This window comes from Tautonia sociabilis, from assembly GCF_003977685.1.
In the GTDB taxonomy this organism is placed as follows: domain Bacteria; phylum Planctomycetota; class Planctomycetia; order Isosphaerales; family Isosphaeraceae; genus Tautonia; species Tautonia sociabilis.
In genome coordinates, this window is record NZ_RYZH01000038.1 from 1 (window position 1) to 57423 (window position 57423).

Below are 57423 nucleotides of genomic sequence, written 5' to 3' on the forward strand. Positions count from 1 at the left end.
CCTCTGACCTCTGACCTCTGACCTCTGACCTCTGACCTCTGACCTCTGACCTCTGACCTCTTGCCTCTCTGACCTTGTGCCCGGCCGCGCCTTTGGCTGAAATGGGAGAACGCGGAGAGCACGATTCATGTCCGACCTCCCCGCGCTTCTTCGACTGCCTAGATTATTCCCCGCCCCAGGACGCCCCCAGGCATCCCCCAGGGCGATCCGTCCCCTCCTGACTTCCAGCCCGGCCGCCAGGATCGGCGACCCGGCTCCCGGGCGATTGCCCTACTGTCCCTTTGCGTCTCTTGCCGTCGCGACGGAGGATCGTCATGCAATCCCCGCACATCGAGGTCATCGCCAGGAAATCAGCGATCTGCTCCGACGCCACGGTGTCGCTTGATCTGCTCGTGAAGATCACGCCCCCCCGCCCCGACCGCCCCCCCACCCGCCCCCGGCTGAACCTGGCGCTGGTGCTCGACCGCTCCGGCTCGATGGCCGCCTCCCGGAAGATCGACTACGCCCGGGAGGCCGCCTCCTTCGCCGTCGCTCAACTGCTGACGGAGGACCTCGTCAGCATCACCACCTTCGACGACCAAGTCGAGACGATCGCCGAGAACGCCCCGGCCGTCGACAAGCCCGGCCTCCTCCGCAAGATCGCCCTGATCACCCCCCGCTCCTCCACCAACCTCCACGGCGGCTGGGCCGAGGGGGTCCGCCAGGCCGAGGCTCACCGCATCGAGCGGGGCCTCAACCGAGTGCTCCTGCTCTCCGACGGCCTGGCCAACGTCGGCCTGACCGACCCCAACGCCATCGCCCTGGAGGTGAAGTCCGCCTCCCTGCGCGGCGTGGGCACCACCACGATCGGCCTGGGAGACGACTACAACGAGGACCTGCTCGAGGCCATGGCCCGAGCCGGCGACGGAAACTATTACTACGTCGAATCGCCGGCCATGCTCACCGACCTGTTCCAGACCGAGCTGCTCGGCCTCATGGCCACCGTCGGCCGGAGCGTCCGGCTGGCGATCGAGCCGAGCCCCGGCGTCGTCGTCTCCGACGTGCTCAACGACCTCCAGCGCTCGGCCGACGGCCGCCTGATGCTGCCCAATCTCGTCGCCGGCATGCCGGTGCTCGTCCTGATCCGCCTCTCCGTCCCGCCTCAGGCCAGGCCGGGCCCCCTGTGCGCCTTCCTCCTCTCGTGGGATGGCCCCGAGGGGGGCATCCGCTTCGAGCGGCCCGCCTCCTACGCCGCCCCCGAGACGATGCCCCTGGAGTGGTGGGCCGGCATGCCCGAGCACGCCGAGGTCGTCGAGCAGGAGGCCCTGCTCATGGCCGCCCGCGCTCAGAAAGAGGCCGCCCTCGCCATCGACCGCGGCGACATCGCCGCCTCCCGGGCCCTGCTGAAAGACGCCGCTCGATGGGTCAACGCCGCCCCCTGCACCTTCGCCATCGCCGAGGAGAGCCGAGCCATCTCCAGCACCGAGGCCGCCCTGGAGATGGGTGACTACACCAAGACATCAAAGCGCGCCAAGTACCGTTCCTACGCCCACGGGCATAGCCGCCCCACTCCCCCCGAGCCCAAGCCGCCGGCCAGCTGAGCCCGGATCCCGCCCACGACCAGGGCTCCGAGGATGGCCAGGGCCGCGTCGCCCCGAACCAACGGCCGGTCATCCTCGAGCGCCGGAGCACGGCCTCGCCCCTCGATCTCGCCCCACTCCGAAGCCCCGATCAGGGCGACCCGCCGCCTCCTCCTCCGCCGCCGGCAAGCCGGCCGAGCAGGCGTTGCCAGCGCCCCTGGCGCTCCCGCTGCAGTTCGTTCAGCCGGGCGATGATCCGGGCCTGGGCGGCTCGGTACTCCTCGGGGGCCCCCCGGGCGGTCGGCCGCAACCGGGGATCAATCGGGTCGGGCGCCGGGTTGGGCCTCGGCTCCGCCTCCGAGAACTCCGGCGGGTCCCCCTCGACTCGATGGCGGCCCAGCTCCTCGCGAAGCGAACGCACCTCCCGGGTCAGCCTCCGGATCTTCCGAAGCTCCCGGTCGACCAGCCCCTGCTGATCGCGGTGCAGCCGGACAAACACCGACATCATCTCCATCATGGAATGATGGTACTGATCGAACAATTGCTGCTGCATGAGCGCGAACTGGTCGATCAGGGGGGCGATCATCGCCCGGGTGGCGAGGTCGGTCTCGGGAAGGTCGAGTTCGATGGCGACCGGCTCGGGCAGCGGGGGCAGCGAGGAGAGCGCGTTGGTTTGTTGGGGGATGGGGCCGGGCAGGGCCAGGGGGAGCGGCCTCGAGGGAGCGTGCAGGCCCGGCGGCCGCGCCGGCTCGATCCGGACGGCGAACCGAAAGCGGCCGACCTGGAGTTGGTCCCCGTGCCGGATCGGGGCCCAGGGTCGCCGGGAGCCATTGACCTCGATGCCTCCCCGGCCGCAGAGGTCGACGATCCAGCAGGTCTCACCCAGACGCAGCAGAGCGCAATGCAGTCGGGAGACGCTCAGGTCCCCCAGGTTCAGGCGGCAGTCCGGCCCGCGACCGACGGTGGTCAGGGTGCGGTCGATCGGGAGCCGGTGCCGGCCGCTGCCCGGCTCTCCCTGGTCCTCCAGCCAGACGAGGGAGGAGGTCGCCGTCGGGTCCCCCAGGGGATCGGAAAGAGGGGCCAAAGAACCGCCCGGGTCGTCGAGCCCGATGCGAAACGGGCCGATCTCGACCGGCCGGCCCGGCTCGATCCAGCCGGATCGCCTCGGGACGCCTCCCCAGCTGATCGCCGATCGGCTCCCCAGATCCAGGCAGAACGGCCGGCCGCCGATGAGTTGCAGCAGGGCGTGCCGGCGGCTGACCTGGGGGTGATCCAGCACCAGGTCGGCCGGGGAGGCGCGGCCGACGATCGCGAACGGCCGCCTCAGGAGCCGCTCGGTGGGCTCGCGACAGCCGCGCTCCCAGATGAGCAGGCGGAACGGTGCCGATGCGCCGCTCGCTTGCCAGAAGCGTTCGAGACCTTGGTGTGCCACGGTGCGTCGCCTCGGATCGTCGAGGGCCCGAAGGTGATCACACCATTCTACCAGAGAACGCCGGCATGGTGGCCGATGCGATCGGAAGGGGGGGGGGGGGGGGGGGGGGGGGGGGGGGGGCCGGGGATCAGGCGAGGGCCTCGGCGATGACGCGGGCCTCGGCCACCAGGGGGAGCGGGCGGCCCTGGAGGTCGGTCCACTCGGAGGCGGGGTCGATCCCGAGCAGGTGGAGGATGGTGGCGAGGACGTCCTTGGGAGAGACGGGGTGCTCGGCCGGGTCGGAGGCGATCCGGTCGGACTGGCCGACGACTCGGCCCCGGGCGATGCCGCCGCCGGCCAGGAGCAGGGAGTAGCAGCGCGACCAGTGGTCTCGGCCTCCCCCCCGCGTGTGGCTGATGCGCGGGGTGCGCCCGTGTTCGGAGAGGACGGCGACGAGCGTCTCGTCGAGCAGGCCGCGGCGGTCGAGGTCGACGAGCAGGCCGGAGAGGGTGCGGTCCAGCCCCGGGAGCAGCTCGTCCTTCATGCGGGGGTAGTGGTCCCAGTGCGTGTCCCAGCCGGTGCCGGCCAGGCCGTACTCGTCCCAGAAGACGGAGACGAACCGGCCTCCGGCCTCGACCAGGCGGCGGGCGGTCAGGCTGGCCTGGCCGAAGAGGGTCATGCCGTAGAGGTCCCGGGTGGAGGGGGATTCCTCCGAGAGATCGAAGGCGCGGGCCAGCGAGCCGGAGCGGACCATGCCGAGGGCTATCGCGCGGTGCTCGTCGAGCCCGGTGCGCTCGATCGCCTCGTCGAGGGCGGGCCGGGCACGCTCGATCTGCTCCAGGAGGGAGCGGCGGCGGTCGAGGCGGTCGATCGTCAGCTCCGGGGGCCGGCCAGTGACCTCGGCCAGGCGGAAGCGGCCGGCGGGGTCGATGCCGCGATACGGCTCGGGCCCCTCCCAGACCTTCTCGGCGAGGGTCTTGCGGGTGGAGACGGTCCCCTCGCCGTCGAAGTCGGCCCAGACGGGGTCGGCCGACGGGCCGAGGAAGCCGCCGTACGGGCCGGCCCGAGCGACCTCTCCCACGCGACGGGCGCTGAAGGCCCAGGGGAGGCCGATGTTGCGGGGGACGGCAGGGACGGCCCCCTCGGGGGCGGAGCGGCGGTCGACGGCCTCGACGACCGAGCCGATGTAGGGCCAGTGGCGGGGGTCCCTCGGGTTGAGCTCCATCGGCAGCTCGATCCGGGGGATGCCCGTGGTGGCGAAGGCGACGCCGTGGATCGGGTACGGGTGGGTCACGGAGCGCAGGACCGTCACCTTGTCCATCACCCGGGAGAGCTCGGGCAGGCCCTCGCCGAGATTGAGGCCGGGCACGACGCTGGAGATCGTCCCCAGCTCGCCGCGGATCCCCTCGGGGGCGTCGGGCTTGGGGTCGAAGGTCTCGAGCTGGCTGGGGGCCCCGTACAGGTAGAGCAGGATGCAGGACTTCGCCCGGCCGAAGCCGGGCAAGGGGGACGATCCCCCCGAGGCGACGGCCGGCGTCCCCCGGCCCCCCAGGCCCAGGCCCAGGCCGAGCAGCCCGAGCGAGCCGACGTGCAGCAGGTCCCGCCGAGTCATCCCGTCGCAGAGCCGCTTCGGGCCGCCGAGCACCCGGATCATGGGGCATCCCTCTCGGTTCGGGAGGCGTCGCTGTTCGACAGGCGTTCAACAACGCCCAGTTCTACCACCGATTCCGCGGTCGGGGAAGGCGCCATCCCCGGGGGAATCGGGTGCCGGCCGGCGCGGCCGGCCCTCCGGGGCGAACCGAACCCCGGAAACCGGGCGAACCGGCTCAGAACGAGTCGTCGCGAGGGCTGTCGCTGTCGCTGTCGCTGTCGCCGTCTCCCTTCCGGGGAGAGGCCGGAGCGCCGACCGGGGTGGGGCCGGCCGTCGGCTGGCCGACGACCTCTCGGACCAGCGCGATCGGGCGGGCGCGGACCTCGGAGCAGGTCCGGACGACGTACTCGCCGACGATCCCCAGGCAGAGCAACTGGACCCCGGCGAAGAACCAGATGGACACCATCAGGCTGGCGAAGCCGGGGGGGAACTGCTCGGGGGCGAGGTAGAACCAGACGACGTAGCTGATGGCGATGAGGATCGCCACCCCCGAGAGCAGGAAGCCGGCCATCTGGATCAGGCGAACCGGCAGGTTGGTGAACGAGAAGAGGCCGTCGTAGGCCAGGCCCAGCAGCTTCCGCAGCGTGTACTTCGGCGCCCCGGCGAAGCGGGCGGCCCGCTCGTAGGGGACTCCCACCTGCTGGTAGCCGACCCAGGCGCGCAGACCCCGGACGAACCGGTTCCGCTCGGGAAGGGTGAGCATCGCCTCGACGACCCGGCGGCGCATGACGCAGAAGTCTCCGGTGTCCAGCGGGATGTCGATGGCCGACAGCGCCCGGAGCATCCGGTAGAAGGTGAAGTAGGCGGCCCGCTTGAAGAGGTGCTCCTTGCGCTTGCTGCGGATGCCGTAGGCGACGTCGGCGCCGTGCTCCAGAGCGTCGATGAGCGTGGCGATGGCCTCGGGAGGATCCTGCAGGTCGCCGTCGATGATGGCGACGACGGAGCCCCGGGCGTAGGTCAGGCCGGTGGAGACGGCGGCCTGGTGGCCGAAGTTCCGGGTGAGGAAGATGCCTCGGTAGCGGGGATCCCGGGCGGCCATCTGGCGGATGAGGTCCTCCGAGGCGTCGGCGCTGCCGTCGGAGATGAGCAGGAACTCGCAGTCGTCGAACCCCAGCCCCTCGACGGCCGAGGGCAGGCGGCGTTCCAGCTCGGGGAGGGTCGCCTCCTCGTTGTAGATGGGGACGACGACCGAGAGGAGGGACCGATCCAGCATCATGACTCGCCCTGAAGTCGACCGGGGTGCGGGGTTGCTCGGCTCGGGAGCCGTCGCCGGGGGTTCACCGGCGATGGCCGACGGCCTCGGGTTCGAGGGGGCCGGGGCCCTCGGCCTCGACGTCCCGGTCGGGAGGGCCGACCGCCTCCCGGATCGGTGCGCCGGAGAGCCAAGCCGCCGCGTAGCCGGCCAGAGCGGCGACCATCGGAAGGCTGGTGAAGTGGTAGCGGTCGAACGCCGTGGTGATCACGTAGACGGCGGAGAAGTAGCCCCAGAGCACGATGGCCGGGTGTCCCGCCCACCGGATCGGCCCAACCCGGACCAGCAGCAGGCCCGAGCCAACGAGCGCGGCCGCCAGCACCGCCAGCCAGTAGGCGGAACTGGCCGCCTTCAACGGCGTAATCACCCCCGGCCCGAACCGGTCCCGAAGCCCCTGCTCGTTCCAGACGACCGTGATCGTCTCCCGGTCGTGCAGGAGCACGACCCGACGGGCACACCGGCCCAGAAACGCCAGGGGCTGGCTCCGGATGTAGTCGAGGGCCACGCGCTTCTTGGCCGAGGAGAGCTCGGCCTCGTTCAGCTCCGAGGGGTCGGCGCCGATGACGGCCGGATCCCAGTCCGACGGCTCCTCTCCCGGCGGGTGATTGCCGTTCCAGAGGTTGGTGCCGCCGCTGCTCTGGAGAATGACGGGCTGGCCGAAGGCCCGGTAATTCCGGGCGGTCCAGGGGGCGATGAGCACCGCCATGACCGCCAGGCTCGTGGCCACCTCGACGGCCAGCCGGGGCACCTCGGCTCGGGGCCGATCGGCCGAGAGCAGGCGGCACCAGGCCATGACCATCGGCAGCAGGGCGCCAATCGGCCGCGTGTAGGCCAGGGCGGCCATCACCGGGCCGAGCGCCAGACCCCGGAGCATCGGCCGGGACGCCGGGAGCCGGCCCCAGCCCAGGAGCATCAGGACCAGCAGGAGATTGAACAGCGGCTCGCTGAGCAGCAGCGTGGTGCTCTGGATCTGGCTCGGCCAGAGCGCCAGCGCCAGGCCGGCCACCCAGGCCGCCCGACGGCCGAACCACGACCGGGTGAGCACCGCCGTCAGCACCACCCAGGAGACGCCGACAACCAGGTTCGTCGCCAGGATCGCCGTCCGACCCGGCCCCAGAAGCAGGTACGCCAGGGCGTACAGCGCCGGGCCGCCGACGGGCCAGAAGGCGGTCGGCCGATCCGGCTCGAACAGGAAGTAGCCGCCGTGCTCGGCGAGGTTTTTGGCCAGCGTGTCATACGCCCAGGAGTCGGAAACCAGGGCGATCGGCATGGCCGCCGCCCAGGCCGCCCGGGTCGCCAGCGCCAGGGCGAAGACAACCAGCACCAGGCGCTTCAGGTCGGCCGAGTCCGAGTCCGAGGCGGGAATGGGGGCGGGTTGTTCGGTCAGGGACTCGCTCATGGGCCGGACCGTCACCCTCGATCCCGGATCTGCGGTTCTCGCCGCGGCCGGAGGCCGCATCCCGAGGGGATCCTAGGATACGGATCGCCGGGAGCCGATTCTATCCGACCGGGTTCCCCCCCTTCAACCGAAGCTCCGCTCGCGAGTTTCCCGGCGCGAACACGAACCTCGAACTCGAACCGAACGGGGCGGGGCGGAGCCTCGGGTCGTCGAGGCCCCGCCCCGCTCGGCTCGGCTCGGCGGCAGTCGGTCACTGGCCGGTCGGTCGCCCGAGGGCTCCACTCCGCTGCACTCCGCGCCGTCCTCAGAGGTCGCCGAGCCGGCCGGTGGAGTCGCCGAAGCGCTCGAGGTCGGTGAGGCCCATGCGGTCGGCCATGCTGAGGAAGAGGTTCGTCATCGGCTGGGAGCGGTGGTTGACGTACCGCCCCGCGGTCAGGGTGCCGCCGCCGCCGCCAGCGAGGAGGACGGGCAGGTTGTCGTGGGTGTGCCGATTGGAGTCGGCGTTGCCGCTGCCGTAGACGATCATGCAGTTGTGCAGCAACGAGTTGCCGTCGGCGTCCGGGGTGTCTCGGAGGCGAGCGAGGAAGCCGGCGAACTGCTGGACGTACCAGCGGTCGATGTCGGCCAGCTTATCCATCCACTCCTGCTTGTTCTGGTGGTGCGAGAGGTCGTGATGCCCCTCGGGGATGCCGATGAAGTCGAAGGAGCGGTTGCTGCCGTCGTGCGAGAGCAGGAAGGTGGCCACCCGGGTGGAGTCGGTCTGGAAGGCCAGCAGCATCATGTCGTACATCAGCCGGACGTACTCGGCGAAGTCGGGAGGGACGCCCGGAGGGGTGTCGATCCCGGGGTCCTGGACCGGCCCGAAGCGCTCGGCCTGCTCGATGCGCTGCTCGATCTCGCGAACGCCGGTCAGGTACTGGTCGAGCTTGTGGCGGTCGTCCGCGTCGAGCCGGCGCCGCATGGAGCGGGCCTCGTCCATGACGAAATCGAGGACCGAACGCTGCTCGGCCCGTCGCCGCTGGAGGCTGGCGTTGCGCTCGCCGGGAGGCCCCTCGCCGAAGAGGCGCTCGAAGGCGAGCCGGGGGTTGGACTCCGGCGCCAGCGGCGTGGTGGGGGAGCTCCAGGAAAGGTTGAACTGGTAGGCGCAGGAGTAGCCCGAGTCGCACGAGCCGGACTTCCGGGCCGGCTCGCAGGAAAGCTCCAGCGAGGGGAAGCGCGTCAGGTGGCCGATCCGGCGGGCGATCTCCTGGTCGATGGAGACGCCGGCGCGGATGTCGGTGGCGCTCTTGTTCAGGCGAACGCCGGTGAGGAAGGTGCCGTTGCCCCGGGCGTGGTCCCCGGCGCCGTCGGGGCCGGCGACGGCGGTTTTGTGGTCGAGCCCGCCGAGGACCTGGACGAGGTCTCGAACCGGCTCCAGCGGCTGGAGCGTCCGGCTCAAGGCCAGATCCGCCCCCCGCCCTTCCCGCTCGGGCCACCAGGTTCCGGGGATGGCGCCGTTGGGGAAGAAGACGAACGCGGCCCGCAGCGGGGCTCCCGAAGGGGCCGTCGCCAGCATCGGGCCGGCCGGCGCGGCCAGCGCCCCGGAAGGCCGCAGCGACGCCAGGGCCGGCAGGGCCACGCACGCCCCCAGGCCGCGAAGGAACCGGCGCCGGCTCAGGCCGGGGTTGGCGGCAATCGGGTCGAGGCGGTCGGGTCGGAGGGGCATGGCCTGGCCTCCCGGGGTTGGGAATGGGGGAACGCCGATCGCTGTCGGCCAAGAACCGGAACGCGTGCGGAATGGTCGATCTCGGGTCCGGGGGAGGGTAACGGCGGCTGGGGGGCGAATCCCGGAGGGCGAAGGGGCGTCCAACCGGGGCTCGTCATCCTCCGACACCCGCCTGATGACCCCAGCGCCGCGTCAACCGTCTCCGCCTCGGGTCATCCGGGCATTTTCCATTGACTCCGATCACTTCACTTCACTTCACCCCGAGGGGGTTGCTCATTCGCCCCCGACCGGCGTTCCCGGCCCCGGTTCGAGGCCGGCGGCGGCCTCGGGGGAGGAGGGGGAACGGCGGCGCTGGAACGAGGGGGATTCGATGATGCCGGCGATCAGGGCGGACGGCCGGCCGCCGGCGGCCTCCAGGCGATCGACGAGGGTGTCGACGGTCTGGACGTCGGGGGCCTCCAGGCCTCGGCCGAGGGCGTAGGTGAGCAGCTTCTCGGTCAGGCAGCGGTAGAAGTCCCGGCGGCGGTCCTCGGCCAGCACGCGCTTGAGTTCCTGGACGCTGGCGAACGACTCTCCGGTGATGAGCGTGCCGGCCGGGTCGATCGGCCCGCTGCGATCGACCTCTCGGTACATGCCCAGGGCGTTGAAGTTCTCCAGGGCCAGGCCGAGCGGGTCCATCCGGTTGTGGCAGGAGTTGCACAGCGGTTGGCTGCGGTGCAGCTCCAGGGCCTCGCGCAGGGTCGGTGTGCGTCCCTCGATCCCCTTGCCGGCCTCTTCCAGCGAGGGAATGTTCGGCGGCGGAGGGGCGGGAGGAGTGCCGAGGATGTTCTCCAGGATGAACAGGCCGCGCTTGACGGGGGACGTGCGGTCGGGGTTCGACGTGACCGCCAGCACGGTCCCCTGGGTGAGGATCCCCCCCCGGGGGCTGTCCGGGGGCAGGTCGACTCGGCGCATCTCGTCTCCCTCGATCCCCTCGATGCCGTACAGCTCGGCCAGGCGCTCGTTGAGGAACGTGTAGTCGCTGTCGAGCAACTCGACGAGGCTGCGATCCTCCCGGACGACGTGCTCGAAGAGCAGCTCGGTCTCTCGGCGCATGGCGCGGCGGAGCTCGCCGTCGAACTCGAAGCGGCGGAAGCGCTCGAAGGAGCGGCGGAACTCGTCCCGGATGCGTTCCAGCTCGGCCTTCTCGTCGTCGGTCAGCTCCTCGGCGGGCTTCTGGCGAAGCTCCCGGAAGCGGTCGCGGCGGCGCTCGGCCTCGGGGTCCTCGGGGCGATCCCGGGAGAGGACGGCGAAGGCGTTGATCGGCACCCCCTCCACGTCCCGGACCTGGAGCCACTGGCCGACGAAGTTGCGGAGGAACTGATCGGAGCGGCGGTCGGCCAGCATCCGGTCGACCTGCGCCGCCAGGTTCTCCCGGAGCGTGCCCTGCTCGGCCAGGCGGAACAGCTCGTCGTCGGGCATCGTCGACCAGAGGAAGTACGACAGGCGGGAGGCCAGCGCGTACTCGTCGATCAGCGGGAACGGTCCGGTCGAGCCCGGCTCGATCCCTTCCTCGCGGAAGAGGAACCGGGGGGAGGCGAGCACGGCGACCATCGCCTGGGCGACGCCGGCCTCGAAGGTCCGGCCCTCCTCGGACGCGACGGCCAGGGCCAGGTCGGCGAGCCGGTCGGCCGTCTCGTCGCCGACCGGGCGGCGGAAGGCCCGGGAGGCGAACCGGGAGAGCAGCGCCCGGGCGTACTGGCGGCGGGCGTCGGGGTCGTCGGGGACGGGCTCGGGGAAGAAGCGGTCGTAGTTCGCCGGCCGGACGAGGTACTTTTCGTCGAACGGTCCCCGCACCGTCAGCTCGTCGATGCGGAGGGTGAGCGAGCCGACCTGCTCGGCGTCCGACTCGACCGGCTCCAGCTCGACCGACAGCTCGTGCGGGCCGGCCTCCCAGTCGCGGTCGAATTCGAGGCGGTACGAGGCGCCGGACTGCCGGGTGAACTCGCGGCGGAGCAGCTCCTCGCCGTCGGCCCGGAGGGTCACCAGGCAGGAGTTCAGGTCGGGCTGACCCGCGACGTACTGCTCGTGCGCCGAGAGGGAGAAGATCAGGTGGTAGCGGGCGTCGTGCGGGACCTCCACGGTGGTCGAGACGGTCTTCGGCTCGTCGTAGGAGAGCGACCGGGAGCCTCGCCTGCTCCGGCGATCGTCCGGCTCCTCCTCCTCTCCCTCGGCCCGGAAGCGGGAGCCGGGGAGCTTCCGCTCGGGGACGATCCCCGAGGTGGTGGGCACGACCCGGCCGATGATCTCCTGGGCGGCGGCGATGTACTTCTCCATCAGCAGCGGGGAGATGGTGAGCACCTCGCCGATCGTGTCGAAGCCGTGGCCGGTGTCGTCCGGGGGGAACTCGGCGGTGGTGTCGTAATCGACGCCGATGAGGTCCCGGATCGTGTTGCGGTACTCGACCCGGTTGAGGCGGCGGACCGTGACCCGGCCGGGGTCGGGCTGCTCGGGGTCGATGCCGAGGGCGCCGAACTTGATCCAGTCCTGGAGCAGCCGCTCCTGCTCGTCCGAGGGCCTGGGCTCTCCCAGCGGCGGCATCAAGCCGGATCGGACGTTCTTGAGGACGGCGAGCCAGGTTTCCTGGCTCCCGGCGGCCTTCCAGTCGTCGGCGGCGGCGAGGCCCTCGAGATCGACGCCGCCCTTGGTGATCCCCAGGCCGTGGCAGGAGTAGCAATGATCCTCGAGGATGGGCAGGATCTGCTCCTCGAAGCGATCTCGGCTCCAGGGCTCCTCGCCGACGGCCTGGAGGGCGGGGCCGGACCAGACGAGAATCGCCAGCGGCAGCAACCGAGGGGCGATCGCCCGGAAGGATCGGGGCCTGGACGGGGCGGGCGCCCCTCGTGTCTCGGGGTCTCGGATCATGCGCTTCTCACCGAATCGCGATCCTGGGAGATCAAGCCGACAGGGGGAGCGGTCCCGATGGAGGGGCATCCGCAGTGTACTCGATCGACACCCGTTGAACACCCCTCCCAGGATTGATCATCGGCGCAGGGGTCGGGCGGATGGAGTCCCCCGGGAGAGTTGAGCGACAGCGAACCGGCCGTCGCTCCCGATTTCCCTCCCCTCGGTCAAACAATGCTCGGAACCCGGCGCGATCCGGCCCGAACGAGCTGGCCGATGCGATCCGTCCCCGATCGCCGAGGACGGCACCGGGGGGGAGGTCCTCCCGCCGCCGGCGCGTTCCGGATATCCTTGGCTCCCTGGGTGTTCCGTCGACGCGATTCGCGTCAGGAGGTCGATCCGCGTCGGATCGTCGGGAAGGCGCCCCGGGAGGCGGGCTCGAAGACAAAGGGGGGAGTCGAGGCGAAGCGGTCCCAGGAGGCGTCGAGGGCCGATCGGTCGGCGGGCCCGTTGTGGACGAGCAGGCGGTAGCGGAGGTCGAGCGGGTGGTCGACGGCGACGCCGTAGGGCTCGGCCAGGCAGAAGGCGGCCTCCATCCAGCCGTCTCGGCGGACGTGCCAGTGGGTCGGGTGGCCGGGGTTGTCGGGGTGGTCGAGGTAGCCGATCCCCTCGACGACTCCGGGGGCCGAGGGGCCGGAGTAGTCGACCCATCGGCTCCGCTGGGCGAAGAGGGCGTCTTCCCCGGTCATCCCCTCGGCGTTGGTCAGGAGGCCGCCGCCGAACTGCTCGCTGATCGTCTTGGCGACCCGGACGCCGAGGAAGCCGAAATTCGTCTTGCCCAGCTCGATCGGCCGGCCGTCGGGGGAGGTGAAGCGGGATTGCAGGTCGAGGGCGAAGTCGCCGTTGGCTCCCATCGGCTCGACGGCAGCGATGAGCAACTGCTGCAGCCGAACCGAGCCCTCGGCGTACCAGTCCAGCTCGGCGGCCAGCGCGGACCAGTCGTTGCCGTCCTCGTACCAGAGCACGCGGCGGTGCCGGACCTGCACGTCTCGGCCGGGCTCCTCCCCCCAGAAGTTGATGCCGTCGACGAACTGGTGCCCGAACCAGACCGACTTGTGGTGCTCGTGCCCGACCGGGTTCGGGTGGCCCATCCGGGTGAGCATCCGGCCCGAGGGGCCGAGCATCGGGTAGAAGAACGGCCGAGCAGTGCCCGGGGCGAAGTTGTAGCCCACCACCTCCCGGCCTTCGATCTGCAAGGAGGCCCGGTCGACGCCGGGGAGGGCCTGGCACCGGGGGAACTGGAAGTCCATGCGGTCAGCTCCAGCGTGGGAGGAAGGGATCGGATCGGATCGGATCGGATTGGCTTGGGCCGGATCGCTCTGAGAACCGCGCGGACGCCGACGATGGCCCGAACGAAGCCATCCCCGATGTCGCCGTCTCCCCGCCTTCTCTTCTCCCGGGGCCACCGCGAGAGGGCGGCCCCCGCTCTACGGAGCGGCCGGCCCTGCTCCCCCGGCCGAGGAGAGGTCCCCTCCGTCCCGGATCGCGAAGAAGGGCCGGTCCCGGTCGAGGAGCAGGACGGTGCCGGCCATCGCCCCCTTTCCTTCGGAGAAGAGGAGCCCCTCGTACTCCTGCCTGGCCCGGGGGAACTGGACCGAGAACCGGACGATCGGGTCCGGGCCGGCGACGACCTCGCCGCGGACCTCGTAGGCCGATCCCGTCTGGTCCGATCGGAACGAGCCGGAGACGGTCCTCCCCTCGACCGCCAGGGTCAGCGTTCCCGAGAGCGAACCGTCGGCGAACAGCCGGAACCTCCCGGCGTAGTCTCCCGGCAGGATCACCCGCCCGGGGGAAGGAGAGCCGGGCTCGGCGTCGGGGAACTCGGGGGCCTGGTCGAGGGTGTAGAGCGTCGCGCCTCCGATCGCCTCCAGCAGGGGCTCCCCCTCTCCCGAGGCGACGAACCGCAGGTCCCCCCCCTGCCCTTCGGGAACGACCTGGCCGGAGTCCAGGTCGAACCGGAAGCCGTCGAAGAGGAAGACGTCCCGGCCGGCGGCGATCCGGTCGGGAGCGGCGCCGCCGGCGGCCTCGAAGGTGGCGAAGCGTTCGAGGATCAGGATCGGCGCCGGCTTGGGCCGGTCTTCGGGATCGGCCCCTTCGGGCACCGGAGCCGGCCGGAATCCGGGGGAGATCAGCACCCGGGCCGGGTTGCCCTGATCGGTCCGGACGACCAGCACGGCCGACCGGATTCGGCCGAGCACGTTCGGCAAGCCCGCCAGCTCGGCGACGGTGAGCTGCGGGTGCGCCGTCGCGATCGGCCCGCCGGGGATCTCCTCGAGCACTCGGCCTTCGAGGCGGTCGAAGTCGTCGGCGAGGGCGATCGGAGCGATCGCCGCCAGCAGGGCGAGGGCCGCCGGGATCGGTCGGGGCATGCGTCGTCTCCGGCATCCGGGTCCGCCGCTCATCGTCGCTCCCGGATCGGCCGGCCGCAAGGCCCCGGCGGGGGGGGACGGCGCTCAGGCCCCCTGAGTCGAGCCGGCCCCCTCGCCGGGAGATCGCCGGAGCGGCTCCCGATCAGCGAGCGCGTTCCTCGGCCGCCTCCCGGAGCGAGCGTCGGGCCTTGGCGAGGATGGGGCCGACCGAGTTCTCGGGGATGTCCAGCTCCTTGCCGATCTGCCGGTAGTTGAGGAACGACAGGTGGTAGAGGCGGACGACCCGGGCCTCCCGCTCGGGGAGCAGGCGGAGCATGGCCTCGACCTCCTCGGCCGAGGCGATCGGCTCGACCAGGTCCTCCTCCTCGGTGACCAGGGCGGCGCGGTGGGCGGTGGCGTGGCCGAGGGAGGCCTCTCGCCGGCGCTTGACCAGCTCCTTGACGCAGATGCGGCGGGCGACGACGGTCAGGTAGGTGGGCAGCGAGCTCTGGGCCTTGAAGCGGCGGAGCACGCCATAATCGTCATCGACGATGCGCAGGAGGATCTCGGCGCAGATGTCCTCGACGTCGGCCGGGGAGAGCGAGACGCTCCGGGCGTAGGCGACGTGGTGGATGACGTGATAGATCAGGCCCATGTAGCGGTCGACGAACTCGATCCACGAGCCGGGCTCGTGCCTCAGGCAGCGGTCGAGCAATTGGCGGTCGAAATCGCGGAGGGGCACGTCCAGACCTCCCAGGAGTCGATCGATCGAGGATCGTCCGCGGTGCGGGGGGATCCGGGGATGCGTCCCCGAGAGCGGCGATCGGCCTCCCCCCGGGGGAGGAGGTCCGTATCATGGAATTCTTACGCCACCGGCGGGCGGGGGGCGAGGGGCACCCCGGACATTTGCCAGACGACCCCGAATCAAGTCTTACACCACGAACGGCTTGGGGCAAGTCGGCCGGGGCGGTCGGCGCGGAGGGCGGCCCCTCGGAAACCCCATTCCTCCGACTCCTCGGAACTGATAGACTCGACGCGACAGGGACGCCCCCGGCCCCCTTTCGGATCGTTCGAGGGCCGGCCCCTTGGCTCGGGCCGGCCCCTTGCCCTCATCGCGGTCCCCGGGCGAAGGCCTCGCATGGAAACCACGACGGATCGGCCGGTGATCCTGATCGCCGACGACCACGCGCAGAACGTCGAGCTGCTTGAGGCGTATCTCTCCGACCTGGACTGCGACATCCTCACCGCCTTCGATGGCGAGGAGACGCTCCGGGTCGTCCGAGAGCGCAAGCCGGACCTGGTGCTGCTCGACGTGATGATGCCCCGCGTCTCCGGCTTCGAGGTCTGCCGGACGATCCGATCCGACCCCGACCCGACGACCAGCAGCACACTGATCCTGATCGTCACCGCCCTGAACGAGGCCGCCGACTTCGAGCGCGGCGTCCAGGCCGGCACCGACGACTTCCTGACCAAGCCGGTCAACAAGGTCGAGCTGCTCTGCCGGGTCAAGAGCCTGCTTCGCGTCCGGCACCTGAAGGACCAGCTCGACCGGACGCTGGCCTACCTCTCCGAGGTCGAGGCCACCAGCCGCGGCCGGGGGTGATCGGGCGATGTCAGACTCCCAGGACCACCGCGGCCAGCGCAAGCTGCTCCAGCAGGCGATCGCCCGGATCGGCCTCGACGCGATGCCTGGCCGCCAGTTGGAGTCGACCTTCAAGCACGAGGGGAACCGCCACCTCTTCTCCGAGCTGAAGCACGCCGAGGAGGACTTCATCCTCCACGCCGCGCTGCGCACCGACCGCTTCGGCAACGTCACCGCCGGCGGCCGGGACGCCATCCCCGAGGGCTCGATGCAGCGGGCCGAGGCGAGCATGAGGGCCGCCGTCGCCGCCATCCTGATGGACGACGACGAGGCCCGCCGCGTCGTCGACGCCTTCGTCGGGCTGGTGCGCCAGTCCTTCCGGATCGCCGACACCGACCACCGCTCCCAGGCAACCGCCGACCGATCGTCGGCCCTCGAGGTCGGCTCCGACCGCCCCCCTCCCCTCGGCGCCTTCCGGGACCGCCTCGCGTCCCTGTTCCGGAAGCTCCGGGGCGAGGACAACGATGGCGACGAGGACGAGGACGAGGACACCTACGAATTCTGATCCGCCGGCAAGGGGAATCGTCGGGTAGGATGGGGGGACGATCGACCGATCGCCGACCAGCCAGCCAACGGGATCGAGCAACCGACCGACTGATGGATCTGCCCCCGCTCGTCCGAAACCCGCGCTACGCGCTGCTCGACGTCTTCCGGGGCGTGGCCTGCCTGATGGTGGTCGTCCACCACGCCGGGTTCGCGCTGCTGGCGGGGGAATCGCCGAAGGGGGGCGGAGGGCCGCTGGCGACCGCGGGATGGGCGTACAACGCCGTGCTGAGGAGGCTGGACCTGGGCGTGCCGCTGTTCTTCGTCATCAGCGGCTACTGCATCGCGGCGAGCGTCGACGCGACGAGGAGGCGGGGGTCGTCGTCGGCCCGGTTCGTGGCGCGCCGGCTCTGGCGGATCTACCCGCCGTACTGGGCCGCCCTGGGGTGGTTCCTGCTGGTGACGATCGGGTTGCAGCGGCTGGGCCTGGAGCGGCTGCTCTGCTGCCACTCGCCGTACGGCCTGGAGCTGATCCTGCCTCAGAAGCTGAACGCCTGGCAGTGGTTCGGCAACGTGACGCTGACCGAATCGTGGCGGCACCTCATCGGCGGCGGGCCGAGGGAGATCTTCACTCGGGTCGCCTGGTCGCTCTGTTATGAGGAGCAGTTCTACTTCCTCTGCTTTTTGATGCTGGTGCTCTGCTCGCGACGGCTGTACGAGGCGATGGGAGGGCTGACGCTGGCGATCGTGCTGGTGCGGGTCGCGGCGGCGGACGTGGGGATGATCCACCGGCTCGACGGCACGTTCGTCGACCTCTGGCACCAGTTCGCCGTCGGGCTGGCGGTCTACTGGCGGCTGAACGTGCCGTCGGGGGAGAGGGCGAGGAGGGCCGTGGAGCTGATGCTCGTCGGCCTGGCGGCGGTCGGCTTCACCGCCCGGATCCCGAACCAGCCGGTGGCGCACTCGACGGGGGTGACGGCCCTGTTCGGCCTGGCGCTGATCGTCCTGCGCGACCGGGACGACCGCATCGTCGGCTGGCGCTGGATCGCCCCGCTGAAGGCGATCGGCCGGAGAAGCTACAGCGTCTACCTGTACCACCTGCCGGTCACGACGGTCGGCACCTTCGGGCTGTATGAGCTGGGGATCACCGGGTTCTGGCCGAGGGCGCTGATCACGGTGCCGGTCGTTTCGCTCGCGGCGGTGGGGATCAGCTGCGGGTTCTTCTGGATGGTGGAGCGGCACTTCCTGAACCCTCCGATCGTCGGCCCCTCGACGGCGGAAGGGGAGAGACGCCCCCCCCTGGCGGGAGAGTCGGCGCCGTCGGCCTCGGGGGCGTGACCCCGATCGGATTGGCCTTTGCCCAATCGACCTCCAGCCGTAGAACAAAGGGAAGAGGAGGCCGGTCGACCGGGCCCCTGGCAAGGCAACACCCTCGACGTTGTCCGGGCCCCTCCCCCCCCCCTCCCGACCCAACAGGACATCGGCGCAACTGCTCCCCTCGTCACGATGCGAAGGCCGGAGCCCAAAATCGCCGGAATCCGGGATCGAACGATGGCCGCGGCCGGCCGCCGTTCCGATCGGTTCGGACAGGGGAACCGCCGACGGGGACTGCCCGGAGGCCCGGATGTGGTGTCGCTCCCGGCAACTGTCGCCTCCGGACCCGGACCCGGACCCGGACCCGGACCCGGACCCGGAGGAGGCTCGATCCCGACGCTCCTCGACGCCCGCAACCGCGTCAGTCCCCTCGGAATCTCGGACGAACCGGCCCGCCGCGCCCGGCGATCACGGAGGATCACCCATGCGTCCCGGAACCGCATCGCCGGCCCGCCCCCGGGCGGGGCTCTCCCGATGGCTCGCCCACGGCTGGCCCTGGGCGGTCCTCTTGCTGGCGATGGGGGTGGGGGCCTGGCACCTGGTCGACTTCCCAAACGACGTCGACCAGGAGTTTCCCGAGGTCGTCCGCCCGACCTTCAGCGCCTTTCCGCCGGCCACCTATCGCCTGGCTGAGCCGGGAGATACGCTCGACCGCGTGGCGATGTACCTCGCCTCGGCCTGCGTGGCGGTCGCCGGCGTCGGGGCGATCCGGAGGGGACCGGCCGGCTCGCTCTGGATCTCGGGCCTCGGCCTGGCCCTCGCCGCCTTCTGGTTCACCGCGAACCCCTGGCCCACCTTCGACGGCTGGCACGGCCTGGGCTGGCGGGTGATCGGCGACGCCGAGGCGCCGGCGGCGCTGAGGGCCGCCGTCGGCTTGGCGGCCGTGATCGTCGGGGCGATGATCGCGGTCCCGATCGCGACGGGACGCCGGGCGCTGCCGCTGGTGATCGCCCGGGTCAGGAGGGACGGGAGGGGGACGCTGCTGGGGACGGCCGCCGTGCTGATCGCCGTCCGGCTGGCGGGCTGGCCGGAGGTGGGGCCTCCCGGATACGGGACGCGATGGGCGCTGATCGGGGGCCTCTGGCTGTTCCTGTCGGCCATGCTCCGGGCCCTGCCGCCCTGGCCTCCCCGGAGGCTGGCGAGGCTTGCGATCGGAGCGGCGGCGGCCGGCCTGCTGGTCGGCCTGGTCCAGGTGGGCCTGGGGGTGATCTGGTACCACCGGCCGCTGGAGCGGCTTCGGGAGATCGAGCCGGGGAGGATCTACATCAGCGCCATGCCTCACGGCAGAGGCCTGGAACTGGCGCACCGCCGTCATGGGTTCAAGACGATCATCAACCTGTTCCAGGAAGACCTGCCCGGCCTGCGCAGCCCTCACCTCGACGCCGAGATCGCCTTCGCCAAACGGCACGGCATCCATTACATCCGGAGCCCCGACTCCGCCGAGCAGGCCGACGACTTCCTCGACGAGACGCTCCGCCTGGCGACCGACCCCGACGCCTGGCCGGTGCTCGTCCACTGCCACGGCTGCATGGACCGCACGCCGGCCTGGTGGGGCATCTACCAGTTCGTCGTCCAGGGGAAGCCGCTGGCCGAGGCGATCCGGTCGATCGAGCAGCACCGGGGCTCGCGGCCCAAGGGGTCGGTGACGCTGCTCTACAACCGAGTCCTCCCCGAGCTCGCCCCGGAGCGATACCGGGACGACCCCACGGCCGCCGCCCTGCGAGCGAACGCCCAGGGAACCGTCGACCCGTTCCTGATCCGGCTGGCGGAGGAGCGTCGGCTCGCCCGGGAATCGTCCGGAACCGACGACCGGAATCGGGAGTAATCCGGGACGGGGGCGGGGCGGCCCCGGAAGCGATCGCCCGGCCAGGCCCCTCGAGGCCGAGCCATCGGATGCCGGAACCCCGCTGGCTCAAACCGGCGGTGGAGCCGCCGCGGCCCCTCCCAACTCCAGGAGAGGCCGAGAGCGGGCCCGATCGATCGGGACCACCGCCTCGCGGGCCCAGCGGCGGGGGATTCAAGGTTGTCATCCGGCCTCGAGTGCGGATACGATCGAAACGTTCCTCCCCCCTTCATCAAGGATGCCTCTGGTGAGCGTCGTCATCTCTCCCGAGGAACAGATCCGACGCGTGGCTCGGGCCTTGCTCGCGCTCTCGGCGGAGGAACGGCGAACTGGCTCCTGGCGAGGGGAGCCCGACCTGATCGGGCTGATCGGCATGATCGACCGCCATCTCCAGGGCGACCTGCCCCCGATCGAGGTGCCCGCCGACCGTGCTCCGCCTCGCCGCGACTCGGCCTCGGGACGCTGATCCGAGCCGAATTGGCGAGGACGCCGGACGAGGGGAATCGCCGGGAGGCCGGGGGCGAGTTGAGCCGCTCCCGGTCTCGGGGGCGGGCCTGTTGACTCCGGGTCGCCCCGCCCCCGGGACCCGGATCGGGTGATCGGCGATCGGTACCTTCCGTCTCCGTCCGGCCGTCAGGAGGGTCCGGCCAGCTCCTTGAGCCGTCGGAGGAGGGTGATCGCCTCCTCCGGGGAGAGCCGGGAGGGGTCGACGGCGCGCAGCTCGTCGAGCATCGGGTCGGGCAAGGCGGCGAAGAGGCTGCCCTGGATGGCCCGTCCGGTCTGGACCTTCCTCGGGTCGGGGCCGGAGGGCGAGGGGGCCGGCGGGGAGGAGACGTCGCCGGCGCCGTCGAGCTGCTCGGTGCCGTGGTGACGCTCGAGGTAGGCGAGGATCGCCCGGGCCCGCTCCAGCACCGGGGCCGGCACCCCGGCCAGGCGGGCGACGTGGATGCCGTAGCTCTGGTCGGCGCCGCCGGGGACGATCCGGTGCAAGAAGACGACCTCGCCGTCGCGCTCCCGGACGGCGACGTTCCGGTTCCGGAGCCGGGGGCGGGAGTGCTCCAGGTCGACCAGCTCGTGGTAGTGGGTGGCGAAGAGGGTGCGGCAGCCGACCACATCGTGCAGGTGCTCGGCGATGGCCCAGGCGAGCGAGACGCCGTCGAAGGTGCTGGTGCCCCGGCCGATCTCGTCGAGGATGACGAGCGATCGAGCGGTGGCGTTGTTCAGGATGTTGGCCGTCTCGGTCATCTCGACCATGAAGGTGCTCTGGCCCCGGCTCAGCTCATCCGAGGCGCCGACTCGGGCGAAGATGCGGTCGACGACGCCGATCCGGGCCGACTTGGCGGGGACGAAGCCCCCCATCTGGGCGAGGATCGCGATGAGGGCGACCTGCCGGATGTAGGTGCTCTTGCCCGCCATGTTCGGGCCGGTGAGGATGACGATCAGGCCGTCGTCGGGACCGAGGGCCACGTCGTTGGGCACGAAGGCGCCGTGGGGCATCAGGGCGTCGAGGACCGGGTGGCGGCCGTCCTCGATGTCGAGGACTGGGTCGGACACCATCTCGGGCCGGCAGTACCCGTGCCGGGCGGCCAGCTCGGCGAGGCCGCAGAGGACGTCGATCTGCGAGAGCACGGCCCCGGCCTGGACGAGCCGGGGGGCCTCGGCGGCGACTCGGTCGCGGAGGGTGACGAACAGCTCGTATTCGAGGTCCCGGGCCCGCTCCTCGGCGCGGAGGACCTTGTCCTCGTACTCCTTCAGCTCGGGGGTGATGTAGCGCTCGCCGTTCTTGATCGTCTGCTTGCGGACGTAGTCGTCGGGCAACCGCTTGCCGGCGGCCTGGGCGTGGGTGATCTCGATGTAGTAGCCGAAGACCTTGTTGAAGCCGACCTTCAGCCCGCCGATGCCGGTGCGCTGGACCTGCTCGGCCTGGTATCGGGCGATCCAGGACTTGCCTCCCCGGGCGATCTCGCGAAGCTCGTCGAGCGTCGGGTGGTAGCCCTCCCGGATCAGGCCGCCCTCCTTCAGGGCGAGGGGAGGGTCGTCGACGAGGGCCTGCTCGATCCCGGCCCGGATCTCCGGGCAGAGTTCCAGGGCCTGCTCCAGCTCGTTGAGCAAGGGGGAGCCGCGCTCGGCCAGCCTGGCCTTGATCCGGGGGAGCAGGCCGAGGGTTTTCGCCAGGCAGGAGAGGTCCCGGGGAGAGGCCCGCAGGGTGGCGGCTCGGGCGGCGAGGCGTTCGAGGTCGTGGGCGCGGTCGAGGGCGGCGCGAAGGTCGGCCCGCAGCGCGGGGTCGGCCAGCAGCTCGGCGACAGCGGCGTGGCGCCGGGTGATCGCCTCCAGGTCGGTCAGCGGAGCGGTGAGCCACTCGCAGAGCAGTCGGGCCCCCATCGGCGTGCAGGTGCGGTCGACGACGGCGAGCAGGGAGCCCTCGCGCTTCCCCTCGCGGAGGGTGCGGGTCAGTTCCAGGCTGCGCCTGGTCGTCTCGTCGAGCAGCAGGGTGCGGCCCCGGCGGTGGGGAACCAGGCGGGTGAGGTGCCCGAGGGCCGACTTTTGGGTGTCTCTCAGGTACGACAGCAACGCGCCGGCGGCGGCGACCTCGACGGCGTCGTCGTCCAGGCCGAAGCCGGAGAGGGTGGTGACGCCGAAGTGATCGAAGAGCTTGCCTCGGGCCTCCTCGGGCTGGAAGTCCCAGGAGGGGCGGCAGGTGACGGGAAGGGTTGGGGCCTGCTGGCGGATGAGGCGGACCCAGGGGGCGTCCAGCGCCGTCTCGGAGACGAGGACCTCGGCCGGGTCGAGCCGGGCCAGCTCGTCGAGCAGCTCCCGGCGCTGGACCTCGCAGAGGCAGAAGCGGCCGGTCGAAAGCTCGACCCAGGCCAGGCCGAGCTTCCCCTTCCGCTCGACGACGGCGGCCAGGTAGTTGGCCGCCCGGGGGTCGAGCAGGGCGTCGTCGGTCAGCGTGCCGGGGGTGACGACGCGGACGACCTCGCGGCGGACCAGGCCCTTGGCGAACCGGGCGTCCTCGACCTGCTCGCAGACCGCGGCGCGGAGGCCGGCGGCGACGATCCGAGCGAGGTACGACTCCAGGGCCGGGTGGGGGAAGCCGGCCATCGGGATGGCGTCGGGGCCCTTGTCCCGGCTGGTCAGGGCGATGCCGAGCAGGGCGGAGGCGCGCTCGGCGTCCTCGCCAAACATCTCGTAGAAGTCCCCCATGCGAAAGAGCAGCAGGGCGTCGGGGTCGCGGGCCTTGAGCTCGCGATACTGCTGCATCATGGGGGTCGATGCGGGGTCGCTCACAGCGGCCTCCGTGTCGAGGTGCGCGGTCCTTGGCCCCCGCGCGGGCCGGCCCCCTCGGAGCGGCGGACGCCCGGTCCTGGTGCATTCCCCCCGGGCAGGCCGGAAGGGGCCTGCGCGCGGGGAACCCGAGGGCGGGGCGGAGGGGGCTCACTCAGAACGAGTCGAGGGCCGACTGCTCGTCCTTGTAGATCGGGAAGACCTGGTCCAGCCGGGTGATCTTGAAGACCTCCAGCAGGTCCGGGTGGATGCAGCAGAGCTTCATCACCCCCTTGACGGCGCCGACCTTCTTCTTGAGCTGGATCAGCTTGCCCAGCGCGGCGCTGGAGAGGTACATCACGTTGCCGAAGTTGAGCAGGAGCCGCGAGTGCCCCTGCTCGTCGACGAGGCTGTACAGCTGATCGCCGACCTCCTGGATGACCTCATCCTGGACGATCTTGCTGTCGGTGAAGCTGACGACGACCACGTCGTCGATCGTCTCCAGTTGGAGTCGCTGGCGGGGACCTTGCGACATGGGGGCGAGCTCCTCGAAGCCAGTTCCGGGGCGTGGGGTTCGGGATCGCGGATCTGCCGCGCGGGGGCTTCCCCCGGAGCGTCACGATCGGCCGAACGGACGGCGCTGGGGGAGCCACTCACGCCCCCCGACCTCCGTCCCCGGCTGCCGGGCCCTAATCTACCCGATCGCCGATTCTGATTACCATAGCACGGTACCGGATCCAAAGCCCGAGCCCCGGCCCGATTCGGGAAGCCGTCGCCGGCCCCGGCCGAGGGCCGCCCTCAACGCCCCGGAGCACCCTCCCCGATGAATCGAGCGATCGCCGCCTGGATGCTGCTGCTGGCCCCGGCCTGGGCCTCCCCCCCCTCCCCGCTCCAGGAGCTGGAGGCGAATCGAGCACAGGCCAAGCCCGCCGCCGAGGAGACAAAGAAAGAAACCCCGAAACCGCCGAAGATCGTCGACCTGACGCTCAAGGGAACGCTGGACGAGGCCCCCTCCCCGCTGGGCCTGGACGGATCGCCGATCGAAGCGAACCTGCCCACCGTGCTGGATCGGATCGCGACGGCCGCCCAGGACGACGAGGTCAAGGGCCTGGTCCTCCGCTTCCGGGACCTGGCCGTCGGCCCCGGCAAGGCGAACGAGCTGCGATCGGCGATCGCCGCGTTCCGGACCTCCGGCAAGCCGGTGGTCGCCCTGCTGGAGATGGCGGCCAACGCCGATTACTGGGTCGCCTCGGCCGCCGACCGCGTGGTGATGCCCGAGAGCGGCTCGCTGATGCTCTCCGGCCTGGCGGCCGAGGTGACGTTCTTCAAGGGGCTCTTCGACAAGCTCGGCGTCCAGCCCGATTACCTGCAAGTCGGCCAGTACAAGGGAGCCGCCGAGCCCTACACCCGCACCGAGATGAGCGCCGAGTTCCGCGAGGAGCTGACCGCCGTGCTCACCGACGAGCTCGACCTGCTCGTGAACGCCATCGCCGAGGGACGCGGCCTCGATCCGGCCGTCGCCCGGGCCCTGGTCGACGATGGCCCCTATACGGCGAACCGGGCCGTCGCGGTGGGCCTGGTCGACGAGCTGGCCTATCCCGACCAGGTCTCCCACGAGCTGGCCGAGCAGCTCGGGGTGGAGACGGTCGCCCTCGACAAGAAGTACGGCGAGCCCGAGCCGGAGGATTATTCCGGCTTCGCCGGCTTGATGAAGCTGTTGCAGGAGCTCTCCGGCGAGGGGAAGACGGCTCGGGAGTCCAAGGCCCCGAAGGTCGCCGTCATCTACGCCACCGGCGTGATCCAGCCGGGCAAGTCGTCGCCGGGATCGATCCTGGGAGAGGCGGTGCTGGGCTCCGACACGATCGTCGAGCAGATCCAGCGGGCCGAGCGGGACGACACGGTCAAGGCGATCGTCCTCCGGGTCGACTCCCCCGGCGGCAGCGCCCTGGCCAGCGACCTGATCTGGCGGGCGGTCGTCGAGGCGAAGAAGCCGGTCGTCGCCAGCATGTCCGACACGGCCGCCTCGGGGGGCTATTACATCAGCATGGGATGCGACGCCATCTATGCCGAGCCGGGCACCCTGACCGGGTCGATCGGCGTCGTCGGCGGCAAGTTCGCGCTGGGAGGGCTGCTGGAGAAGGTCGGCGTGACGACCGACACGGTCACGGTCGGCGAGAACGGGGCGCTGTTCTCCCCCTTCTCCCCGTTCAACGACGAGCAGGAGCGGTCCGTCCGGGCCCTGATGGAGGACACCTACCGCCAGTTCGTCTCCAAGGCGGCCGACGGCCGGGAGATGACGGATGAGGCCCTGGAGACGCTAGCCGCCGGCCGGGTTTACTCGGGCCGGAAGGCGGAGGAGCTGGGCCTGGTCGACGCGCTGGGCACGCTTGACGACGCCATCGCCCGGGCGAAGGAGCTGGCCGGGATCGCCCCGGAAACCCAGGTCGAGCGGCTCGTGCTGCCCGAGCCGAAGTCGATCTTCGAGGCGCTCTCCGAGGCGTTCGAGGGGACCGGCCTCCGCGCTCCGGGCGTCGGCATCGAGGCCGCGCTGCCCGAGCCGGTGCGGTCGATCGCCGCTCGGGCCGAGGCGTTCCGTCGGCTCGTCGAGCGCGAGCCGGCCGTCCTGATCCTGCCGTTCGAGCTTCGGATCCGCTGATCCCCAAGCGCTGCTTGGCCGGAACGACCGACCTTCGGGGAGGGGTGGCCGGAATCGCCCCGATCTCCGCCCCCCCGAGGGTCCCTCGTCCTCCCCGATCGCGGTTCGGTCAGCCCGGGGCCCTTCCCTCCCGGAGGAGGGGACGAGCGGCTCGGGGTCGGTCCCCTGGCCCCAAGGCCAAGGCCAAGGCCCAGACCGGGGCCCGGCATCGGATCAGGACCCGCCGGGGCAGGCGAGGGCGTCCTTGAGGCGATCGGCGGTTGTTGGGTCGCCGAGCTGGGACTTGCCGAAGCCGGGCAGGGCGCCGAGCGCGACGGCCTGCCGCTGGGCGTCCTGATGGTCGCTCACGAGCATGACCGGGACCCCGGCCAGCGCGGCGTCCTGTCGGATCGACCGGATCAGATCGATCCCGGAGCCCCCCGAGTCGAAGACCCGGTTGACGAGCACGAGGTCGTAGCGGGAGGGGTCGGCCCGAAGCGCGCTGAGGGCCTCCTCGGACGAGGGGACAGGCTCGACCCTCGCCCCGATGGCCTGCCGGAGGAACCGGGAGATCGAGGAGTGGTCGAAGCCGCACTGGCCGACGCTCAGGACGTGTCGGGTCGTCATGCTCACGAGGAGATCATCCCGAAGCTGCCTGGAGTTGCTGGAGAAGGGGCCTCAGGCGGACGCCTCGGGCCCGGCCTGGCCGGTGGATCGCTGGAAGCGTCGAAACAAGGAGTCGCCGGCACCCCGGGCCGATTCGGAGACGCTGGCGACCCGGGCGATGACCGAGCCCTTCAGGTTGTCGTACGAGGTGACGACCCGGTCCTTGACGCCGTCGACGGTCTGGGCGCCCTTCTCCCGGACGGCCGCCCAAATGGCGCTGGAGATCCGGCCCGTGCCCTCGGCGACGATGCGGCCGAGCATCTTCGCGGCCTCGGCCGAGGCGGCTCGGCGGATCGCCGGGCGGGGCTGGAGGACCAGGGCGCCGCAGTATCGCTTGGCGATCAGGCCGACGCGGAGCGTCAGGTAGGCGCTGGCCGTGCCGGAGAGGACCGAGTGGACGAGCACGTTGGCGGCCGTCTGGAAGCCGGGGATGACGCCGGCCATCGAGCCGATGGCCGAGCCGAGGATCGGTTGGAGCTGCTCGTTGAGGTCGATCTCGTCGATCGCCCCGGCGGCGAAGGCGGTGGCGGCGACATTGGCGTAGAGCCGGGCCATGTCTCGGGCCGTCGGCCGCTGGCTGTAGAGGTGGGCGATCTGCCAGACCATGCGGGACTGCGCCGCCAGGACGATCATCGCGTCGAACTGGCCGTTCTGGGAGACGGCCGTCGAGAGGAAGACGACCGAGGCGGTGCTGCGGACGATCTCGTCGGCCCGGGCGTCGAGCTGGGCGATGGCCCGCTCCAGGCCCTCGCGCCCGGCCAGTTCGGCCGGGGGGACGGTGACGATCGGGTTGCTTGCCACCCGGGCCCGGAGTTCCTCCAGGTGGGGGGCGAAGGCGGGGTCGTCCTCGTTCGGGGGGGGGTCGAGCGATCGGGGGAGGCGGACGTACATGACGACCGGCACACCGACCATCGCCGCGAAGGAGCCGATCAGGACGACGAGCGTGACCTTCCCGAGCGCCGGGTGGACCTCCCCGGCGAGGGAGACGACGCCGGCCGTTTGGTTGACGACCACGACACCGAAGCTCAACAGCACGAACCCGCCGACGAGGGCGGCCGCGGTCTTGATCGAGCGATTCATTCAGGTCGACCTGGGGCCAGGTTCCTCAGAGAAGGGCCGGGGGAGGGATCAGCCCGATCGGGTGAGGCCGGGGAGTATCTTCCAACGCAACGCGAAGCTTTGCAAGACCATTCGGCGGCGCCGGGCCTGGGCCGGCGGGCGGTTGACGGGCCTGGATCCCCCTTCATAAGATCGCAACTCCGCCCGACCGCCGGCCGACCCGATCCCCCCCCGCCGCGGTCAGGCGCTCTCCACTCGACCTGAACACCCGGGCATCGCCGCTCCCCTGGGAGCGGACACGGTCCCGGCCCGCGGAGGCGACGATCATGGCATCAGCGAGCGGCAGCGGTGAGGGCTCGATCCACAGCGTCCTGGTCGAGAACCGCGTGTTCCCGCCCCCCAAGGACTTCGCTCGCCACGCCCATATCTCGAGTCTCGAGCAGTACGAACAGCTCTGGAATCGCGCCGAGCAGGACCCCGAAGCCTTCTGGGATGAGCGGGCCCGGGAGCTGATCGACTGGATCGAGCTTTATTCGACGGTGCTCGAATGGACCCCGCCGCACGCCAAGTGGTTCCTCGGCGGGAGGCTGAACGTGGCGGCCAACTGCCTCGACCGCCACGCCGACGGCCCGAGGGCCGACAAGCCGGCGCTGATCTGGGTCGGGGAGCCCGGCGACGAGCGGACGATCTCCTACAAGGAGCTCCGGGACGAGGTTTCCCGGTTCGCCAACGTGCTCAAGGGCCTCGGCGTGACGAAGGGGGACGTGGTCGCCCTGTACATGCCGATGGTGCCGGAGCTGGCGATCGCCTGCCTGGCCTGCGCCCGGATCGGGGCGCCGCACACGGTCGTCTTCGGCGGGTTCAGCTCCGAGGCGCTGGCCGGTCGGATCCAGGACTGCTCGGCCAAGGTGCTCGTCACCGCCGACGGCGGCTACCGGCGCGGCAAGGTGGTCCCCCTGAAGGCCAACGCCGACGGCGCCGTCGACCACTGCCCGACGATCGAGTCGGTCGTCGTCTTGAAGCGGACGGCCGAGGACGTTCCGATGGTCGACGGCCGCGACCGCTGGTGGCACGAACTGGCCGAGGGGGCCTCGACCGACTGCCCCCCCGAGCCGATGGACAGCGAGGACCCGCTGTTCATCCTCTACACCTCCGGCTCGACCGGCAAGCCGAAGGGGATCCTGCACACCACCGCCGGCTACCTGCTCGGGGCCACCTACACGACCAAGCTCGTCTTCGACCTGAAGGAAGACGACGTCTACTTCTGCACGGCCGACATCGGCTGGATTACCGGGCACACCTATCTTGTCTACGGCCCGCTCTCCAACGGCGCCACGGCGGTCATGTACGAAGGCGCGCCGAACTTCCCGGACGAGGCCCGGTTCTGGAAGATCATCGAGGACCACAAGGTCACCATCCTTTACACCGCCCCGACCGCCATCCGAGCCTTCATGAAGTGGGGCAAGCAGTTCCCGCAGCGGCACGACCTGTCGAGCCTCCGGCTGCTGGGGACCGTCGGCGAGCCGATCAACCCCGAGGCGTGGATCTGGTACCACGAGACGATCGGCGGCGGGCGGTGCCCGATCGTCGACACCTGGTGGCAGACCGAGACTGGCGCCATCATGATCTCCCCCCTGCCCGGCGCCACCCCCACCCGTCCCGGATCGGCCACCCGGCCGCTGCCGGGGATCGTGCCCGAGGTGCTCGACCAGTCGGGCAACCCTGTGCCCGACGGCCACGGCGGCCTGTTGACGATCGCCAAGCCCTGGCCGTCGATGCTCCGCACCCTCTGGGGAGACGACGACCGCTACAAGCAGACCTACTGGTCCATGTTCCCCGGCCGGTACTTCACCGGAGACGGCGCCCGCAAGGACGCCGACGGCAACTTCTGGATCATGGGCCGGGTCGACGACGTGCTCAACGTCTCCGGCCACCGGCTCTCGACCATGGAGATCGAGTCGGCGCTGGTCAGCCATCCCGCCGTGGCCGAGGCCGCCGTCGTCGGCAAGCCGGATGACCTGAAGGGCCAGGCCGTGGCCGCCTTCGTCACCCTCGAATCGGGCCAGCAGCCCTCGGAGGAGCTGAAGAAGGCGCTGGCGGCTCACGTCGTCAAGGAGATCGGCGCCCTGGCCCGGCCCGACGTGATCCGATTCACCGAGGCCCTGCCCAAGACCCGATCCGGCAAGATCATGCGCCGCCTGCTCCGCGACGTGGCCGCCGGCGTCGACTCCACCGGAGACACGACCACGCTGGAGGATTTCAGCGTCCTGGCCCAGCTCCGGCAGGGAGACGAAAGCTGACCCGATCCACCCTCACCGCCGAGGGGCCCCGATCGCCGGCACTCCGGCCGGGCTCCCCTCGTGCTCGCCGACCCGGGCCGGGGTCGGCTCGATGACCCCGGCCCGGGCCGTCGCCCGAGGCTCCCCCGGGGGGGCGACACCGACGCCTCCCCCTCCCGTCTCCGAGGTCATCGCGACCGCCGGCCTCGACCCGGGGCGGAGGCCGGCTCTCCCGACGACGCGCTCGGCTCGACCATCGGGGACGCCCGGCGGGCGGGGTTCGCGGGGCCCCGGGTGGTGGTCGAAACGTCGCCCTCCGGAGCGGGCCCCCGGGGGCCGAGGAAGCCCTCCCCCGCCTTCTCGCCTTCCCGCCGGAGGTGTTCCCGTGGTTCCTCGATGCGCAACCGCCTGGCCCCTGCTCCTGATCGCAGCGCCGACGCTGGCCGGGCAGCCCGATGCCCCGGCCTCGGCCGACGCGGTGGAGCAGCTCCGGGAGGCGATCGGCGCCGGCCCCGGATCGCTCGACCACCTTGTCGACGCCCCCTTCGCCCGGGTGCCGCTGACCAGGGCGGATGCGGAGAAGGCCCGATCCCTGGTGTGGGAGGCGCACGCCGACCGGATCCGCCGCGATCGGGCCGAGGAGATCCAGCGCCGGGTGATCGAGGACGGGGAGCTGGCGATGCCGTTCTCCTTCACCAGGTTCGGCGAGAAGCCCGATCGCGGTTGGAGCCTCTTCATCTCGATGCACGGCGGCGGCCACGCGCCGGCCCGGGTGAACGACCGGCAGTGGGAGAACCAGAAGACGCTCTACGAGGTGGAGGAAGGGATCTACCTCGCCCCCCGGGCGCCGACGAACACGTGGAACCTCTGGCACGAGCCTCACATCGACCGGATGTTCGGCCGGCTCATCGAGAACCTGATCGTCCTGGAGGGGGTCGACCCCGACCGGGTCTACCTGCTCGGTTACTCGGCCGGCGGCGACGGCGTGTACCAGCTTGCCCCGAGGATGGCCGACCGCTGGGCGGCGGCCGCGATGATGGCCGGGCATCCGAACGGCGTCTCGGTGCGGTCGCTGCGGAACGTGCCGTTCGCGCTGCAGGTCGGCGGCGACGACTCGGCCTACAACCGCAACACCGTCGCCCGAGCCTACGGCGATCGGCTCGATGCCCTCCAGGCCGCCGACCCTGGCGGATACGAGCACTTCGTCAAGATTTACGAGGGCAAGGGCCACTGGATGGACCGGGAGGACCGGGTCGCGCTGCCGTGGATGGCCCAGTTCTCCCGGAACCCGGTGCCTCAGACGGTTATCTGGGAGCAGACCGGCACCCCTCATGAGCGTTCCTACTGGCTCGCGGTCCCTCCGGAAGACGCGACGCTCGGCTCGATCGTTGTCGCGACCCGGGACGGCCAGGAGATCCACCTCACCGAGGCGGAGGGGGTGTCGACGCTGTTGATCCGGCTCGACGATCGCATGGCCGACCTGGACCGGCCGATCTCGGTTTCGATCGGGGGCGAGCCGCTGTTCGAGGGGATCGCCCCGAGAACGATCGCGACGCTGCTCAGGACCCTCGCCGGCCGGGGAGATCCCGGGCTCCTGTTCGACGCGGAGGTGGCGGTCACGATTCCCGACTCGGGGACGAACCCGGCCCGCCGTCGGGGAGGCTGATTCTCCCGGAGCGCCGGGAGCGCTCGAGGGGATCAGGCGGCTTCCGAAGCGTCGGATCGGCCCGGCCGAGACGGTTCCGGGACCGGCACCGAGGAGGGGTCGTGGGGCCCGAGCAGGACCTCCTCGCCCTCGGAGAGGCCGTTGACCACCTGGAGGCGGTCGATGGAGCCGGGCAGCGCCTCGACCGGACGCCGCTCGACCCCGGAGGGGCCGAGGACGAGGCAGTACGTCTCGCCTCGGTCGACCGCCAGGGCCTCGGAGGGGATGGTCATGGCGTCGGGCACGGCGGGGACCAGGATCGCCGCCTCGGCGCTGAGGCCGGGCAGCAGGCGCTCCCGGGCCTCGAGTTCGAGCAGGACGTTGTAGCGCATCACGCCGGTGAAGGTGGTCAGGCGGTTCGTGCTCTCGGCGAAGGGAGACACCTGCACGACCCGGCCGCGCAGAACCAGCTCCGGCCGGGAATCGAGCCGGACCCGGGCCTCCATCCCCTCGGAGATCCGCCAGACCTGGGTCTGGTTCACCTGGGCTTCCATCATCGGCCGGTCCAGGTCCGGCAGCAGGAACAGGTCCATGCCTCGGTAGACCTCCAGCCCCAGTCGGATCGGATCGCCGTCCCGGGTGGAGCAGTAAATGAGCTGGCCGTCGTGGGGGGCCCGGATCCGGCAGTGTTCCAACTGGCGTTCGGCCGTGGCCAGCCGCTCCTCCTCCAGCTCGCGACGGCGGACGGCAAAAAGGTGGGTGGCCTGGGCCTGTTCGAGCCGCGATTGGAGCTGCCGGGTCATCTTCGGCTCGGTGTAGCGTGAGTAGTCCCGGAGCGACCGCTCGGCCTGCCCGAGCGCCAGATCGGCCTGAAGCAGGGCGATCAGCTCGTCTCGGATGGTCGCGATCGAGACGTAGCCCAGCGGCAGGACGCGGTTGGTCCAGTCGAGATGGTCTCGAAGCTGCTGGAGCTGCGACTTGGCCAGCGCGACCTGCCCGTTGAGCTGCATGATCGTTTGCGGCCGGAGGCCTTCGAGGTATTCGGCCAGGGCGATCTCGGCGGCCTCCAGCTCAAGCTTCGCCTTGGCCTCCTCGGCCTTCGCCTCCTCGACCCGGATTTCCAGCAGCCGGGCGATCTCCTCGAAGCTGGACGGGTCGATCTCGGCCAGGATCTGGCCGGCGGTCACATCGGTCCCTTCGGGGACGAGGCTGATGAGCGTCAGCCCCGTCGCGGCCTGCGACCGGGAGGAGCGGCGGCCGGAGGAGGAGGACGACCCCAGGTTCAGGCCTGCTCCGTTGATGCGTTCGATCTCGCACTCGATCAGAGTGTATCGGCCGCTCTTGACCTGGCCGGGGACCGTGAGGGTGAACCGGGCATCCGGGTCGACGCGCTGGACCTTCGCCACCGGCGGCCCGGTCGGGCCGGGGCCTCGGGACCAGGGCAGGGATCCCGAGCTGGCGACCCCGCTGATCGCCACGACCGGCACCGCCAGCAAGATCGCTCGGATCCGGGTCTCGAATCGCATCGGAAGGCTCCGGCTCGCCACGTTCCGAGGGATCGGCCTTTCCCGGCCAGCCGCCGGGGAATCGCCGCGTGCCGCTCCGGCTTCGAGCGGCCCTCGCGACCTCCTCCCGGAGGGTCCGTGATCGGTTGGCGCCCCCCCGATCGTCCCGAGGCCCCGCGCCCGGCCTGCGGCCACCCGATCCCCCGACCGGGGGATCGGGCCGGGACAGAGGAGGCTCGGCGTTCTGTTGAACACCGCTTCCCCAGGGATATGGGCGCCGGACGACCGCGATCCGGCCCAATTCTCCGAGACAAGCGGCGCAGGAACCGCCGGTCGTCCGGAAGGCGACATCCGGCCGATCCGGCCGAGGGCCCCCCTCTTCCCCCTTCGCTCCGCCCGTCAGCGGGGGGCGACGACGTTCTCCAGCACGCCGAGCCCCGCGATGGCGATGCGGACCACGTCGCCAGGCTGCAAGGTGAACTCGTCCGGGGGGACGATGCCGGTGCCGGTCATCAGGATGACGCCGTCGGGGAACACCTGGTCTCGCCCGAGCCAGGAGATCAGCTCGTCGAGGCGGCGGGCCAGGCGGGAGGAGGAGGTTTCCCCCTGGAAGGCGGGGGAGCCGTCCCGGAGGATTTCGAGGGCGATGGTCAGGTTGGCCGGGTCGGGGACGGCGGAGAGCAGGGTGACCGCCGGGCCCAGGGCGCATGACGCGTCGTAGACCTTCGCCTGGGGGAGATACAGGGGGTTGCGTCCCTCGATGTCTCGGGCGGAGACGTCGTTGCCGATGGTCAGGCCGACGAGGCGGAGGGTGTCGTCGATCACCAGGGCCAGCTCGGGCTCGGGGACGGACCAGGACGTGTCGGATCGGACCCGGATCACGTCGCCGGGGCCGACGACCCGGCTCGCGGTGGCCTTGAAGAACAGCTCGGGGCGGTCGGCGGAGTAGACGAGGTCGTAGAAGGAGCCGCCGGTCTCCGACTCCGCCTGCCGGGCTTGCTTGCTGCGGATGTAGGTCACGCCGGCGGCCCAGACTTCCTGGTCGTCGATGGGGGGCAAAAGCATGGCGGCGTGCAGGGGGAGGGGATCGGCGGCGGGGTCGAGGCGGCGATGGACCTCGGCGGCGGGATCGGCGGCGTGGAGGAAGGTGGACAGGCGGCGGGAGCCGCGCAGGGGGCGGACGGAATCGCCGTCGAGCAGGCCGATCGAGGGCTGGGAGCCGGGGCCGTCGAGAAATTTGACAAGTTGCATGGCCGAAACGACCTCGAAGTGTTAGAACCCGCGTCGGTCGATCGGCCGGGCCCGAGCCCGCACCGTCGTCGACGCGCCGAGGGCTCCCGCCGGGACGGATCCGGGCGGGGGAGCAGATCGAGCCCTCCGGGCGGGCGGAGCGATCGATCCCCTTCGCGACGAGGCTCCCTGGCTGGGCCGATCGATCCCTCGGGATCGGATCGGATCGAAGCGGGCTGGGGGGCTCGGGACGGACGGAACCGACCGGGAGGGAGCGGATGGCGTCGGATCGGATCGTCGTGGTCGGCCACGCGGCGGTGACGTGCCTGGGGACCGACCTCGATCGGACCTGGCAGCGGCTCGTCGCCGGAGAGTCGGGGTTGGCCCGGCACCCGGAGCGGCTCGACCCGGGCCAGTACCTGCAGGACATCGCGGGCCTGGTCGAGGGGGTCGGCCCCGGCACCGATCGGGAGGACCCGACGATCGCCCGGCTGGGCTCCCGGTTCGTGCACTTCGGGCTCCTCGCCGCCCGCCAGGCCTGGGCCGAGGCGGGACTGGACCGGGTCCGGGACGAGCTGCCGAGCGACCGCGTGGCGGTGGTGGTGGGCTCGGGGCTCGGAGGGATGGACCTCTACCACGCCGAATCGAGGCGGGCCGCCGGCCGGAAGACGCTGGCGACCGGGCCCTATCTTGTCCCGGGGCTGATCGCCAATCAAGCCGCCGGGCAGGTCGCCCAGCAGCTCGGCCTGCACGGGCCGAGCCTCTCCCCGGCCAACGCCTGCGCCACCGGGGGGCACGCGATCGCCCACGCGGCGCTGCTGCTGAGGGCCGGAGAGGCGGATCTGGCCGTCTGCGGCGCGAGCGAGAGCGCCTTCACGCCGGAGATCGTCAACGGTTTCGTCACGATGAAGGCCCTGATGGGCCGCAAGCCCGGCGACCGAGCCGAAACCGACCCCGGGCAGGCCAGCCGCCCCTTCAGCGCCGACCGCGCCGGGTTCCTCATGGCCGAGGGGGCCGGGATCCTGATCCTGGCGACCGAGACGGCGGCCCGTCGCCTCGGCCTGCGGCCGATCGCCGGCCTGCTGGGCTGGGCGACGAACTCCGACGGCTTCCACGTCGCGCAGCCGAACCCGGATCGAGTCCGGCGCTGCCTGGAGCTGGCGATCGCTCACGCGGGGCTCCACCCCGAGCAGATCGACTATTACAACGCCCACGGGACGAGCACGACGGTCAACGACCGCGTGGAGACGGAGGCCGTGAAGGCCGTCTTTGGGGAGAAGGCGAAGGACCTGCCGGTCAGCTCGATCAAGGGGGCCGTCGGCCACGCCCTGGGGGCGGCGCCGGCGATCGAGGCGGCGGTCTGCGTGAGGGCCCTGCGCGAGCAGGTCATCCCGCCGACGATCAACCATCGCCCCGACCCCGCGCTGGACCTCGACTTCGTGCCGGGCCAGGCCCGATCGGCGCGGCTGGACCGCGTCCTCTCGGCGTCCTTCGGCTTCGGCGGGACGAACAACGCCCTGGTCTTCGGGAGGTGGACTGATGCCTGATCCCCAGCTCTTCGACGCGGTGTGCGGCCTGATCCGGTCGGTGGTCAAGCTCGACGCCGAGGTTCCCATGACGCCCGATTCCACACTGGTCGACGACCTGGGGGTCGACTCGCTGGATCTGGTCAGCGTCTTCCTCGAGGTCCAGGACGCCTTCGGCGTGGTGATTGACGAGGAGGACCTGACCGGGATCGTCTCGGTCGGGGACCTGGTGGCCTACGTCGCCGAGCGTCGGGCGTCGCAGGCGGCCTGAGCGGGTGATGGGGATCGAGGCGGTCGGATGCCGGGGCCAGGCGGCCGACGGCGGCAGGAGGCAATCGTGGCCGGGAGGGCTCCCGCTCGGAACCCGATCCCGGCCGGCGGGCCTCCCCCCCCGGGCGTTCGGCATCACGCATCCGCCAGTGTTCATTCACGATCGGCCATCCGTCTTCCTTCCGATCCGTCGCGGCCGGGGGCGATCGAGCATGGGGCGTCGCGGGCTCAATACGAGAAAGGGGATCCTCCGGGCGACCTTGCCGGTGCTGCGCCGGCTGCCGCCGAGGGCGGCGCTGCGGGCCGTGGGGGAGTTCGGCCGGTGGGAGTACCGGCTGGTCCCCTCGACCCGGAATCGCATCCTCGAGGCGATCCGACAGCACGCCGAGGCCCTCGGAGAGCCGTGGGACCCCTCGGCCGTCGGCCCGGAGCTGGCGGCGAACCTGATCCGGTCCCGGGCGAGGGATCTCCTGCTCGACGGCCGGACCGACGCCGAGCTGGAGGGGGTCTTCCGGATCGAGGGGCGAGAGCACCTCGACGGCGCGACCGCCGGAGGCCGGGGGGCCCTGCTGCTGGCCAACCACTTCGGCGCCCACCTGGTGGGGGCCTACTGGATCATCCGCCACGGCTACCCCTGGCGGATGTTCGGCGAGCGGCCGAGGCACATCTCCCGGCTGATGGCCGAGCAGTTTGCCCTCGACGGGCCGCTCGGCCAGGCCCGCCTGTTCGTCTCCCGAAAGGCCAACCCGGCCGAGGCCGCCGGGGCGATCCTCCGGGCCGCCCGGGTCCTGCGTGCCGGGATCGTTCTGTCGATCGCCTCCGACGTCCGCTGGCCGACCCCGCCCAACGCGACGGCGGAGTTCCTCGGCCGCTCCTATGCCTTCTCCTCGACCTGGGTGACGCTGGCGGCGCACGCCGGGGTGCCGGTGGTGCCGATGTACTGCTCGATCGAGCCGATGGGGACCTACCGCGTCGACTTCGAGCCGGCGTTCACCCTCCCGACGGCCGCGGCCCGAGACGATCGGCTGGCGGCGCACTGGGTGCAGCACGGCCTGAGGCTGGTCGAGAACCGGGTCCGGCGCGACCCGGCCAACAGCATCGACTACTTCTTCTGGGAGGAGGACGAGGCGGGGCCGAGGAATCGAGCGATGGCGGGGTGATCGGCCGAGAATCGATCGCGGGGCCCCGGCGTCGCGACGGGGAGCAGGGGCCGTGCCGGCTCCCGCTCGATCGGCCCCGCCGAGGGGGTCGACACACCCCCGCTTCCCCGACGGAGCGCTCGGGAGCGCGGCGGCGGCGACAGCCTGGGAGGGGCGCCGTTTTCGGCCCGAACCGGGACGCCCCAGGGTGTGTCGGCGGAGGGGCATCGGCCCCGAGCGCGGGTTGACCGATCAACGAAACTTGTTAGATTTGATGGAGAAGGGGGCCCCTTCCCTTTCGCTCCATTCCCCTCGATCCCGAAGCGGCTGTCATGAACCCGTCGTCGTCCCTGAGTCGATTGGCCCGAGACCGAGGAGGGTCGCCGATCAGCGACCTGATGAAGCGAGCGCTGGACAACCCGAGGCTGATCTCCCTGGCCGCCGGGTTCGTCGACCCCGCCTCCCTGCCGATCGACCCGACCCGGCGCGCCGTCGACGCCGTGCTCGGCGACCCGGCTAGCGGCCGGAAGGCGCTGCAGTACGGGACGACGATTGGGGATCCCTCGCTCCGCTCCCGGCTCGTCCGCCGGCTGGAGCTCGAGGAGAACGCCCTGCCGGGCCAGTTCGAGGGCGTGCTGCCGAGGATGGTCGTAACCAACGGCTCGCAGCAGTTGCTCTACCTGGTGGCCGAGGCGCTGCTCGACCCGGGGGACATCGTGCTGGTGGAGTCGCCGACCTACTTCGTCTTCATGGGGCTGATCGAGGCCCGGGGGGCTCGGGTCATCGGCGTCGAGACGGACCAGGGGGGGCTGAACCTCGAGGCGCTGGAGGCGACCCTGGAACGGCTGGAGGCCGAGGGGGATCTGCCCCGGGTCAAGCTGATCTACACCGTCAGCGAGCACAGCAACCCGACCGGCATCAGCCTGGCGGAGGACCGCCGGGCGCCGCTGGTGGAGCTGGCCAACCGCTGGTCGAAGGATCATCAGATCTTCGTGCTCGAGGACGCCGCCTACCGAGGCCTGAGCTTCTCGGGCCGGGAGCCGTCCAGCGTCTGGCGGCACGACGAGGAGGGGCGGTGCGTCATCCTCGCCCGGACCTTCAGCAAGAGCTTCAGTCCGGGGCTGAAGACCGGCTTCGGCGTGCTGCCCGAGGCGCTGGTCGACCCGGTGCTGAGCCTCAAGGGGGATCACGACTTCGGCTCGAACAACTTCGCCCAGGCGGTGCTCGACCGTGCCCTGGCCGACGGCAGCTACGATGCCCAGGTGGCCTGGCTCCGGGAGGTCTACCGCACGAAGTGCGACGTGCTGCTCGGGGCGCTGGAGGAGCACCTCGGCGACGTCGAAGGGGTGAGCTGGACCGTGCCGACGGGAGGGTTGTACATCTGGCTGACGGTGCCCGAGTGGCTCGACACGGGCAAGGACGGCCCGCTGTTCTCCCGGGCCCTGGAGCACGAGGTGCTCTACGTGCCGGGGGTGTACGCCTTCGCCGATGAGCCGGGCCCGGTGCCCACCAACCACGCCCGGCTCTGCTTCGGCGTGCCGGACGAAGACCAGTTGCGCGAGGGGGCCCGCCGCCTGGCCGGCGCCCTGGCGAGTTGCGGCGAGCACGTCGCCTGAGGCGTCGGAACGACGATCGCACGGCGGATCGCGTGCTCAGGCCGGGGATCGGACGCCCCGGCCGGCCAGGGAAGAGACGCGGGCGAGGCGAGGCGAGGCGAGGGATCGCGCGATGAACGGATTGCTCCGCCGCTACGCGACCGGCATCCTGCCTCGATACGTCATGGGGCAGGTGGCCAAGGCGTTCATCCTGGCCTTGCTGATGCTCACGAGCATCTTCGTGCTCGTCGTCGTCGTCGCCAAGGCGGCCGAGACCGGCCTCGGCCCACGAGAAATCCTGTTGATGCTGCCGCTGGCGGTGCCGAGCACGCTGCCCTACACCGCGCCGGTGGCGTTGCTGTTCGCCGTGTCGGTGGTTTACGGCAGAATCGCCTCGGATAACGAGGTGCTCGCCGTCAAGGCCGCCGGCCAGGGGGCGATGACGGTGATGCTGCCGTCGTTTCTCTTCGGCGTGATCCTCAGCCTCGGCCTGATCGTGCTGAGCAACGACGTGATCCCCTCGGCCACGCACCAGGCCAAGGCGGCGCTCTTGAGCAACATGGAGGAGATGTTCTACCGCATCCTGAAGAAGGAGCGTTCCTTCGACAACCCGTTCTGGCCGTTCAAGATCGAGGTCCGGGACGTGGAGGACAAGGTCCTCCTCGGCGCCCGGTTCTCGCACCGGAACAAGGCGCCCGACGCCGAGGCCCCCTTCGACCTGCACATCTACGCCGCCCGCGCCGCGATCCGATTCGACAAGCAGGCGGAGAAGATCGTCGTCGGCCTGGAGGACGCCTACGTCATCGGCGACGCCAAGCGGCCCGACTTCCTGCTGATCGACAAGGAGCAGCTCGAGCTGCCCATGCCCGGCAACCAGGGGGGGCGGTTCGCCGGCACGGTCCAGGAGCTGACGACCGGCCAAATTCTCGACGAGCAGCGCGAGTGCTACCGCCGGTCGGTCGAGGAGCGCGCCCGGCAGTCGATCGCCGCGGCGCTCTGGATCGCCTCCGGCCGGCCGAGGCTGGTCAACTGGCCGACCGTGCGCGAGGCGATCGTCTACGCCCTGGAATCCGAGGCCCGGTACAACAAGCTGGAGACCGAGAAGCAGATGCGGGTGGCCATCGCCTTCAGCCCCCTGTTCTTCGCGCTGCTCGGCGTGCCGGTCGGCATCTGGCGGGCCCGGGGCGACTTCCTCAGCGCCTTCATGGCCTGCTTCCTGCCAATCATCACCATCTACTACCCCCTGACCCTCTTCGGCGTGAACCTGGGCAAAGAGGGGATGGTCGAGCCGATCCTGGCCCTCTGGGCCGGCAACCTCGTGCTGGCGATCCTCTGTGGCCTGGTGCTCCGGCCGGTGCTGCGGCACTGATCGGCGCCGGGGGCGGGGGGGTGTTCGTTCGGACCGGAGACCGAAGGTCCACGGAGGGGCCGGATGCTGCGGATCCTGGACAGGCAGCGCTACTGGGCCTTCGTGAAGGCCTACATCATCTGCTACGTCTCGCTCGTCGGCCTGATCGTCGTCATCGACGCGTTCGCCAACTTCGACGAGTTCTCCCAGGTCGCCAGCGGGTCGGCCCTGCTGGCGAAGATTTGCCGGTATTACCTTGTCCGCACCAGCCTGTTCTTCGACCGGCTCAGCGGCGTGATCGCCATGATGGCGGCCGTCTTCACCGCGACCTGGATCCAGCGCAACAACGAGCTGCTGGCGATGCTCGCCGCCGGGATCGGCACGAAGCGCGTTGTGCGGCCCATCCTCGTCTCGGCGGTCCTGGTCAACGGCCTGGCCGTGCTCAATCAGGAGCTGGTCATGCCGAAGCTCGCCGACGAGCTGCAACAAAAACCGGCCCACTTCGAGGGGAGGAAGATCACCCAGATCCACACCCGGGAGGACGCCAACCACACGTCCATCGGGGTCGGCACCGGCGGCAAGGGGGATCCCGACCGGCAGATCGTCACCAAGTTCCACGCCTTCCTGCCGTTGCCGAACCAGGGGGCCTTCGCCACGATCGACGCCGCCGAGGCGGCTTACATCCCCGAGGGGCACCCGACCGCCCCGCACACCGGCGGCTGGCTGCTGCGACGGGGGCGGATCACCCCTCCCGACACGGCGATCGACCCGGAGTTGCTGATCGAGCTGGAAACCCCCGCCGGCCTGGAGGGCTTCCCCCCCTCGCTCGACGGCCTGACCGACCTCGGCGGCCGGACCTTCTTCCTCAAGACCGGCGTCTCCTTCAAGGCGATTACCCGGGACCACCGGCAGTGGTTCCGCTACGCCTCGACCGGCGAGCTGATCGCCGCCCTGACCGACCCGGCCAACGCCCCGGAGAAGACGGAGATCGCCGTCTTCCTCCACGCTCGGATGCTCCGACCGCTGATGAGCATGGCCCTGTTGTTCCTCTCGCTGCCGCTGGTGCTCGGCGGCGAGGGGAGGAACATGTTCATCAACCTCGGGTTGTCGTTGGCCACCTCGGCCGCCTATTTCGCGACGATCAACGTCGCGTCCTACCTGGGCGGCAACGGCGTGCTCCCGCCGATGATCGCCGCCTGGGGCCCGCTCATCCTCTTCGGCACCGTCGCCGCCGCCCGCTGGGACACGATCCGAACCTGACGCCATGCGATCCCCGGCCGGCCGGCCGGCCGACCGTCAGACGCGCGTCATCACGAGCGAGGCGTTCTGGCCGCCGAAGCCGAAGCTGTTGGACAGGGCGACTCGGACGGGAAGCTCCCGGGCGGTGTTGGGGACGTAGTCCAGGTCGCAGTTCGGGTCGGGGGTGGCCTGGTTGATGGTGGGGGGGATGACGCCTCGGTCGAGGGTGATGGCGGTGGCGGCCGCCTCCAGGGCGCCGGAGGCTCCGATGAGGTGGCCAACCATCGACTTCTGCGAGCTGATCGGGATCGTCTTCGAGCGGTGCCCGAAGACGCGCTTCACGGCGTTGGTTTCCATGATGTCGTTGAGCCTCGTGCTCGTGCCGTGGGCGTTGATGTAGTCGACGTCGCTGGGGTCGGTCCGGGCCTCCTTCAGCGCGGCCGAGATGGAGAGGGCGGCCCCCTTGCCGGAGGGCTCCGGGCGGGTGATGCCGTAGGCGTCGAACGAGGAGCCGTAGCCGATGACCTCGGCGAAGATCTTCGCTCGGCGGCGTCGGGCGTGCTGCAAGCTCTCCAGCATGAGCACCGCCGCCCCCTCTCCCAGGACGAAGCCGTCGCGCTCGCCGTCGAAGGGACGGGAGACCTCGGAGGGGGTCCGGGTGGACCGGCTCAGGGCGTTCATGGCCTGGTAGGCGACGATCAGCAGCGGATCCAGCCGGCTGTCGCAGCCGCCGGCGAGCATCAGGTCGGCGTCTCCCCGGGCGATCAGCCGGAAGGCCTCGCCGACGGCCTGGGTGCCCGCGGCACAGGCGGTGACGATCGTGTTGTTCGGCCCCATCGCCCGGTGCAGAATCGAGATGTGGGCCGCCGCCATGTTGGGCAGGTGCTTCAGGAGCCAGAGCGGGAACATCGACTCGGCCTGGGCCAGCGAGAACGCCTTCCAGTCCAGCGAGCCGTCGCCGGCCAGCCCGGTGGCCAGCGGGGCGGCCAGCTCCCCCAAAGCCATCGGGGTGATGCCGGTGCCCATGCAGACGCCGAAGCGGGTCGGGTCGATCTTCTCGGGGTCGATGCCCGAGTCCTCGGCGGCCAGGGCGGCGGCCCCCACCGCGAAGTTCACCGCCCGGCTCATCACCTTGGCGTTCTTCTTGTGCTCGCCGAGGTAGGGCGTGACGTCGAAGTTCTTCACCTCGCCGGCGATCCGGACGGGAAGGCCGGTCGCGTCGAAGCTCTCGATGGGGCCGACTCCCGAGCGGCCCTCGGCGATCGCCTCGCTGAAGGCGACGCGGCCGATGGCGTTCGGCGCCACGATCCCGATCCCGGTGATCACAACCCGGCGCATCGACAATTCCCCCTCGCCTCGGTGCTGCAATCGTCAGCGCTGCTCGTCTCGTCGAGGCCCTCGACCCGGCGGCGGCAGGCGCAAAGCACCGGGCGGGCGGCATTGTGCTCAATTGGCAGCATACACTGCGGGCTCGGCGGGATCAAGCGAGAATAGCCAGTCTGGGAGGTTCGGCGTATCTGTCGTGACTGGATCATGTTTTCCGGCAATGGATGAGCCGGGAGGCGGACGACGGCCCGAGTGACCCCGGCGCCTCGGGCTGCTAGAATGGCGAACCGGAACGGCCCCGGCGGAGTCCCGGTGGCAGGCCGGCCGGGGGCCGGCCCACGATTCGAGAGGTTTCGGCCCGGTTCTCTGGAGAAGGTGCGATCGATGTCCCTCCGCTTGGCGGAACGTTCCCGATGGGTGGCTCCCTCGGCGACCATGGCGATGGCGGCCGAGGCGGCCCGCCTGAAGGCCTCAGGCGTCGAGGTCTTCGACTTCACGCTCGGGGAGCCCGACTTCCCGACTCCCGAGAACGTCTGCGCCGCGGCCGAGCGCGCGATCCGGGACGGGAAGACCCATTACACTCCGGCCGCCGGCATCCCCGAGCTTCGCGCCGCGATCGCCCGGCACTATTCTACTTCGGCCGGGCTGGCGACCGATCCGCAGCAGGTTATCGTCTCCAACGGGGCCAAGCATTCCATCCATAACGCCCTGATGGCCCTTTGCGGCCCCGGCGACGAGGTGATCATCCCGTCCCCCTACTGGGTGAGCTACGCCGAGCTCGTCCGCCTGACCGGCGCCGAGCCGGTGATCATCCCCACCACCGAGGCCGAGGGGTTCGTCCTCTCCCCCGAGCGGTTCCGCGAGGCGGTCACGCCGCGCTCCCGGCTCCTGATGATCAACACCCCCTCCAACCCCACCGGAGCCGTCTACGACCGCGCCCAGCTGGAGGCCCTGGCCGACGCGGTCCTCCAGACCGAGGTCGGCGTGCTCTCCGACGAGATCTACGAGGAGCTGACCTTCGACGGCGCCTCGGCCCACTGCTTCGCCGCCCTCCGTCCGGGCCTGGCCGACCGCACCGTGACCATCTCGGGCGTGAGCAAAACCTACGCCATGACCGGATGGCGGATCGGCTGGGCGGTCGCTCCCTTGAGCGTGGCGAAGTTCATGGGGGCCTTGCAGAGCCAGGAGACGAGCAACCCGTGCTCGATCAGCCAGTGGGCCGCCCTGGAGGCGATCACGGGCCCGAAGGACGCGATCGAGCGGATGATCGCCGAGTTCGCCAAGCGGAGGGCGTATGTCATCGGCCGGGTGGCCGGGCTGAAGGACATCGGCTTCACCCCTCCCCGGGGCGCCTTCTACGCCTTCCTCAACGTCGAGCGCCACTTCGGCCGGACACTCGGCGGGATCGAGCTGACCGACTCGACCTCGTTCTGCCAGGCGGCCCTGACCTCGGCGAAGGTCGCCATGGTCATGGGCTCGGCCTTCGGCGCCGAGGGGTACGTGCGGATCTCCTTCGCCACCGGCATGGACACGCTGCAGCGCGGGTTCGACGCGCTCGCCGCCTTCCTGGAGGGATGATCGCCCCCTCCCCCGCCCTCTCCCTGATCGCGATCCCGCCGGCCCGGCCTTCGCCCCGGAGGCCGTCGGGAAGCGATCGGGGCGGCGCCTTGCCGAGCGATCGCGGCGTCATCTAGAATGGGTCGATCATCTCCGCCTGGCGACCCGCGGGGGAGCGGCCATGACCAGGTATCTCATCGCAGGGATGTTGCTGCCGGCCTCGTTGACGATCGCCTATGTGATCCTCCGCCGCCCGATCCGGGAAATCTGCGAGGAGATCGGGTTCGAGAAGGCTCGCCAGCGCTTCCACCAGCAGCGGGAACGACTCGAGGCCCGCTTCCTGGCCGCCCTCGGCCGCCTCGACCCCGAGGAGCAGGAACGCTGGGAGGAGGCGGACTGGCGCCCCGATGTCGTCTGGGCCCGAGACCGCAAGACCCGGACGCTCAACGCCCTGGCCGCCGTCCGCTTCGATCCCCCTCCCTTCTCCGACCTCCCCTCCCCTCGGGCGACCGCCCTGTTCGAGTACCGGGACGGCCGATGGACCACCGACGGGCTGTGGTTCGACGACATGAGCCCGGACGAGGCGATCGCCCACCAGCGCCAGCTCGAGCCGGTCATCATCTCCCGACACCGGACCACCCAGGCCGGGGACGCGGCGCTCTGACCCGTCGGTCGCCTTCGGGTCGGCAGGGCAGGGCCCCGGCGAGCGGATCGGGCTCGGACTCCGAGCCGTCGCGCCGCGACTCGCGACTCGGCACGACACGACGCCTCGTTCCCCCGCTCGCCGAGGGGATTCGGTGCGTCATTCCCGGACCTTGGCCTTCATGTCGGCCCGGAGCTGGATGTAGCGTTCCAGGTCGAAGTCGTCTCCCCGGCAGCAATCGAGCAGCGGGCGTTCGAGCTGCTCGACCTGGGCGCAGGCGTCGGCGACTCGGTCGGCGATCTCGATCGGGATGATGCAAACGCCGTGCTTGTCGGCGTGGATCAGGTCGCCGGGCTTGATCTCGACGCCGGCGAGGGTGACGGGCTTGCCGAAGTCGACGAGCCGGACGTAAGCGTGGCTGACGCAGAGGTTCAGGCCGAAGAGGTGGAAGCCCATCGCCTCGACCTCATCGACGTCTCTCGGGCAGCCGTCGGTGATGTGGCCGACGCAGCCGAGTTTCTTGTGGATCGTCGCGTTCACCTCGCCGAACTGGGCGCCGAGGCCGGGTTCGTCGTCCAGGTCCTGCCCGACGGCCACCTTCGGCCCCGGCTGCGAGGCGACGTATCGGAGGTAGTCCGCCGTCAGGTCGGGCCCCTTGCTCGAGTCGGGCGCCGCTTTGGTCTGCGAGGTCACCGCGTAGCCGACCATCACCCCGAGCCCCGGCGTCAGGCTCCGGATGCGGTGCGGCAGGAAGCCGACGTGCCTCGGGCGGACGTTGAAGACCTCGATCGCGTTGGAAACCGTCGGTGTGTTGTACGCCTTGAGGCGCTCGATCGCCTCAGGGGCCAGGGGCGTGTAGGACATCTCGGGGGATGCTCCGGCGGGCCGGGGTCGGATCAATCCCGGCAGTCTAGCACCGGCCGCGATGGGGGGCCAGCGGATGGAGCGGAGGAGCGGAGGAGTAGGAAGAGCAGAGGAGTAAGAAGAGCAGAGGAGCAGAGGAGCAGAAGAGCAGAGGAGCGGAGGAGCGGAGGAGTAGGAAGAGCAGAGGGACGGTGAAACAGGTGAAACAGAGGAGCGGAGGCAAGGGCCTTCCAGACGGCTGATGGCGGATGGGGTCGCGGAGCGAGGCGGGCTCGATGGCGCGCCGGCGTTCCTCTCGGGGAAGTCCCTCGACGTCGAGAAATCCTCGAAGGGAGCGTCGGGGGGCCGGTGGGAGCGGAGGTCGCTCGCGATCCGACTCGATCCGATCCGATCCGATTCGATTCGATTCGATCCGATTCGATTCGATCTGATCCGACGGCCGGCTGCAATTCCGGCGACGGGCCCGAGACCGGACCGGGCGCCATCGCTCCCAGAACCGGTTCGGAGGTTCGGAACTGCGAATCGGACGGATGCCAGCCCGTCCCGGGGCCGGGCCTGTCTCCGGGGGGAGGAGAGGATCGGCGGGCCCTCCCTTGACTCGGAGGGGCGGCGGGGGCACGGTAGGGGGGCGACGGCGACCGCCCCGAGACGGCCGGAGGGGCGGGCCAGGCTCCTTCCAGGCTCGGGGCGTCCATCGTGGCTCAAGAGACGATCCAATCCATCGATTCGATCCGGGATGTCGACCAGCTCGACGAGTTGCTCTCCGAGCCGACCCCTGGCGTGGTCGAGGCGATGCGCCGCCTCGACGGCGATCTGATCGTCCTCGGCGCCTCGGGCAAGATGGGCCCTACCCTCGCCTGGATGGCCCGGAGGGCCTCCGACGCCGCCGGCGTCTCCCGGCGGGTGATCGGCGTCGCCCGGTTCTCGGATCCGAGCAAGGAGGCCTGGCTCCGCGACCGGGGCATCGAGCCGATCCGATGCGACCTGCTCGACCCCGACCAGATCGAGCGGCTGCCCGAGGTGCCGAACGTCGTCCACATGCCCGCCTTCAAGTTCGGCGCCACCGGCAACCAGGCGACCGCCTGGGCCGTCAACTGCTTCCTGCCCGGCCTGGTCTGCCGCAAGTATCGCTCGGGACGGATCGTGGCCTTCTCGACCGGCAACGTCTACCCGCTGGTGCCGGTCGACAGCGGCGGCTCGAAGGAGTCGGATCCGCTGCGTCCGGTGGGCGACTACGGCATGAGCTGCGTCGGCCGCGAGCGGATCATGGAGCACTTCAGCCGGGCGGCCGGGACGCCGATGGCGATCATCCGCCTGAATTATGCCGTCGAGATGCGCTACGGCGTGCTCGTCGACATTGGCCGCAAGGTCCTCGCTGGCGAGCCGATCGACGTGGCGATGGGCCACCTGAACGCCATCTGGCAGGGGGACGCCAACGCGATGACCCTGGCGGCGTTCGACCACGTCTGCTCCCCCCCGTTCGTGCTGAACGTCACCGGGCCGGAGACGCTGTCGGTGCGCAAGGTCGCCGAGCGCTTCGAGGAGCTGCTGGGCCGGGAGGCGAGGATCACCGGCGTCGAGGCTCCCGACGCCCTGCTCAGCGACTCCTCGCTCGCCGGACGCCTGATGGGCCCCCCCCGCATCGACGCCGACCGCCTGCTGACCCTCGTCGCCGACTGGCTCCGTCGCGGGCAGCCGATGCTCGACAAGCCGACCCGCTTCGAGGTCCGAGACGGCCAATTCTGACCCTCCCGTGCCCTCCCTTCGGGCGATCTCGGCGGTCGGCCTCCCCCCCGGCCGAGAGCCTTCCCGTCCCTCCGCCGCTCCCCCCCGGAGTCCGGAACCTCGCGTCCGACATCCCGAGCCCCCCGGAGCCCGCTCCGATGCCCGCCCCCCTGCCCTCCCCCATCCGGGATGCCCTCCTGCTCGGTGCGGTCATCCCCGCGATGCCGCTGGCCCTGACCGCCGCTCGATCGCTCGACGAGCGCCGTCAGCGAGCGCTCATCCGCTATTACGCCGACGCCGGCGCGGGTGGCCTGGCCGTGGGGGTGCACACCACCCAGTTCGCCATCCGGGCTCCCGAGCACGGCCTCTTCCGCCCCGTCCTCGAGCTGGCGAAGGAGGAGCTCGACCGCGCCGATGCCCGGCTCGGCCGGTCGATGATCCGCATTGGGGGCATCTGCGGCCCGACGGCGCAGGCCGTGGCCGAGGCCGAGGCCTTGCGCGACCTCGGCTACCACGCCGGCCTGCTCAGCCTGGCGGCCCTCTCCGGCTCGGACGACGACGCGATGCTCGCCCACTGCCGGGCCGTGGGCGAGGTGCTGCCGCTGGTCGGCTTTTATCTTCAGCGGGCCGTGGGCGGGCCGGAGCTCTCGTTCCGCTTCTGGCGTCGGTTCACCGAGCTCGACGCCGTGGCCGCGATCAAGGTCGCCCCGTTCGACCGCTACCGCACCCTCGACGTCGTCCGGGCCGTCGCGGAGTCCGGCCGGACCGACATTGCCCTGTACACGGGAAACGACGACAACATCATCCTCGACCTGCTGACGCCCTACCGCGTCCGATCCGGCGACGGCTGGGCCGAGGTTCGCTTCGCGGGAGGACTGCTCGGCCACTGGGCCGTCTGGACCCGCCGGGCCGTCGAGCACCTGGAGGCCTGCCGAGCCTGCTCGGCCCGGGAAGCGGGGGCACCGGCCGAGCTGCTCCGCCTCTCGGCCCAGGTGACCGACGCCAACGCCGCCCTCTTCGACGTCGCCAACGGCTTCGCCGGCTGCATCGCCGGGCTGCACGAGGTACTCCGCCGCCAGGGGCTGCTCGAGGGGATCTGGTGCCTCGACCCCGAGGAGGGTCTCGGCCCCGGCCAGCTCGACGAGATCGACCGCGTCGCTCGGGCCTACCCCGACCTGAACGATGACGCCTTCGTCGCCGAGCACCTCGATCGCTGGCTTTCCGGCTAATCCCGGACGGACCGCCCCGGTCTCCGGCTCGTTCCCCCGGCCCGATCCGGGAAGGCGCCAAGGAACGGGGACGACCCAATCCGATTCGCCTGGACGCCCCCCGTCGCCACGGTCATCCCCGAGCGCACACAGTCCTCCCGAGCCGGGAGACCTCGAGACCCTGCCCCCACCTCCCCGGAGAGTCGTCGCCGGATGAACCGCAGCCCCCGCCGCGCCGTGTTCCTGGACAAGGACGGCACCGTCATCGAGAACGTCCCCTACAACGTCGACCCCGACCGGATCCGACTCTCCTCCGGGGCGGCCGAGGGCCTGCGCACGCTGGCCGGGGCCGGCTATCTGCTCGTCGTCGTCTCGAACCAGTCGGGAGTGGCCCGGGGATATTTCCCGGAATCGGCGATCGGGCCGGTCGAGCGGCGGTTACGCGAAACGCTGGACGCCGAGGGCGTAAATCTAGCCTCGTTTCGCTACTGTCCGCACCATCCCGACGGATCGGTTTCGGCGTACGCGGTTTCGTGCGAATGCCGAAAGCCGGCGCCGGGGATGCTCGTCGCGGCGGCCCGAGCGCTGGGGATCGACCTGGGACGGTCCTGGATGGTCGGCGACCTCCTCGACGACGTCGAGGCCGGCCACCGAGCCGGCTGCCGGTCGGTCCTGATCGCCAACGGCAACGAAGCGGAATGGCGCCGAGGCCCCCTGCGCGATCCTGACCTCGTCGCCCCCGACCTCTCCGAGGCGGCCCGGCTGATCCTCAACGCCGACGCCAGCGGAAAGCCCTCGCCATGATCGGAGGACTCGGGCCGATCGCCCGGCCCCCCCGACCCCGGATTCCCCTCGATTCCTCGATCACCAATCCGGGCGCCCCGCGATCAGCCGAGATCGGTGCGTTCCAAGCTCCGCCATCCGATCTCCGCCCTCCGATCTGAGATCTCCGATCTCCGCCCTCCGATCTGAGATCTCCGATCTCCGCCCTCCGATCTCTAGAATCGCTTCATCCTCCAGCCAGGTTCCGAAACGCCGATCGTCCCTCAAGCGACCTCGAACAGATCATCCACCGACCGGATCCTCCCCGCCTTCGCCTCCTCCAGGAAGTCCCCGAGCGGGCAGACGATCGTGGTGGAGCTGTCTCCCGGCACCCGATCGGGGTGGTCGATCTCCCGGGTGCTGGAGCGGACGATCAGGGCGTCCTCGCTCCTCGGCAGTCGGTCGAGATTGGCGACATAGGCGTCGAACCGGCCGGCCCGGATCAGGAAGAACTCGACGTCGGAGACGTAGACCACCGAGACGCTCATCCCTCGGCGTCGGAGCCAGCCCGCCAGTCGGGGAAGGGCGACCTCCCCGGCGAAGTCGGCCACGATCGGGACCACCAGGTCGGCCCGCTGGGCGTCTCGGACGGCCCGATACGACTCCTCTCGGGCCAGCAGGTGCGCCGGCCTTCCGTCTCGGTCGGGGGTGCGGATCAATTGCCCGAAGGTCGGATAGATCGGCAGCGCCAGGAACCTCGCGTCCAAGCCGGGCCCGGCGATCCTCGCCTGGATGGTGGCCAGATCGTCCCACTCCTCCTCGCCGAGGATTCCGAGCGGCCGCAGCAGCGCGACGACCTCCGCCCTCGTCCTCCCGAGCAGGTCCTCGTCGAACCGGGCCTCCCCGAACGCCTCCACGAGCCGATCGGCCGTCGGGTTCTCCGGCATCGGCCCCGGCCTGCGGGCGGTGAGCCGGGTGAGATACGAAATCCGATCGCCCGAGAGCATGAAGAATGCCTTGTGCAGCAGGTGCAGTCTCAGGTTCCTCCTGCGATGATCGAGGAGAATCGAAAGCGCCGGCCGGCATCGCGCGATGTACGAGAAGTTCTGGTCCGGCCCCACGCCGAGATACACCCCTCCCGCCGGCGCCCGGCGCTCCAACTCTCCGGAGACGCGGGGGAACGAGTCCTCGTTGGAGAGGAAGTTGTCCGCGTGAGGTCCGGATTCCGGTTCGGACAGTGCCTCGATCAGCGCTCCGAATGAGATGTCGCGACCGGGGAACAGGTCTTCCCACAGGCTGGTCCTGGGCGAGATCGGTTCTCGGGGCCCCAATCTCATAAATGATCTCCAATTCGACGATTTCTCGAGGACCGGGGAACCGGGCGGTCGTTCCCCTCTCGTCTCAGGGCCAATCGGGACGGGTCGATGCTCCCGAGCGCGAGGGCGGCCTGACACCTGACTCGTCCGCCGGCCTTGGTCTAGATCGGCTCGAAAGCGACCCGAGGCCCGGTGATCGCCGCCGGATCGGTCTGCGATCGATCGGCACCAGCAGCCTGGAGATCCACCGCATCGCCTCCCGCAGCCCCTGCCGGGCGTCTGGGGAAAGCCCCTCACCGATCGAGAGATCGACGGCAGGGACGGTGATCAACCACGCTTCGGGAGACCGGCTGAACACCTCCCGGGAGAGGGCGAGCAGGCGTCGAGGGTCACTCACATGTCCGATCGTCTCACGTCCATCGGCCGGCGCGATCGGGCGGGCCTCGACCCGATCCCCCTCCCCTTCCCCGGCGATCCGGGCATCAACGAAGACCGCCAGCCGGGCCTTCGCCAGCGGCTCGGCCAGCTCGGGGAGCAGTTGATGGGCCTCGATCGCCTCCACCCCCGGGATGCACCACCTCGAGACGGCCTGGGCCACGCTCGGCCCCACCCCGTCGTCCCGTCGCATCGGATTGCCGAAGCCGATCACAAGGACGGACGCGGCATCGAGCGTCTCCATCAGTCTCGCCTCTCCTCGTGGAGCACGTCCCCGTCCGGGCCGACGAGCCGGACTACCATCGGCATCTGGCCGAGGGCGTGGGTCGAGCAGCTCAGGCAGGGATCGAACGCTCGGATGCCCGCCTCCAGGCGGTTGAGCACCCCCTCCGGGATCGTCGGCCCGGTGATGTAACGCCGGGCGATCTGGAGCACCGTGGCGTTCATCGCCAGGTTGTTCTGCCCGGTGGCGATGATCAGGTTCACCGAGCGGATGAGCCCGTCCCGATCGACCTGATAGTGGTGGAACAGCGTCCCCCGAGGGGCCTCGCTCACCCCCACGCCCTCGGTCGCGTTGATGCCCGCCTCGGCCCGCAGCCGGTCGGATCGCAAATCGGGGTCGTCGATCAGGCGGCCGATGCGCTCAATGCTCGCAAGAATTTCGATCAGTCTTGCATAATGATACCAGAACGAGGACGAGACGATCCGCCCGCCCCGCTGGCGGTACTCGGTCAGCTCGGCGTCGGCCAGCGGCGTCCCCATCCGATCGCACAGGTTCAGGCGGGCGATCGGGCCGACCCGGTACATGCCCCCGGGGATCCCCAGAGGGCGATAGTAGGGAGACTTCAGATACGAGTCCGGCTGGATCACCTCCGCGATGAATTCCCGGTAGACGTCGGCCCCGGGCGAGTCGACCAGGATGTTCCCCTGGGCGTCGGAGAGCCGGAGCCTCCCGTCGTAGTGCTCCCAGGAGCCGTCCGGCGCGACGAGGCCGCAGTACAGCGTCGGGAAGTTGCCGAAACAGGACGCCTCGTCGGCGAAGCGGTCGAGCAGCCCCTTCATCAGCCCCAGAGCATACCGGGCCGCCTCCTCCGCCTCGGGGAGTCGAGCCTTGATCCGATCTCGTCCCTCGACCGTCAGCGCCGCCCGGACGCCCCCCGGCACGCACCAGCTCGGGTGGATCTTCCGACCGCCGAGCCGCTCGATGATCTCCTGGCCGAATTGCCGTAGCCGGATGCCCCGCAGCGCCGCCTCTCGGTTGGCCCGGGCGAGGCCGAAGACGTTCCGCCCGGCGGGGTCGGCGTCGAAGCCGAGCAGCAGGTCCGGCCCGCTCAGGTGGAAGAAGCTCAGCGCATGCGACTGAACAATCTGCCCTAAGTTCATCAACCGGCGCAGCGTCTCCGCCGCCGGGGGGATCTTGACCGCCAGGATCGCGTCCCCCGCCTTGGCCGAGGCCATCAGGTGGCTGACCGGGCAGATGCCGCAGATCCGAGCCGTCAGTCCGGGCATTTCCCAGAGCGGCCTCCCCTCGCAGAACCGCTCGAAGCCGCGGAACTCGGCGACGTGGAACCTCGCGTCGGCGACCGAATGATCGTCGTTCAGGAAGATGCTGATCTTCGCGTGCCCCTCGATCCGGGTCACGGGATCGATCACGATCCGACGCCCCATCGTCACGCCTCCCTTCCCCTCCTCTCAGTCGCCCCGAGGCCGGCCGCCCCGGAAGGCCCTCGAGGGCATCGCCTCTGCTCCGTCGGGCGAGGGCGGCTGCCCATATCCGCCGAAGTGGATGCGGTGCCCCGGGAGGTCGACCGGCTCCCCCGCGATCATTCGCTCCAGCGCCGCCCGGATCGTCGGTCCCGACGGCGGGCAGCCCGGCAGGAAGGCGTCGACCGGCACGATCGCGTGCACCGGCACCACGCGATCCAGCAGCTCGGGCACCGTGTCCGACGCCTCCGGAATCGCGCCGGGAGGGTCGGAGGCCCGAAGGTAGGCCCGCTCCAGCACCGGCAGCGCCCCTCCCAGCGGGTTCCTCAAGGCGGTCACGTTCCCCGTCACGGCGCAGTCGCCGAAGGCAACGACCAGCCGGGTCCGCTCCCGCACCCGTTGGATCATCGCCAGGTGCTCCACGTTGCAGACCGCCCCCTCGACGAGCACGACGTCCACGCCCTCGGGGTACTCCTTGGCGTCGACCAGCGGCGAGTAGACCACCTCGGCCACATCGGCCTGTTCCAGCAGGAACTCGTCCGTGTCGAGGAACGACATGTGGCAGCCCGAGCATCCGCCGAGCCAGACCGTCGCCAGCCTCAGACGGTCCATCGCTTCTCCTCCCGGGCCGTGATCAGGAAGCGGAGCATCGCGCGGTCGTGGACGTTCTCGGCGACCGACGCCCCCCGGTGGAACAGCGCCCCCGTTGGGCAGGCCATCACGCACTTGCCGCAGGAGGTGCAGGTGCTCGACTCCCCCCACGGCCGGTCCAGGTCGGTGATGACCCGGGACCGAGCGCCCCGGCCCGCCACGTCCCAGGTGTGCGCACCCTCGACCTCGTCGCAAACCCGCACGCATCGCGTGCAGAGGATGCAGCGGTTGTCGTCCTGGCCGTAGCGGTCGTGCGACAGGTCGACGCCGCACTCCGGGGCGAGGTAATCAAAGCGAATATGATCAACCCCTAGTTCCTCCGCCAGATTCTGCAGCTCGCAGTGGCCGTCGGCCACGCAAACCGAGCAGACATGGTTCCGCTCCGCGAACAGCAGCTCGACGATCATCTTCCGGTATTCCCGGAGCTGCTCCGTGTCCGTCCGCACGTCCATCTCCTCGGCCGCCTTCGTGACGCAAGACGGCATCAGCCGGCCGTTCACCTCCACCAGGCAGAGCCGGCAGGCGCCGACGGGGCTCACTCCGTCGAGGTGGCAGAGCGTCGGGATGCGAGTTCCCGCCTCCCGAGCGGCCTCCAGGATCGTCTGGCCCTCCCGGGCGCTGATCATCGCCCCGTTGAGCCGAAGGGTCGTAACGGCCATCGCTTCACCTCGCGATCGGAGAGTGGGTTCCCTCGCCGTTCTTCCCGATCAGCTTCGCCTCGTACTCATGCCGGAAGAAGCGCAAGGTGCTCAGTACCGGGTTCGGGGCCGCCTGACCCAGCCCGCAGAGACTGGCGTGCTTGACCATGTCACACAGCGCCTCCAGCCGCTCGAGCTCCTCGGGAGCGGCAACCCCGCGCTCGATCCGGTCGAGCATCCGGTACAGTTGCACGGTCCCCGATCGGCAGGGAACGCACTTGCCGCACGACTCGTCCATGCAGAAGCCCATGAAGTACCGAGCCAGGGCGACCATGTCGTCGTGCTGGTCCATGACGATCATGCCTCCCGAGCCCATGATCGAGCCCAGCGCCTTGAGGGCCTCGTACTCGACCGGCGTGTCGAAGAGATCGCTCGGGATGCAACCTCCCGACGGCCCCCCCGTCTGGACGGCCTTGATCGTCGACCCTTCGGGGGGGCCGCCGCCGATTGATTCGACAATCGCGCGCAGCGTCATTCCCATGGGAACCTCGACGAGGCCCGTGTTCCGGACCTTCCCGGCCAGGGCAAAGACTTTTGTTCCCTTGCTCCCCTGGGTGCCGATGCCGGCGAACCAGTCGGCTCCCTCGCGAATGATCGCGGGGACATTGGCGAATGTCTCCACGTTGTTGATCAGGGTCGGGCAGCCCCAGAGCCCCGACTCGGCCGGGTACGGGGGTCTGGGCCTTGGCTGGCCGCGCCGGCCCTCGATCGACTGCAGCAGCGCCGTCTCCTCGCCGCAGACGAACGCTCCGGCCCCGATCCTCAGGTCGACCCGGAAGTCGAACGGCGACTCGAAGATGTCGCTGCCGATCAGGCCGAGGCGCCTCGCCTGTCGGATCGCCGTGTCGAGCCGCTCGATCGCCAGGGGGTATTCTCCTCGGACGTAGATAAACCCCTGGTCGGCTCCCACGGCGAAGGCGGCGATGGCCATTCCCTCGATCACCCGGTGTGGGTCGCTCTCCAGGACGCTCCGGTCCATGAAGGCGCCGGGATCCCCCTCGTCGGCGTTGCAGACGACGTACTTCTGGCCGGGCGGCATCTTGGCGACGGTCGCCCACTTCAGGCCGGTCGGGTAGCCGGCGCCTCCCCTCCCGCGCAGGCCGCTCCGGGTGATCTCATCGACGACCGCCTCGGGGCTCATCTCGTGCAGGGCGAGAGACAGCGATCGGTAGGCACCGGCGGCAATGGCCGACTCGATCCGTTCGGGCTCCACCCTCCCGGTGTTCTCCAGGACGATCGACCGCTGCATCGAGAAGAAGGGGGCGTTCAGGTCGGCCGTCGCCACGCCATCGGCGGGGGCCCCGCCGGCCGCCCGGGCGATCGCCGGGGCCTGCTCGGCGGTCACCTTGCGGTAGAGGACCGGAGGCGTCCCCTCCCCCTCGGCCCTCACGAGCGGGCCCTCGCTGCAAAGGCGCAGGCAGCCGACCTTCCGGACGCGGACCCGGCCCGCCAGCCCCCCCGCGACGACCGTCTCCGAGAGGCTCCGGCAGATCTGTTCTGCTCCCGAATACTGGCAACTGGCCGCGAGGCACACGCCCAGCTCAACCGGCGCCCGGTCCGCTCGTTCGCGGTCGGCCAGCGCGATCAGGTCATTCAGATCCATGACCGGTCCATCCTCCCACCCTGCGGGCGACCTCCTCCTCCGACAGGTGGCCCACCACCTCGCCGTCGAAGATCGCCAGCGGCGCCAGGCCGCACGATCCCGTGCAGCGGGTCGTCGCCAGCGAGAACCGGCCGTCGGGAGTGGTCTCCCCCGCTCGGCCCCCGGTCAATTCCTCCACGATCGCCAGCAGCCGCTCGGCTCCCTTCACAAAGCAGGCCGTCCCGGTGCAGACCGTGCAGGAGTGCTCCCCACGGGGAGCGAAGGTGAACAGATGATAGAACGTGGCCACTCCGAAAACCCGGCTCGGGGGCAGTTCCAGCCCCCGGGCGATGTGCAGCAGCACGTCGTCGCGCAGCAGGCCGAAGGCCTCCTGCGCCACGTGCAGGACCTCGATCAGCGCGTCCTGGCGGAAGCGATGCCGCTTCATCTCCAGGTCGATCACCTCGAACCGGGCGGCGTCCTCCCCAGGGGAGGCGACCGCCCCCGCTCTCGGGCTCCGGGTCGTTCCGGCGGTTCGGAACACGGTGAGGCCCTCCTCGGGGCCGAGGCTCAGGAGATCGCCCCGTTCCCCGTGTAATTAACGAGGGTCTTGATATAATTCGCCCGCTCGAACGCCTCGGGATCCGGTGCGTTGATCTGGCTGATGCTCCCCTTCATCTGGCCGACGGAGAGGTAGTCCCGCTCCTCCAGCCACGCCCGGGTGCCCTCAACCAGCACCTTCAGGTGTCCGATCCCCCTCCGGTACAGCGCGGAGGCGACCATCGTCGCGTCGGCTCCGGCGAGCAGCAGCTTCAGCACGTCCTGCGGCTCGTGCACGCCGGTCGTCGCCGCGAGTGAGGCCCGCACCCGGCCGTAGAGGACGGCGATCCAGCGCATGGGCAACCGGACCTCGTCGCTGGTGCTCAGCACCAGCCTCGGGACGACCCGGAGCGTCTCCAGGTCGATGTCCGGCTGGTAGAATCGGTTGAACAGCACCAGGCCGCTCGCCCCGGCACCGGCCAGCCGGACGGCAAAGTTCGGCAGCGACGAGAAGTACGGCCCGATCTTCACCGCCACCGGGATCGACACCGACCGGCAGACCTCGGTCACCAGCTCCAGATCCTGCGCCTCGACCGCGATCGCGTCGTCGTGCGAGTCGGTGACCACCCGGTAGACGTTCAGCTCCAGCGCGTCGGCGCCGGCGTCCTGGATCAGCTTCGCGTAGCGGATCCAGCCTCCGGTTGAGTTGCCGTTCAAGCTGCCGATGACCGGGATGCCGAGCGACCGCTTGGCCGATTCCACGAGGCGGAGGTACGCCTCGGGCCCGGTGTTGTCGTCGTTCATCTCGGGGAAGAACGAGAGCGCCTCGGGGAACTTCTCCGAGGTGAACTCGTAGAACTCGTGCACGGCGAGCTGGTCGTGCACGATCTGCTCCTCGAACAGCGAGGGCAGGACGATCGCCGAGGCGCCGGCGTCCTCCATCCGCTTCAGGTTCCCGAGATCGAAGCCCAGCGAGCAGGCCGAGACGACGATCGGGTGGGCCAGATCCAGCCCGAGGTATCGCGTGCTGAGATCGACACTCATGACACCACCCCCACCACGCCCCGCTCGGGGACCGTGCGCTCGACCCCGGCCATCTGTTCGTAGAAATGCCAGCGTTCGTCGATGTCGCGCTGGGCCAGTCGCAGCAGGAAGTCGGCGCGCCTTGGGTCGGTACGGGAGAGCATCGCGTACCTCGCCTCCTTCATGGCGAACTCCTGGAACGGCAGGGTCGGCTTGCGGCTGTCGAGGTGGAAGGGGGTCTTCCCCTCGCCGGCGAGCCTCGGGTCGTGCCGGAAGAGCGGCCAGTAGCCGCTAGCGGTCGCGTCCTTCTGATGCGACATCGCCGTCGCCATCGGGATCCCGTGCGCGATGCAGTGGCTGTAGGCCAGAATCAGCGAGA

General features: G+C 70.6%; 46 protein-coding genes (1 of these 46 only partly in view). 20 read left to right on the forward strand and 26 right to left on the reverse strand.

Annotation, left to right across the window (positions count from 1 at the left end):
- Window positions 1-314 precede the first annotated feature (314 nt).
- Window positions 315-1580 carry a vWA domain-containing protein gene (locus TsocGM_RS17935; protein WP_126726840.1) on the forward strand — a complete coding sequence of 422 codons (1266 nt, stop codon included), beginning with the start codon at window positions 315-317 and terminating at the stop codon, window positions 1578-1580.
- Between the two features lie 130 nt (window positions 1581-1710).
- Here TsocGM_RS17935 and TsocGM_RS17940 read toward each other — a convergent pair whose 3' ends face one another.
- The 9 genes from TsocGM_RS17940 to TsocGM_RS17980 form a co-directional block, all read right to left on the reverse strand.
- The gene (locus TsocGM_RS17940; RefSeq protein WP_126726841.1) at window positions 1711-2991 is read right to left on the reverse strand and encodes an FHA domain-containing protein; all 1281 of its coding nucleotides are present in this window, start codon (window positions 2989-2991) and stop codon (window positions 1711-1713) included.
- A 127-nt stretch (window positions 2992-3118) separates the two neighbouring features.
- Window positions 3119-4624, reverse strand: a complete 1506-nt coding sequence (locus TsocGM_RS17945; protein ID WP_126726842.1) for a DUF1501 domain-containing protein — start codon at window positions 4622-4624, stop codon at window positions 3119-3121.
- A gap of 172 nt (window positions 4625-4796) precedes the next feature.
- The gene (locus tag TsocGM_RS17950) at window positions 4797-5837 is read right to left on the reverse strand and encodes a glycosyltransferase family 2 protein (RefSeq protein WP_126726843.1); all 1041 of its coding nucleotides are present in this window, start codon (window positions 5835-5837) and stop codon (window positions 4797-4799) included.
- Between the two features lie 61 nt (window positions 5838-5898).
- A complete protein-coding gene (locus tag TsocGM_RS17955) occupies window positions 5899-7272 on the reverse strand; it encodes a hypothetical protein (protein WP_126726844.1) in 1374 nt (457 codons plus the stop codon).
- 304 nt (window positions 7273-7576) lie between these two features.
- Window positions 7577-8977, reverse strand: a complete 1401-nt coding sequence (locus TsocGM_RS17960) for a DUF1552 domain-containing protein (protein WP_126726845.1) — start codon at window positions 8975-8977, stop codon at window positions 7577-7579.
- Window positions 8978-9250: 273 nt separating this feature from the next.
- A complete protein-coding gene (locus tag TsocGM_RS17965; RefSeq protein WP_158633615.1) occupies window positions 9251-11881 on the reverse strand; it encodes a DUF1592 domain-containing protein in 2631 nt (876 codons plus the stop codon).
- A 365-nt stretch (window positions 11882-12246) separates the two neighbouring features.
- Window positions 12247-13170, reverse strand: coding sequence for a DUF6807 domain-containing protein (locus TsocGM_RS17970; protein ID WP_126726847.1), 924 nt, complete (start codon window positions 13168-13170; stop codon window positions 12247-12249).
- A 177-nt stretch (window positions 13171-13347) separates the two neighbouring features.
- On the reverse strand, window positions 13348-14289 hold the full coding sequence (locus TsocGM_RS17975) for a biopolymer transporter ExbD (protein ID WP_126726848.1): 942 nt from the start codon (window positions 14287-14289) through the stop codon (window positions 13348-13350).
- A gap of 142 nt (window positions 14290-14431) precedes the next feature.
- Entirely contained in the window at window positions 14432-15010 is a 579-nt protein-coding gene (locus TsocGM_RS17980) for an RNA polymerase sigma factor (protein ID WP_126726849.1), read from the reverse strand.
- A gap of 396 nt (window positions 15011-15406) precedes the next feature.
- Between TsocGM_RS17980 and TsocGM_RS17985 the strand changes: the two genes are divergently transcribed.
- The 5 genes from TsocGM_RS17985 to TsocGM_RS18005 all read left to right on the forward strand — a co-directional run bounded on the left by TsocGM_RS17985 (window position 15407) and on the right by TsocGM_RS18005 (window position 20076).
- A complete protein-coding gene (locus tag TsocGM_RS17985) occupies window positions 15407-15871 on the forward strand; it encodes a response regulator (RefSeq protein ID WP_126726850.1) in 465 nt (154 codons plus the stop codon).
- A gap of 7 nt (window positions 15872-15878) precedes the next feature.
- Window positions 15879-16415: a hypothetical protein gene (locus TsocGM_RS17990; RefSeq protein ID WP_126726851.1), complete on the forward strand. Its 537-nt coding sequence runs from the start codon at window positions 15879-15881 to the stop codon at window positions 16413-16415.
- 92 nt (window positions 16416-16507) lie between these two features.
- Window positions 16508-17731 (forward strand): acyltransferase family protein, encoded by a 1224-nt coding sequence (locus TsocGM_RS17995; protein ID WP_158633616.1) that lies wholly within the window; start codon window positions 16508-16510, stop codon window positions 17729-17731.
- Window positions 17732-18191: 460 nt separating this feature from the next.
- The gene (locus TsocGM_RS18000; protein ID WP_158633617.1) at window positions 18192-19592 is read left to right on the forward strand and encodes a protein tyrosine phosphatase; all 1401 of its coding nucleotides are present in this window, start codon (window positions 18192-18194) and stop codon (window positions 19590-19592) included.
- Window positions 19593-19857: 265 nt separating this feature from the next.
- A complete protein-coding gene (locus tag TsocGM_RS18005) occupies window positions 19858-20076 on the forward strand; it encodes a hypothetical protein (protein ID WP_126726854.1) in 219 nt (72 codons plus the stop codon).
- A gap of 167 nt (window positions 20077-20243) precedes the next feature.
- Here the strand turns inward: TsocGM_RS18005 and mutS are convergent, their stop codons facing one another.
- Together mutS and TsocGM_RS18015 are read right to left on the reverse strand one after the other, a co-directional pair.
- On the reverse strand, window positions 20244-22874 hold the full coding sequence (gene mutS / locus TsocGM_RS18010) for a DNA mismatch repair protein MutS (RefSeq protein ID WP_391732751.1): 2631 nt from the start codon (window positions 22872-22874) through the stop codon (window positions 20244-20246).
- 175 nt (window positions 22875-23049) lie between these two features.
- The gene (locus TsocGM_RS18015; RefSeq protein WP_126726856.1) at window positions 23050-23409 is read right to left on the reverse strand and encodes an STAS domain-containing protein; all 360 of its coding nucleotides are present in this window, start codon (window positions 23407-23409) and stop codon (window positions 23050-23052) included.
- Window positions 23410-23697: 288 nt separating this feature from the next.
- Here TsocGM_RS18015 and sppA point away from each other — a divergent pair, with 288 nt between their 5' ends.
- Complete coding sequence (gene sppA, locus TsocGM_RS18020) at window positions 23698-25530, forward strand: signal peptide peptidase SppA (RefSeq protein WP_126726857.1); 1833 nt, start codon at window positions 23698-23700, stop codon at window positions 25528-25530.
- A gap of 213 nt (window positions 25531-25743) precedes the next feature.
- Here the strand turns inward: sppA and TsocGM_RS18025 are convergent, their stop codons facing one another.
- Together TsocGM_RS18025 and TsocGM_RS18030 are read right to left on the reverse strand one after the other, a co-directional pair.
- Window positions 25744-26142: a hypothetical protein gene (locus tag TsocGM_RS18025; RefSeq protein ID WP_391732737.1), complete on the reverse strand. Its 399-nt coding sequence runs from the start codon at window positions 26140-26142 to the stop codon at window positions 25744-25746.
- Between the two features lie 45 nt (window positions 26143-26187).
- Window positions 26188-27255 carry a DUF697 domain-containing protein gene (locus TsocGM_RS18030; protein WP_126726858.1) on the reverse strand — a complete coding sequence of 356 codons (1068 nt, stop codon included), beginning with the start codon at window positions 27253-27255 and terminating at the stop codon, window positions 26188-26190.
- A gap of 305 nt (window positions 27256-27560) precedes the next feature.
- Between TsocGM_RS18030 and acs the strand changes: the two genes are divergently transcribed.
- Both acs and TsocGM_RS18040 read left to right on the forward strand, forming a co-directional pair.
- Window positions 27561-29534, forward strand: coding sequence for an acetate--CoA ligase (acs, locus tag TsocGM_RS18035; protein ID WP_126726859.1), 1974 nt, complete (start codon window positions 27561-27563; stop codon window positions 29532-29534).
- 364 nt (window positions 29535-29898) lie between these two features.
- The gene (locus TsocGM_RS18040; protein WP_126726860.1) at window positions 29899-31179 is read left to right on the forward strand and encodes an alpha/beta hydrolase family protein; all 1281 of its coding nucleotides are present in this window, start codon (window positions 29899-29901) and stop codon (window positions 31177-31179) included.
- A gap of 32 nt (window positions 31180-31211) precedes the next feature.
- On the opposite strand, the gene TsocGM_RS18045 is transcribed toward TsocGM_RS18040, so the two are convergent.
- Together TsocGM_RS18045 and TsocGM_RS18050 are read right to left on the reverse strand one after the other, a co-directional pair.
- Entirely contained in the window at window positions 31212-32684 is a 1473-nt protein-coding gene (locus TsocGM_RS18045) for an efflux RND transporter periplasmic adaptor subunit (RefSeq protein WP_158633618.1), read from the reverse strand.
- A 378-nt stretch (window positions 32685-33062) separates the two neighbouring features.
- Window positions 33063-33914: a fumarylacetoacetate hydrolase family protein gene (locus TsocGM_RS18050; protein WP_126726862.1), complete on the reverse strand. Its 852-nt coding sequence runs from the start codon at window positions 33912-33914 to the stop codon at window positions 33063-33065.
- Window positions 33915-34171: 257 nt separating this feature from the next.
- Between TsocGM_RS18050 and TsocGM_RS18055 the strand changes: the two genes are divergently transcribed.
- The 6 genes from TsocGM_RS18055 (at window position 34172) to TsocGM_RS18080 (ending at window position 41031) form a co-directional block, all read left to right on the forward strand.
- Entirely contained in the window at window positions 34172-35440 is a 1269-nt protein-coding gene (locus TsocGM_RS18055) for a beta-ketoacyl-[acyl-carrier-protein] synthase family protein (protein WP_126726863.1), read from the forward strand.
- Complete coding sequence (locus TsocGM_RS18060; protein WP_126726864.1) at window positions 35433-35690, forward strand: acyl carrier protein; 258 nt, start codon at window positions 35433-35435, stop codon at window positions 35688-35690. Before TsocGM_RS18055 ends, TsocGM_RS18060 begins: the two co-directional genes overlap by 8 nt.
- Before the next feature lie 211 nt (window positions 35691-35901).
- Window positions 35902-36849 (forward strand): lysophospholipid acyltransferase family protein, encoded by a 948-nt coding sequence (locus tag TsocGM_RS18065; RefSeq protein WP_126726865.1) that lies wholly within the window; start codon window positions 35902-35904, stop codon window positions 36847-36849.
- A 377-nt stretch (window positions 36850-37226) separates the two neighbouring features.
- Window positions 37227-38444 carry an aminotransferase-like domain-containing protein gene (locus tag TsocGM_RS18070; protein WP_233579008.1) on the forward strand — a complete coding sequence of 406 codons (1218 nt, stop codon included), beginning with the start codon at window positions 37227-37229 and terminating at the stop codon, window positions 38442-38444.
- 112 nt (window positions 38445-38556) lie between these two features.
- Window positions 38557-39792 carry an LptF/LptG family permease gene (locus TsocGM_RS18075; protein WP_158633619.1) on the forward strand — a complete coding sequence of 412 codons (1236 nt, stop codon included), beginning with the start codon at window positions 38557-38559 and terminating at the stop codon, window positions 39790-39792.
- A gap of 63 nt (window positions 39793-39855) precedes the next feature.
- Window positions 39856-41031, forward strand: a complete 1176-nt coding sequence (locus tag TsocGM_RS18080; RefSeq protein ID WP_233579009.1) for an LptF/LptG family permease — start codon at window positions 39856-39858, stop codon at window positions 41029-41031.
- 36 nt (window positions 41032-41067) lie between these two features.
- On the opposite strand, the gene TsocGM_RS18085 is transcribed toward TsocGM_RS18080, so the two are convergent.
- A complete protein-coding gene (locus TsocGM_RS18085; RefSeq protein ID WP_126726868.1) occupies window positions 41068-42348 on the reverse strand; it encodes a beta-ketoacyl-[acyl-carrier-protein] synthase family protein in 1281 nt (426 codons plus the stop codon).
- A gap of 372 nt (window positions 42349-42720) precedes the next feature.
- On the opposite strand from TsocGM_RS18085, the gene TsocGM_RS18090 reads away from it, so the two are divergent.
- Window positions 42721-43914, forward strand: a complete 1194-nt coding sequence (locus TsocGM_RS18090) for a pyridoxal phosphate-dependent aminotransferase (protein ID WP_126726869.1) — start codon at window positions 42721-42723, stop codon at window positions 43912-43914.
- Between the two features lie 160 nt (window positions 43915-44074).
- Window positions 44075-44557 (forward strand): hypothetical protein, encoded by a 483-nt coding sequence (locus TsocGM_RS18095; RefSeq protein ID WP_126726870.1) that lies wholly within the window; start codon window positions 44075-44077, stop codon window positions 44555-44557.
- 138 nt (window positions 44558-44695) lie between these two features.
- Here TsocGM_RS18095 and TsocGM_RS18100 read toward each other — a convergent pair whose 3' ends face one another.
- Window positions 44696-45400, reverse strand: a complete 705-nt coding sequence (locus TsocGM_RS18100; protein WP_126726871.1) for an RraA family protein — start codon at window positions 45398-45400, stop codon at window positions 44696-44698.
- A 696-nt stretch (window positions 45401-46096) separates the two neighbouring features.
- On the opposite strand from TsocGM_RS18100, the gene TsocGM_RS18105 reads away from it, so the two are divergent.
- From TsocGM_RS18105 to TsocGM_RS18115, 3 genes are all read left to right on the forward strand, one after another.
- Window positions 46097-47146: an NAD-dependent epimerase/dehydratase family protein gene (locus TsocGM_RS18105; RefSeq protein ID WP_233579010.1), complete on the forward strand. Its 1050-nt coding sequence runs from the start codon at window positions 46097-46099 to the stop codon at window positions 47144-47146.
- A 137-nt stretch (window positions 47147-47283) separates the two neighbouring features.
- Entirely contained in the window at window positions 47284-48354 is a 1071-nt protein-coding gene (locus TsocGM_RS18110) for a dihydrodipicolinate synthase family protein (RefSeq protein ID WP_126726872.1), read from the forward strand.
- 192 nt (window positions 48355-48546) lie between these two features.
- Window positions 48547-49137 (forward strand): D-glycero-alpha-D-manno-heptose-1,7-bisphosphate 7-phosphatase, encoded by a 591-nt coding sequence (locus TsocGM_RS18115; protein WP_126726873.1) that lies wholly within the window; start codon window positions 48547-48549, stop codon window positions 49135-49137.
- Window positions 49138-49379: 242 nt separating this feature from the next.
- Here the strand turns inward: TsocGM_RS18115 and TsocGM_RS18120 are convergent, their stop codons facing one another.
- From TsocGM_RS18120 to nifJ, 9 genes are all read right to left on the reverse strand, one after another.
- Window positions 49380-50432, reverse strand: a complete 1053-nt coding sequence (locus TsocGM_RS18120; protein ID WP_126726874.1) for an LIC_10091 family protein — start codon at window positions 50430-50432, stop codon at window positions 49380-49382.
- 64 nt (window positions 50433-50496) lie between these two features.
- Window positions 50497-51090: a hydrogenase maturation protease gene (locus TsocGM_RS18125; RefSeq protein WP_126726875.1), complete on the reverse strand. Its 594-nt coding sequence runs from the start codon at window positions 51088-51090 to the stop codon at window positions 50497-50499.
- Window positions 51090-52514, reverse strand: a complete 1425-nt coding sequence (locus TsocGM_RS18130) for a Ni/Fe hydrogenase subunit alpha (RefSeq protein WP_126726876.1) — start codon at window positions 52512-52514, stop codon at window positions 51090-51092. Before TsocGM_RS18130 ends, TsocGM_RS18125 begins: the two co-directional genes overlap by 1 nt.
- 24 nt (window positions 52515-52538) lie before the next feature.
- Window positions 52539-53162 carry an NADH-quinone oxidoreductase subunit B family protein gene (locus tag TsocGM_RS18135; protein WP_126726877.1) on the reverse strand — a complete coding sequence of 208 codons (624 nt, stop codon included), beginning with the start codon at window positions 53160-53162 and terminating at the stop codon, window positions 52539-52541.
- Window positions 53150-53860: a bidirectional hydrogenase complex protein HoxU gene (hoxU, locus tag TsocGM_RS18140; protein WP_126726878.1), complete on the reverse strand. Its 711-nt coding sequence runs from the start codon at window positions 53858-53860 to the stop codon at window positions 53150-53152. Before hoxU ends, TsocGM_RS18135 begins: the two co-directional genes overlap by 13 nt.
- Before the next feature lie 4 nt (window positions 53861-53864).
- The gene (gene nuoF / locus TsocGM_RS18145; RefSeq protein WP_126726879.1) at window positions 53865-55502 is read right to left on the reverse strand and encodes an NADH-quinone oxidoreductase subunit NuoF; all 1638 of its coding nucleotides are present in this window, start codon (window positions 55500-55502) and stop codon (window positions 53865-53867) included.
- Window positions 55489-56025: a bidirectional hydrogenase complex protein HoxE gene (hoxE, locus tag TsocGM_RS18150; RefSeq protein ID WP_199756821.1), complete on the reverse strand. Its 537-nt coding sequence runs from the start codon at window positions 56023-56025 to the stop codon at window positions 55489-55491. Before hoxE ends, nuoF begins: the two co-directional genes overlap by 14 nt.
- A 26-nt stretch (window positions 56026-56051) precedes the next feature.
- Entirely contained in the window at window positions 56052-57065 is a 1014-nt protein-coding gene (locus TsocGM_RS18155; protein WP_126726880.1) for a dihydroorotate dehydrogenase-like protein, read from the reverse strand.
- Window positions 57062-57423, reverse strand: the 3' portion of a protein-coding gene (gene nifJ / locus TsocGM_RS18160; RefSeq protein WP_126726881.1) for a pyruvate:ferredoxin (flavodoxin) oxidoreductase. Its footprint extends 3226 nt past the window's final position; the window shows 362 of its 3588 coding nt (coding positions 3227-3588); its start codon lies beyond the right edge, outside the window — the gene reads right to left on this strand; its stop codon occupies window positions 57062-57064. Before nifJ ends, TsocGM_RS18155 begins: the two co-directional genes overlap by 4 nt.

What these genes read in the sequence shown, in the direction of transcription:
- TsocGM_RS17935 (WP_126726840.1), top strand. Translation starts at nt 315, where the DNA reads ATGCAATCCCCGCACATCGAGGTCATCGCCAGGAAATCAGCGATCTGC.
- TsocGM_RS17945 (WP_126726842.1), bottom strand. Translation starts at nt 4,624, where the DNA reads ATGATCCGGGTGCTCGGCGGCCCGAAGCGGCTCTGCGACGGGATGACT.
- TsocGM_RS17950 (WP_126726843.1), bottom strand. Translation starts at nt 5,837, where the DNA reads ATGATGCTGGATCGGTCCCTCCTCTCGGTCGTCGTCCCCATCTACAAC.
- TsocGM_RS17955 (WP_126726844.1), bottom strand. Translation starts at nt 7,272, where the DNA reads ATGAGCGAGTCCCTGACCGAACAACCCGCCCCCATTCCCGCCTCGGAC.
- TsocGM_RS17960 (WP_126726845.1), bottom strand. Translation starts at nt 8,977, where the DNA reads ATGCCCCTCCGACCCGACCGCCTCGACCCGATTGCCGCCAACCCCGGC.
- TsocGM_RS17965 (WP_158633615.1), bottom strand. Translation starts at nt 11,881, where the DNA reads ATGATCCGAGACCCCGAGACACGAGGGGCGCCCGCCCCGTCCAGGCCC.
- TsocGM_RS17970 (WP_126726847.1), bottom strand. Translation starts at nt 13,170, where the DNA reads ATGGACTTCCAGTTCCCCCGGTGCCAGGCCCTCCCCGGCGTCGACCGG.
- TsocGM_RS17975 (WP_126726848.1), bottom strand. Translation starts at nt 14,289, where the DNA reads ATGCCCCGACCGATCCCGGCGGCCCTCGCCCTGCTGGCGGCGATCGCT.
- TsocGM_RS17985 (WP_126726850.1), top strand. Translation starts at nt 15,407, where the DNA reads ATGGAAACCACGACGGATCGGCCGGTGATCCTGATCGCCGACGACCAC.
- TsocGM_RS17990 (WP_126726851.1), top strand. Translation starts at nt 15,879, where the DNA reads ATGTCAGACTCCCAGGACCACCGCGGCCAGCGCAAGCTGCTCCAGCAG.
- TsocGM_RS17995 (WP_158633616.1), top strand. Translation starts at nt 16,508, where the DNA reads ATGGATCTGCCCCCGCTCGTCCGAAACCCGCGCTACGCGCTGCTCGAC.
- TsocGM_RS18000 (WP_158633617.1), top strand. Translation starts at nt 18,192, where the DNA reads ATGCGTCCCGGAACCGCATCGCCGGCCCGCCCCCGGGCGGGGCTCTCC.
- mutS (WP_391732751.1), bottom strand. Translation starts at nt 22,874, where the DNA reads ATGATGCAGCAGTATCGCGAGCTCAAGGCCCGCGACCCCGACGCCCTG.
- TsocGM_RS18015 (WP_126726856.1), bottom strand. Translation starts at nt 23,409, where the DNA reads ATGTCGCAAGGTCCCCGCCAGCGACTCCAACTGGAGACGATCGACGAC.
- sppA (WP_126726857.1), top strand. Translation starts at nt 23,698, where the DNA reads ATGAATCGAGCGATCGCCGCCTGGATGCTGCTGCTGGCCCCGGCCTGG.
- TsocGM_RS18030 (WP_126726858.1), bottom strand. Translation starts at nt 27,255, where the DNA reads ATGAATCGCTCGATCAAGACCGCGGCCGCCCTCGTCGGCGGGTTCGTG.
- acs (WP_126726859.1), top strand. Translation starts at nt 27,561, where the DNA reads ATGGCATCAGCGAGCGGCAGCGGTGAGGGCTCGATCCACAGCGTCCTG.
- TsocGM_RS18045 (WP_158633618.1), bottom strand. Translation starts at nt 32,684, where the DNA reads ATGCGATTCGAGACCCGGATCCGAGCGATCTTGCTGGCGGTGCCGGTC.
- TsocGM_RS18050 (WP_126726862.1), bottom strand. Translation starts at nt 33,914, where the DNA reads ATGCAACTTGTCAAATTTCTCGACGGCCCCGGCTCCCAGCCCTCGATC.
- TsocGM_RS18055 (WP_126726863.1), top strand. Translation starts at nt 34,172, where the DNA reads ATGGCGTCGGATCGGATCGTCGTGGTCGGCCACGCGGCGGTGACGTGC.
- TsocGM_RS18060 (WP_126726864.1), top strand. Translation starts at nt 35,433, where the DNA reads ATGCCTGATCCCCAGCTCTTCGACGCGGTGTGCGGCCTGATCCGGTCG.
- TsocGM_RS18065 (WP_126726865.1), top strand. Translation starts at nt 35,902, where the DNA reads ATGGGGCGTCGCGGGCTCAATACGAGAAAGGGGATCCTCCGGGCGACC.
- TsocGM_RS18070 (WP_233579008.1), top strand. Translation starts at nt 37,227, where the DNA reads ATGAAGCGAGCGCTGGACAACCCGAGGCTGATCTCCCTGGCCGCCGGG.
- TsocGM_RS18075 (WP_158633619.1), top strand. Translation starts at nt 38,557, where the DNA reads ATGAACGGATTGCTCCGCCGCTACGCGACCGGCATCCTGCCTCGATAC.
- TsocGM_RS18080 (WP_233579009.1), top strand. Translation starts at nt 39,856, where the DNA reads ATGCTGCGGATCCTGGACAGGCAGCGCTACTGGGCCTTCGTGAAGGCC.
- TsocGM_RS18085 (WP_126726868.1), bottom strand. Translation starts at nt 42,348, where the DNA reads ATGCGCCGGGTTGTGATCACCGGGATCGGGATCGTGGCGCCGAACGCC.
- TsocGM_RS18090 (WP_126726869.1), top strand. Translation starts at nt 42,721, where the DNA reads ATGTCCCTCCGCTTGGCGGAACGTTCCCGATGGGTGGCTCCCTCGGCG.
- TsocGM_RS18095 (WP_126726870.1), top strand. Translation starts at nt 44,075, where the DNA reads ATGACCAGGTATCTCATCGCAGGGATGTTGCTGCCGGCCTCGTTGACG.
- TsocGM_RS18100 (WP_126726871.1), bottom strand. Translation starts at nt 45,400, where the DNA reads ATGTCCTACACGCCCCTGGCCCCTGAGGCGATCGAGCGCCTCAAGGCG.
- TsocGM_RS18110 (WP_126726872.1), top strand. Translation starts at nt 47,284, where the DNA reads ATGCCCGCCCCCCTGCCCTCCCCCATCCGGGATGCCCTCCTGCTCGGT.
- TsocGM_RS18115 (WP_126726873.1), top strand. Translation starts at nt 48,547, where the DNA reads ATGAACCGCAGCCCCCGCCGCGCCGTGTTCCTGGACAAGGACGGCACC.
- TsocGM_RS18120 (WP_126726874.1), bottom strand. Translation starts at nt 50,432, where the DNA reads ATGAGATTGGGGCCCCGAGAACCGATCTCGCCCAGGACCAGCCTGTGG.
- TsocGM_RS18125 (WP_126726875.1), bottom strand. Translation starts at nt 51,090, where the DNA reads ATGGAGACGCTCGATGCCGCGTCCGTCCTTGTGATCGGCTTCGGCAAT.
- TsocGM_RS18130 (WP_126726876.1), bottom strand. Translation starts at nt 52,514, where the DNA reads ATGGGGCGTCGGATCGTGATCGATCCCGTGACCCGGATCGAGGGGCAC.
- TsocGM_RS18135 (WP_126726877.1), bottom strand. Translation starts at nt 53,162, where the DNA reads ATGGACCGTCTGAGGCTGGCGACGGTCTGGCTCGGCGGATGCTCGGGC.
- hoxU (WP_126726878.1), bottom strand. Translation starts at nt 53,860, where the DNA reads ATGGCCGTTACGACCCTTCGGCTCAACGGGGCGATGATCAGCGCCCGG.
- nuoF (WP_126726879.1), bottom strand. Translation starts at nt 55,502, where the DNA reads ATGGATCTGAATGACCTGATCGCGCTGGCCGACCGCGAACGAGCGGAC.
- TsocGM_RS18155 (WP_126726880.1), bottom strand. Translation starts at nt 57,065, where the DNA reads ATGAGTGTCGATCTCAGCACGCGATACCTCGGGCTGGATCTGGCCCAC.